Here is a 57,671-nt window from a genome sequence, read left to right as displayed (position 1 = left end):
CGGCCGAGCTGTGCACCATCGACGACCTGTTCTCCCCGGCGCCCCACGTCGTCGAGGACGCCCTCGCCGCCGCCGCCCTGGCCCGCGCCCACGGCGTGACCCAGGCCGCCGTGCGGGACGGCCTGCGCGACTTCCGCCCCGACGGGCACCGCATCGCGGTCGTCGCCGAGGGTGACGCCGGGCGCGGCGTCCGCTGGGTAGACGACTCCAAGGCGACCAACCCCCACGCCGCCCGATCCTCCCTGCTGGCCTACGACCCCGTGGTGTGGGTCGCGGGCGGGCTGGCGAAGGGCGCGCGGTTCGACGACCTCGTCCGGGACGTCGCGCCGAGGCTGCGGGGAGCGGTGCTCCTGGGCCACGACCGTCACGTGATCGCCGAGGCTCTCGCGCGACACGCCCCGGATGTCCCCGTCACGCAGGTCGAGGACGGCGAGACTGCGGAGCGGACCGGCCCCATGGGCCGCGCGGTCGACGCCGCCGCACGACTCGCCCAGCCGGGCGACACCGTGCTCCTGGCTCCCGGCTGTGCGTCGATGGACCAGTTCACCGACTACGCCGCTCGCGGCGACGCCTTCGCGGAGGCCGTCCGAGAGCACCTGCGTAGGCCGACCGACTGACGCCACCCCGGAGGCAGGGACCACGATGACCACCCTCGACCCCGGGCCGTCCCGCACGGCGCCCACGAGGCGCACGGCCCCCACGGGGCCCGTCGCCACGGACACCGCGCCCCGCCCCGGGCTCCGCGCCCGCCTCGCCGCCCCGGTGGTGTGGTGGCGCGCGCTGCGCGCCTCCCTGGACCGTCCGCTCGCGGTGTACTACCTGCTGCTCGGCGCGTCCGGCCTGCTGCTGACCATCGGGCTGCTGATGGTGCTGAGCGCGTCCAGCGTCTACTCCTACAACGTCCACGACCGCGACTCGTACGCCGTCGTGACCCGCCAGCTGCTGTGGGTGGTCATCGGGCTGCCCTGCGCGTTCGTCGCCTCCCGGCTGCCGCTGCGGGCGATCCGCCTGCTGGCGTGGCCCGCGCTCGGCGTCGCCGTCCTCCTGCTCGCGCTCACCGCGACCCCGCTCGGCACCTCGGTCAACGGCAACACCAACTGGCTGGCCCTCGGGCCGCTGCGGGTGCAGCCGTCCGAGATCGCCAAGCTCGCCGTCGTGCTGTGGGCCGCGCACGTCTACGCGCTCAAGGAGCGGCGACTCGGCGAGCTGTCCCACGTCCTGCTCCCGGTCGCGCCCGTGCTGCTCGGTGTCACCGGGCTCGTCGTGTGGCAGCGCGACCTCGGCACCGCACTGGTGCTCGCCGCGATCCTGCTGGGGATGCTCTGGGTCGTCGGAGCGCCGCTGCGCCTGTTCGCGATCGCGTTCGCCGCCGTCGCCTCCGTCGCCCTGTGGCTCGCCTCGACCAGCAGCGAGCGCCGCGAGCGGCTCCTCAACTTCACCGACCCGTTCTCCGACTACCACGACGCGGGCTGGCAGCCGGCCCACGGCCTCTACGCCCTGTCCAGCGGCGGGGTCTTCGGGCAGGGCATCGGCGCCAGCCAGCAGAAGTGGGGCTACCTCCCGGAGGCCCACACCGACTACATCTTCGCCGTCCTCGGCGAGGAGCTCGGCCTCGTCGGGACTCTGCTCGTGCTGGTGCTGTTCGCGACCATCGCCTTCGCCGCCGTCCGCATCGCGGCCGCCTCGACCGAGCCCTTCGTCCGCTACGCCTGCTTCGGGATCGTGGTCTGGCTGCTCGGGCAGACCCTCATCAACCTCGGCATGGTGCTCGCGCTGCTCCCCGTCATCGGCATCCCCCTCCCGCTCGTCTCGTACGGCGGGTCGGCGCTGCTGCCCTCCCTGGTCGCGCTGGGCCTGCTGATCGGGTTCGCCCGCCGCCAGCCGGAGGCGGCCAAGGCGCTGGCCGAGCGTCGCCGCGGCTAGGTTCCTCACCACGATGTCGACCTCCGAGACCCCCCAGACCTCCCCGCTCCGCGTCCTGCTCGCCGGCGGCGGCACCGCCGGCCACACCTCGCCGCTCCTGGCCACCGCCGACGCCCTCGGCCGCCTGGCGGAGGCCGCCGGCCGCACGGTGGCCGTCACCTGCGTCGGGACCAGCCGCGGCCTCGAGACCCGCGTCGTCCCCGCCGCCGGCTACCCCCTCGAGCTGATCCCGCCGGTGCCGCTGCCGCGGTCGCTGTCGGCCGACCTCGCCCGGGTGCCCAGCCGCCTGCGCGCCGCCGTGCGCGAGGCCGGCGCCGTGCTGGACCGCGTCGACCCGGCTGTGGTGGTCGGGTACGGCGGCTACGTCTCGCTGCCCGTCTACCTCGCCGCGCGGCGTCGCCGGCTGCCCCTGGTCGTCCACGAGCAGAACGCCGTCCCCGGGCTGGCCAACAAGGTCGGCGCCCGCGTCGCCGCCCGGGTCGCCGTGAGCTTCCCCGACACCCCGCTGCCGCGCGCCGAGCACGTGGGCCTGCCCATCCGCCGGATGATCTCCACCCTCGACCGGGCCGCGCTCCGCGCCGAGGCCCGCGCCCACTTCGGGCTCGACGCCGACCGCCCGACCCTGCTGGTGACCGGCGGCTCGCAGGGCGCCCGACGTCTCAACGAGGCCATCACCGGCGCCGCCGGGGCGCTGGCCGACGCGGGCGTGCAGGTGCTGCACGTCGTGGGCCCCAAGAACACCGACCTCACCACCGCCCCGCAGGTCGCGACGCCGTACGTGGTCGAGGGCTTCGTGGACCGCATGGACCTCGCGTACGCCGCCGCGGACCTCGTCGTCTGCCGCGCGGGCGCCTCCAGCGTCACCGAGGCCGCCGCCGTGGGCCTGCCCGCGGTGTTCGTCCCCCTGCCGATCGGCAACGGCGAGCAGGACCACAACGCGCGCCCCGTCGTGGACGACGGCGGCGCCCTGCTCGTCGGCGACGAGGCGATCACCGCCGAGTGGGTCGCGGCGACGGTGCCCGACCTGCTCCGCGACCCCGCACGGCTCGCCGCGATGTCGGAGGCCGCGGGACGACGCGTGCCCCGCGACGCCGACGAGCGGCTGGCCCGCATCGTGCTCGCCGCGGCGGGCTGGACGACGGGCCCCGCGGTGGGGGAGTCGGCATGAGGGTCGCCGTCCCGGAGGTCATCCTCGGTGCGTCCGAGCTGGGCCGCGTCCACTTCGTCGGCATCGGCGGCGCCGGACTGTCCGCCATCGCGAGGCTGATGCTGGCGCGCGGCGTCACGGTGTCCGGCAGCGACGGCACCGACTCGCCGACCCTGGCCGCGCTGCGGGCCGAGGGCGCCGAGGTCCACTTCGGCCACGATGCGGCCCACCTGGCCCACCTGGGGCCGGGCGACACCGTCGTGGTCTCGACCGCGGTCCGCGAGACCAACCCGGAGGTCGTCGAGGCGCTCGCCCGCGACCTGCGCCTGCTGCCCCGCTCGGCCGCGCTCGCCGCGGTCATGGCCGGTCGTCGTACCGTCGCCGTCGCCGGCACCCACGGCAAGACCACCACCACCGGGCTGCTCGTGTCCGCGCTCCTCGCGGCCGGCGCCGACCCGACGTACGCCGTCGGCGGCGACCTCACGGCCACCGGCACGAACGCCGCCGAGGGCACGGGGGAGCTGTTCGTCGCCGAGGCCGACGAGAGCGACGGCGCGTTCCTCGTCTACACCCCGCACGCCGCGGTCGTCACCAACGTCGAGGCCGACCACCTGGACTCCTGGGGCACCGAGGAGGCGTACGCCGCGGCCTTCGTCGACTTCCTCGACCGCGTCGAGCCCGGCGGGCTCGTCGTCCTCGTCGTCGACGACCCCGGCGCCGCCCGCCTCGCCGACGCCGCCCGCGCGCGCGGCCTGCGGACCGTGACGGTGGGGGAGTCCGAGGAGGCGTCCGTGCGCGCGGCCGACCTCGTCTTCGCCGGGAGCACCTCGTCGTTCACCGTCCACGACGACGGCGTCGGGCTCGGCACGGTGACCCTGCGGATCCCCGGGCGCCACTACGTGCTCGACGCCCTCGCCGCGCTGGCGTGCGGGCTGCGGCTGGGCTTCGCGTTCGACGACCTCCGCGCCGGGCTCGAGGCCTTCACCGGCACCCGACGCCGGATGGAGCACAAGGGCACGGCCGCCGGCGTCGACGTCTACGACAGCTACGCCCACCACCCCGCGGAGATCGCCGGGGACCTGCAGGCCGCCCGCTCGGTCGCGGGCGAGGGCCGCGTGCTGGTCGCCTTCCAGCCGCACCTGGTCTCCCGCACCCGCCTGATGGGCGCCGAGATGGGTGCCGCGCTCGGCGCCGCCGACGAGGTCGTCGTCCTCGACGTCTACCTCGCCCGCGAGGACGCCGACCCCGAGGTCACCGGTGCGCTGGTGGCCGACGCCGTCCCCCTGCCCGCCGGCTCGGTGCGCCACGAGCCCGACGCCGAGGCGGTGCCGGCGCTGCTCGCCTCCCTGGCCCGTCCGGGGGACCTGGTGCTCACCCTCGGCGCGGGGGACGTCACCCGGCTGGCCCCGCTGGCCCTGGGGCTGCTCCGCGAGCGGGAGGGCCGCGATGGCTGAGGAGCGCGCCCGCACGGGACGCGACGACCGCCGCTTCGCCCGTCGCCGCTGGGCGCGCCGGCTCGCGGGGTGGCGCACCGTGCTCGCGCTCGTCCTCGTCACGGCCCTCGTGGGCACCGGCACCTGGCTCGTCGGGTGGTCCGACGTCCTGTCCGTCAAGGGCGTGGAGGTCGCCGGCGCCGAGGAGACCGTCACCGCCGCGGACGTCCGGCGCGCCGCGGCCGTCGAGGAGGGCGAGCCGCTGGCCCGCGTCGACCTGGACGCCATCCGCAGCCGCGTCGAGTCCCTCGCCGCGGTCCGCTCGGCCGACGTGTCCCGCGAGTGGCCCGACGCCGTCCGCGTCTCGGTCACCGAGCGTCAGGCCGTCGCCCTGGTCGAGATCGGCGGCGTCGTGCGTGGGATGGACGTCGACGGTGTCGCGTTCCGCCGCTACTCCGGCGACCCGCCGTCGATGCCCCGGGTCGAGACGGACTCCTCCGTCACCGCCGAGGCGCTGCGGGAGGCCGCCCGCGTGGTGGTCGCGATGCCCGCGGACCTCGCCGGACGCGTCGAGGCCGTCCGGGTCGACTCCGTCGACGCGATCACGTTGTCGCTGCGCGACGGCCGCACGGTGCGGTGGGGGAGCGCGGAGTCGTCGGAGCAGAAGTCCTCCGTCCTCGCTGTCCTGCTGCGCGAGGACGCCCTGGCGTACGACGTCAGCGTGCCCAGCGACCCGACGTACTGCACCGACCCCGCCTGCGCCTGAACCGGCGCTGGACCGGCGCTGGACCGGCTCCCGACCGGGCCTCCGGCCCGTCACCCGAGTGACGCGTGTGACTTCGGTGCGGCGGAACCGGGCGTGTCGGTCGCGAAGGCGACGCCCCGGCCCTAACGTTCTACCCGTGCGGGGTTGACATAACTATAACCCTCAGCAAGAGGGTTAAGGTTTTACCTCGAACGACCAGAGCACCGAGCAGGACCCGGAGAGCGACCGGGCACCCCACCGAGAGGCGATCACGCCGTGGCAGCACAGAACTACCTGGCCATCATCAAGGTCGTCGGCATCGGCGGTGGCGGCGTCAACGCCGTGAACCGGATGATCGAGGTCGGTCTCAAGGGTGTCGAGTTCATCGCGATCAACACCGACGCGCAGGCGCTGCTCATGAGCGACGCCGACGTGAAGCTCGACATCGGCCGTGAGCTGACCCGCGGCCTCGGCGCCGGCGCGAACCCGGAGGTCGGCGGCCAGGCCGCCCAGGACCACGCCGACGAGATCGAGGAGGTCATGAAGGGCGCCGACATGGTCTTCGTGACCGCCGGCGAGGGCGGCGGCACGGGCACCGGCGGTGCCCCCGTCGTCGCCAAGATCGCCCGCTCGCTCGGCGCCCTGACCATCGGTGTCGTCACGCGCCCCTTCGCGTTCGAGGGTCGCCGTCGCGCCAACTCCGCGGAGGAGGGCATCGCCGCCCTGCGCGAGGAGGTCGACACCCTCATCGTCATCCCGAACGACCGGCTGCTGTCGATCAGCGACCGCAGCGTCTCGGTGCTCGACGCGTTCAAGCAGGCCGACCAGGTGCTGCTCCAGGGCGTCTCGGGCATCACCGACCTCATCACCACCCCGGGCCTGATCAACCTCGACTTCGCCGACGTGAAGTCGGTCATGGCCAACGCGGGCTCCGCCCTCATGGGCATCGGCTCGGCCCGCGGCGACGACCGCGCCGTGGCCGCCGCCGAGATGGCCGTGTCGTCCCCGCTGCTGGAGGCCTCCATCGAGGGCGCCCAGGGCGTCCTGCTCTCCATCGCCGGCGGTTCCGACCTCGGTCTGTTCGAGATCAACGAGGCCGCCGCGCTGGTCGCGGAGTCCGCCCACGGCGAGGCCAACATCATCTTCGGCGCGACCATCGACGACGCGCTCGGCGACGAGGTCCGCGTCACCGTCATCGCCGCCGGGTTCGACGGCGGCATGCCCAAGCGCCGCGACGACGGCATGGCGCTGCGCCGCAGCGCGCGGCCGGCGTCCTCGGGAGCCCCCGCGGGTGGTTCGGGCGGTTCCGGCGGGTCCGCCCCGTCGGGTGGCGGGGCCAGCGCCTCGCGCCCCGGCGGCTCCGCGCCGTCGTCCGACCGCTCGTCCCGTCCGTCCCCCGGGCAGGGCGCCACAGAGCGTGCGGGCGCCCCGGCACCCCGGGAGACCCCGGCCGCGCCGGAGCCCCGCCGCGAGGAGCGGGACCAGCGGGACCAGGCGCCCGCCAAGCCCGCGCCGAAGCCGGTCGAGTTCGAGGACGACGACCTCGACGTGCCCGACTTCCTCAAGTAGGCGTGTTCCTCCACGCCGCCTCGGTCCCCACCGCGGCAGGGGGGACCGTCGAGGTCCGCTTCACCGACGCGAGCCTCGACCTCCAGGGCGACCGGCCCGGCTTCGCGGCCGACCTGGCCGCGCTCGAGGCCGAGACCGGCGCCCGCTTCGCCCGGCTGAGCCAGGTCCACTCCGACGTCGTCCACGAGGTCGTCGCCGACCCGGGCCCGGGCCCGCGGGACGACGTGCCGGTCGGTGACGGCCTGGTCGGCGCCGTGCCCGGGGTGGGGCTGATGGTCCGGGTCGCCGACTGCGTCCCCGTCGTCCTGGCGGACCCCGGCACCGGCGTCCTCGGTGTCGCGCACGCCGGCCGCGAGGGCGTGCGGCTCGGCGTGGTCACCCGCACCGTCGAGCGCCTGCGCCGACTCGGTGCCGGACCCGCCCTGCGGGCCTGGGTGGGACCGCACGTGTGCGGGTCCTGCTACGAGGTCCCCGCGGCGATGCGCACCGCCGTCGCGGACGTCGTCCCCGCCACCGCCGCGCGCACCCGCACGGGCACGCCGGCCCTCGACCTCGGCGCCGGGGTGCTCGCCCAGCTGGCCCTCGCCGGCGTCCCGGCCGAGACCGTCGGCGGCTGCACGCTCGAGGATCCCGCCGCCCACTCCTACCGCCGCGACGGGGCGGCGTCCGGCCGTCTGGCCGGTCTGGTCTGGACGGAGGGCCGAGCGTGAGCGCCGCGCGCGAGCAGGAGCTCGCCGAGCGCCTGGCCGCCGTCCGGGCCCGGATCGACGCCGCCTGCACCGACGCCGGCCGCGGGGCCCACGAGGTCACCCTCGTCGCCGTCACCAAGTTCTTCGGCGCCGCCGACGTGCGCGCCCTGGCCGCCCTCGGCGTCACCGACGTGGGGGAGAACCGCCACCAGGAGGCCGAGGAGAAGGCCGCGGAGTGCGTCGACCTCGGCCTGCGCTGGCACTTCGTCGGCGGCCTGCAGAGCAACAAGGCCGGCGCCGTCGCGCGGTGGGCCGACGTGGTCGAGTCCGTCGACCGCACCAAGCTCGTCGGACGCCTCGACGCCGGGGCCGCGGACCGCGACCGCCCGCTGGACTGCCTGGTCCAGGTCAGCCTCGACGCCCCCGGCTCCTCGGGCGCCCGGGCGGGCTGTCCGCCCGACGAGCTGCCCCGCCTCGCCGAGGCCGTCGCCGGCTCCGAGCACCTGCGGCTGCGCGGCCTGATGGCGGTGGCCCCGACCGGCGAGGACCCCGCCGCCGCGTTCGACCGGCTGGCCTCGCTGCACGCCGGCCTGCGCGCCGACCACCCGGACGCGACCTGGCTGTCCGCCGGCATGAGCAACGACCTCGAGCAGGCCGTGGCCGTCGGCGCGACACACGTGCGTGTCGGCCGCGCGGTCCTCGGCGAGAGGCCCTCGAGCCAGTAGTGTCCAGAACACGATCGGCGCCCCGGCCGGGGCGCAGGAGCCCGGAGGATTTCACCCATGGCTGGTGGCATGCGCAAGTTCGGCGAGTACCTCGGCCTGCTCGAGGACAGTGACCGGTACGACCAGTACGACGAGGACGTCGACCTGGCCCGCACCGGGACGTCTCCCGAGCGTGCCCGCCCCGCGGCGCGGACGCAGCACCCGGAGGGCTCCGCCCACCCGGGTCACTCGGTGCAGGCCGCCACGTCGGCGGAGCGTGCGGTCGCCCGCCCCGCGGCCGTGGCCGACCTGGCCGAGCGACGTCGTCCGACCCCGGCCCCGCAGTCGGTGGCCGAGCTGTCGAAGATCACGACGCTGCACCCGCGCACCTACAACGAGGCGCGCACCGTGGGCGAGAACTTCCGCGACGGCACGCCCGTGATCATGAACCTCTCGGAGATGGACGACTCGGACGCCAAGCGCCTCGTCGACTTCGCCGCCGGCCTCACCTTCGCCACGCGTGGCACCATCGAGCGTGTGACCAACAAGGTGTTCCTGCTCTCGCCCCCCAACGTGACCGTGGCTGCGGAGGACAAGCAGCGCATCGTCGAGGGCGGCTTCTTCAACCAGAGCTGACGCGGTGCTACTCGTCGGGCAGGTCATCCACACGATCCTGTGGATCTTCATCGCCCTCCTGTGGATCCGCTTCGTCGTCGACTGGGTGCAGGTCTTCGCGCGCTCCTGGTCGCCGTCGGGGTTCCTCCTCGTCGTCCTCGAGGTCGTCTACTCGGTCACCGACCCGCCCATCAACGCGCTGCGCAAGGTGATCCCGCCGCTGCGCCTGGGCTCGGTCGCGCTGGACCTCAGCTTCCTCATCGTGCTGTTCGGCGCCTACCTGCTGCTGCAGCTCAACGCCGCCACGCTGCTCTCGGCCTGACGCTCCCGCGTCCGGTCCTCCGGGCCCGGCGCGGGCTCCGTCGTCCGCCCGGTCGCGCCCGGGTCGCCTGACTTCGCAGGTCAGGGGCCCGAGGCGCTATGGTCGTTCGGATGGGTCCGTCGAGGCGGACCCGACACTGCTGTCTATCGAATGGGTGAGGTCATGCCGCTGACGCCTGAGGACGTGAGCAACAAGCGCTTTACGCCCGTCCGGCTCCGCGAGGGCTACGACATGGGTGAGGTCGACCAGTTCCTCGACGAGGTCGAGGCCGAGCTGGCCCGACTGGTACGGGAGAACGAGGACCTGCGCTCGAAGCTCGCGGCCGCCCAGTCGGGCGGCGGGTCCCCGGCGTACGGCGGCCAGTCCGCGCCGTCCACGCCGTCCACGCCGCCGAAGCCCGAGCCGGCCCCGCAGCTGCAGAAGCAGCCGGAGCCGACCCCGGAGCCGACCCCGGCGCCGACCCCGGCCCCCGTGACGCAGCCCGTCGCGGTCGCCCCGGCCGCCGCTCCGGTCGAGACCATCCGGGTGGAGACGGTCCCCGAGGCGTCCAACGCCGCGGCCCGTCTGCTCGAGATCGCGACGCGCAACGCCGACGAGCTCGTCGAGGAGGCCAAGAACGAGGCCGACAAGATCGTCGGGGCCGCCCGCACCAAGGCGGACCGCCTGACGACCGAGTCGAAGACGAAGGCCGACCAGCTCGAGTCCGACGCGCGCACCCGCGCGCAGATGCTCGACCAGGAGACCGCCGAGCGTCGTCAGCAGGTCTTCGGTGACCTGGAGCGCGAGCGGGACAAGCTCAACAGCGAGGTCGAGAACCTCCGCTCGTTCGAGCGCGAGTACCGCTCGCGGCTCAAGAGCTACTTCACGCAGCAGCTCGAGGCGCTGGGCAACCCGTCGTCCGACACGCCGCAGCAGCCCACGGAGGGGACGCCCGCGCCCAAGCGCCTGCGCTCCATCCTGGGCGACGAGGAGGCCTGAGCCTCCCCGTCACGGCCAGCCACGACACCGGCCCCGGAACCCGCGCACCGTCGCGGGTCCCGGGGCCGAGTCGCGTCCGGCGGGCGCGGACGCGGTCGGTTGTGGCCGCCCGTCGTCCAGCCACTAGGGTTCTGCTCGCCCGTGTGCCCCCCGAGGTCGCCACGGGACTCGACCAGGCGTGTCGGGGGTACGGCGGAGGGTGCGCCGTGCAGCGGCACGCAGCACCGTGGAGACGGGGCCCCGGCCCCCAGGCGACGACGACGAAGAGGGCCACCGTGACGAAGTCCGACGCGACACCCGAGACCATCTCGGCCGAGTCCGTGGCGCCCCGCCTGGCGGTCGCCGAGGGCGACGACCCCTGGACCGCCGCCGAGGTGACCGAGGTGCTGGACGAGTTGCAGCAGGCGCGCGAGCGGCTCGGCGCGCTGGTGCGTGGCCAGGAGGAGGAGCTCGCCGGCCTCATGCGCGACGCGGGCGACGGCGCGGGCCACGACCAGGCCGACGTCGGGGCCACCAGCTTCGAGCGCGACCACGAGCTGACGGTGGTCAACAACGAGCGCGAGGCGCTCGAGCAGATGGACCACGCCCTCGCGCGGATCGCCGCCGGCACCTACGGGCTGTGCGAGTCCTGCGGCAACCCGATCGGCAAGGCACGGCAGATGGCTTTTCCCCGTGCGTCACTCTGTCTGGCGTGCAAGCAGCGCGAGGAACGCCGCTGACCTCCGCGGACCCGCCGACGTCGACGGACGAGGCCGACAGCACCGACCCCCGGCCGTCGCGCCGGCGGGCGCCGTACCTGGTGCTGCTCGCGCTCGTCGCGTCCACGGCGTACGCGCTGGACGTGGCGACGAAGATCCTGGCCGTCGAGCGGCTCGAGCCGTCCTCGAACGTCGAGCTCGTCGGCCCCTGGCTGACGCTGACGCTCGTCCGCAACCCCGGCGCGGCGTTCTCCACCGGCACGGAGTTCACGGCCGTCCTCAGCGTCATCGCCATCACCGCGGCCCTCGTGGTGCTGTGGGTGGCGCGACGGGTGGCCAGCCGCTGGTGGGCCGTCGGGCTCGGCCTGCTCCTCGCCGGGGTGCTCGGCAACCTCACCGACCGGATGCTGAGGGCCCCCGGCCCGTTCCACGGCGAGGTCATCGACTTCCTGCGGCTGCCGAACTGGCCGGTGTTCAACATCGCGGACATCTGCATCAACGTCGCGGCGGGTGTCATCATCCTGCAGGCCTTCCGGGGCGTCCGGGTGGACGGGACCCGCGAGGCCGACCACGCCCCGAGCGAGAAGGACCCGGCGGACGACACGGCGGACGACACGGCGGGCGACCCGGCAGCTGACACGGCGGGCGACACGGCGGGCGACACGGGGGAGCGGACCCCGTGACGGCGTCGTCGGAGCTGCGGGTCGTGTCGGTCCCGGACGGCCTGGCCGGGGAGCGCGTCGACACCGCCATGGCGCGGATGTTCGGCTTCTCCCGGAACCGGTGCGCGGAGCTGATCTCCCAGGGCCTCGTGGTCCTCGACGGCGACACCGCCGCGAAGTCGGCCCGGGTGGACGCCGGGGCGATGCTCGAGGTCACGATCCCCGAGGAGGCCGACCCGCTGGCGATCCGGCCGGAGGTCGTCGAGGGGGTCGGGATCATCCACGACGACGACGACGTCGTGGTGGTCGACAAGCCCGTCGGCGTCGCCGTGCACCCCTCGCCGGGCTGGACCGGCCCGACCCTCGTCGGGCACCTGCGGGCCGCCGGCTTCACCATCGCCACCAGCGGCGCCTCCGAACGGCAGGGCATCGTCCAGCGGCTCGACGTCGGGACCTCCGGCGTGATGGTGGTCTGCAAGTCCGAACGTGCCTACTCGGTGCTGAAGAACGCGTTCCGCGACCGCGAGGTCGAGAAGACCTACCACGCGCTGGTCCAGGGCCACCCCGACCCGCTGGAGGGCACGATCGACGCGCCGATCGGACGGCACCGGGGTGCGGACTGGCGCTTCACGGTGCGCGAGGACGGCAAGCCGTCGGTGACGCACTACGCGACGCTCGAGGCCCACCGCTTCGCGAGCCTGCTCGAGGTGCACCTGGAGACCGGCCGCACCCACCAGATCCGCGTGCACATGTCCGCGCTGCGCCACCCCTGCGTGGCCGACCTGACGTACGGCGCCGACCCGACCCTGGCCGCCCGCGTCGGGCTGGAGCGGCAGTGGCTGCACGCCGTCCGGCTCGGCTTCGCCCACCCGGACGACGGGCGGTGGGTCACCTACGACTCGCCGTACCCGACCGACCTCGAGCGCGCCCTGGACGTGGTGCGAGGCAGCGCGTGACCGGCTGCCGACCGGCGGTCCCGGCGGACCTCCCCGCGTTGGCGGAGGTGTTCCTCGCCTCCCGGGCCGCCGCGGCCCCGGCGATGCCGCCGGTCCCCGCCGCCGCGGTGCCCCACGTCCGCCGCGACATCGCCTCCTGGGACCTCGACCGCCGCGAGGTCTGGGTCGCCGTGGAGGGACAGGACGTCGTCGGCTTCGCCGCCGTGGTCGACGACTGGCTCGAGGCGCTGTACGTCGCCCCCGACGCGCAGCGCGCCGGCGTCGGCTCGATGCTGCTCGAGGTGGTCACGGCCCTGCGCCCGCGAGGCTTCTGCCTGTGGGTGTTCACCGACAACGCCCCGGCGCGGGCGTTCTACGCCGCCCACGGGCTGCTCGAGCTGGAGCACACCGACGGGTCGGCGAACCCCGAGCGCACGCCCGACCTGCGGATGGTGTGGCCCGGGGCCGACCCCGTGGGGACGCTGCGCCGCCTCGTCGACGACGTGGACCACGAGCTGGGCGACCTCCTGCAGCGCCGCGTCGCGCTCACCCGGGTCATCCAGGACCTCAAGACCGACACCGCCCGCGACCCGGGCCGCGAGGCCGACGTCGTGCGCCGCGTGGCCGCCCGCGCGCCCGCCCTGGGGGAGGACCGGGTGGCGCGGGTCATGGCGGTCCTCATCGCCGAGAGCCTCGACGCGGCGGCGTCCCGCACGGCCTCCCACGCGGGCTCCCACGGACCGCCGGACCCGCTGTCGGCGGTCCCTGGCAGCCTCGGACCGCTGGCGTAGGCTGACGGCTCTTCCCCGCCTGATCGTCCGTCACGACCCCACCGGCAGAACCGCTCCACCGTCCTGCACCTCCGACCCGGCGAGGAACCCGGCACCACGATGGCGACCCCCGCGAACGACCAGTTCGTCCACCTGCACGTCCACACCGAGTACTCCATGCTCGACGGCGCGGCCCGCCTCGGCGCGCTGACCCAGCGGGCCGCCGAGCTCGGCCAGCCCGCCGTGGCCATGACCGACCACGGCAACGTCTTCGGCGCCTACGAGTTCTACCGGAAGGCGAAGGACGCCGGGGTCAAGCCGATCATCGGCATCGAGGCCTACTTCACGCCGAACTCCTCGCGCTTCGACAAGTCGGGCCACTTCTTCTACGACGGCCGCAAGGACCCCCGCGGCGACGTCTCGGCGGGCGGCGCCTACACGCACATGACGCTGCTCTCGGAGACGACCGAGGGCATGCACAACCTGTTCCGGCTCTCGACCGGTTCGTGGCGCGACGGCTACTTCAAGCAGCCCCGCATGGACCGCGAGCTGCTGAGCCAGCACGGGCGCGGCCTGATCGGCACGACCGGCTGCCCGTCGGGCGAGGTGCAGGTCCACCTGCGCCACGACAACTACGAGGCGGCCCGCGCGGTGGCGGGCGAGTTCCAGGACATCCTGGGCCGCGAGAACTACTTCCTCGAGCTGATGGACCACGGCCTGTCCATCGAGAACCAGGTCCGCGACGGCCTGCTGCGCCTGGCGCAGGACCTGAAGATCCCGCTGCTCGCGACGAACGACTCCCACTACGTGATGAAGGAGGACTCCGCCTCCCAGGAGCACCTCCTCTGCATCAACTCCGGCTCCACGATGGACATCCCCGCCGGCGACGGCCCGGGCCAGCGGTTCGCCTTCTCGGGCGACGGCTACTACCTGAAGACCGCGGCCGAGATGCGGGAGATCTGGCGCGACCTTCCGGAGGCCTGCGACAACACCCTGCTCGTCGCCCAGCGGTGCGACGTCGAGTTCACCCCCGGCAACGGCACCTACATGCCCCGCTTCCCGGTGCCGGAGGGCCACACGGAGCAGACCTGGCTGGTCGAGGAGGTCGACCGCGGGCTCGCCGTCCGCTACCCGCACGGCGTGCCCGACGAGGTCCGCAAGCAGGCCGACTACGAGCTCGGCGTCATCACGACGATGGGCTTCCCCGGCTACTTCCTGGTCGTCGCCGACTTCATCAACTGGGCGAAGGACAACGGCATCCGGGTGGGCCCTGGTCGTGGCTCCGGCGCGGGCTCGATGGTGGCCTACGCGATGCGGATCACCGACCTCGACCCGCTGGTCCACGGCCTGATCTTCGAGCGGTTCCTCAACCCCGACCGCGTCTCGATGCCCGACTTCGACATCGACTTCGACGAGCGTCGTCGCGGCGAGGTCATCCGCTACGTCACCGACAAGTACGGCGACGAGCGGGTCTCCTACATCGTCACCTACGGCACCATCAAGGCGAAGCAGGCCGTCAAGGACTCCAGCCGGATCCTCGGCTACCCGTTCGCGATGGGCGACCGGATCACCAAGGCCATGCCGGCGTCGGTGATGGGCAAGGACGTGCCCCTGCAGGAGGTCTTCGACCCGAACCACAAGCGGTACGGCGAGGGCGGCGAGTTCCGCTCGCTGTACGAGCAGGAGGTCGACGTCAAGCGCGTCGTCGACACCGCGATCGGCATCGAGGGCCTCAAGCGCCAGTGGGGCGTCCACGCGGCCGGCGTGATCATGTCCAGCGAGCCGCTGATCGACGTGATCCCCCTGCTCAAGCGGCCCGCCGACGGGGCCATGATCACGCAGTTCGACTACCCGACGTGCGAGTCGCTCGGCCTGATCAAGATGGACTTCCTGGGGCTGCGCAACCTCACGGTCCTCGACGACGCGGTGAAGAACATCGAGCTCAACCGCGGCGAGACCGTCGTCCTGGAGGACCTCGAGCTGACCGACGGCCCGACGTACGAGCTGCTGCAGCGGGGCGACACCCTCGGGGTGTTCCAGCTCGACGGCGGCCCGATGCGTGCGCTGCTGCGCTCGATGAAGCCGGACACCTTCGAGGACATCTCCGCGGTCGGCGCGCTCTACCGTCCCGGCCCGATGGGCGCGGACTCGCACAACAAGTACGCCCGCCGCAAGACCGGGCGCGAGCCGGTGGAGCCGATCCACCCCGAGCTCGCCGAGGCGCTCGAGGACGTCCTGGGGGAGACGTACGGCCTGATCGTGTACCAGGAGCAGGTCATGGCCATCGCGCAGAAGCTCGCGGGCTACAGCCTCGGCCAGGCGGACATCCTGCGTCGCGCGATGGGCAAGAAGAAGAAGGAGGAGCTGGACAAGCAGTACGTCGGCTTCTCGGGCGGCATGAAGGAGCGGGGCTACTCCGAGGCCGCCATCAAGACGCTGTGGGACATCCTGCTGCCGTTCTCCGACTACGCCTTCAACAAGGCGCACTCGGCGGCGTACGGGCTGGTGTCGTACTGGACGGCGTACCTCAAGGCGAACTACCCCGCGGAGTACATGGCCGCGCTCCTGACGTCCGTGAAGGACGACAAGGACAAGATGGCGATCTACCTCAACGAGTGCCGTCGCATGAAGATCCAGGTCCTCCCGCCCGACGTGAACGAGTCGCAGGCGACGTTCACCTCGGTGGGCGCCGACATCCGGTTCGGCCTCACCGCGGTCCGCAACGTCGGCGCCAACGTCGTCGACGGCATCGTCGCGGCACGCGCCGAGCAGGGCCGCTACACCGGCTTCGACGACTTCCTCGGCAAGGTCCCCGCCCCGGTGTGCAACAAGCGGGTCGTGGAGTCGCTGATCAAGGCCGGCGCGTTCGACGACATGAAGCTGCGACGTCGGGCTCTGGTCGCCGTCCACGAGGGCGCCGTCGACCAGTACGTCGACATCAAGCGCAACGAGGCCATCGGCCAGGACTCGCTGTTCGCGGGGCTCGACGACGGGGACGGTGGCGCCGGGTTCGGCGTCTCGGTGGCCGTGCCCGACCTCGACGAGTGGGACAAGACCACCCTGCTCGGCCACGAGCGCGACATGCTCGGTCTCTACGTGTCCGACCACCCGCTGCTGGGCATGGAGCACGTGCTGTCGCGGGGCACCGACTGCACCATCGGCGCGCTGCTGCTGGACGAGGAGCGGCCCGACGGGGCGATGGTCACCGTGTCCGGCCTGGTCACCGCCGTGCAGCGCAAGATCACCAAGCGCGGCGACGCCTGGGCGACGGTCACCCTGGAGGACCTCGAGGGCGGGATCGAGGTGCTGCTGTTCCCGAACAGCTACCAGCTGGCCGCCCCGTTCCTCGGTCAGGACGCCATCCTCACCGTCAAGGGCCGGCTCTCCCGCGACAAGGAGACCCCCGAGCTGCGCGGCCAGGAGGTGACGGTCCCCGACCTGTCGCAGGGCAGCTCCGGGCCGGTCGTGCTGTCGCTGCCGTCGACCCGCTGCACGCCGCCGGTCGTCGCCTCCCTCAAGGCCGTCCTCGGCACCCACCCGGGGACGACCGAGGTACAACTGAGGCTGATGGCCCGCCAGCAGACCACCGTGCTCCGCCTCGACGACGCGCTCCGCGTGACGCCGAGCTCGGCGCTCTTCGCCGACCTGAAGCAGCTCCTGGGTCCGGGGTGCCTCGCCGGGTGAGGGCGACGGGACCGACGCGCGAGCGACGCGTCGTCTGGCCGGCCGCGGTCGCGGTCGCCCTGCTCGTCGCCGGTGCGGTCGCGGGTGTCCTGTGGTGGGCGCTGTGGACGCCGCCGACCGGGGTGGCGCTCGCCGGCGAGTTCGTCCTCGACTCCGACGGCGCCCGCTCGGCCTTCGACGCCACCGGCACCTTCGTGGTCATCGCGCTCGCCCTGGGCTTGGTGGCCGGGCTGGTCGTCGGTTGGGTCACCCGCCGCGACGAGCTCGCCGTGGTGGGGGTGGCCACCGTCGCCGCGGTCGTCGCCGGGCTGCTGATGTACGCCGTGGGCCACCTGCTCGGCCCGCCCGACCCGTCGTCCCTGGCCGACGGCGCCGAGGACTACACCCCGCTGGTGGGCGACCTCACCCTCGCGGGCCCCGCCCCGTGGCTCGCCCTCCCCGGCGGGCTGCTCGTCGGCCTCGTCGTCACCCTGCTCGGCTTCGCCCGCTCCGCCGACCGCCCTGACGCCGAGCACGGCGGGCCCGGGGAGCACGGCGACGACGCCACCCATGCCGACCGCGGCCCGCGCGCCGGGCTCGGCGACCCCGCTGCGGGGACGGCCTCGTTGGACTGGCGCGGGACCCGGCCCGAGCGCACCCCCTGACGCTGAGTCGGCCCGAACGCACCCGTCAGGGGCGCCGAGTCGGCCCGAACGCACGCGCCAGCGACGTCGAGTCGGCCCGAACGCGCGCGTCAGCGACGCCGAGTCGGCCCGAACGCACTCGCCAGCGACGCCGAGTCGGCCCGAACGCACTTGTTAGGGGCGTCGAGTCGGCCCGAGCGCACGGTCAGGGGCGTCGAGTCGGCCCGAATGCATGCGTCAGGGAGGTCGGGTCGGCCCGAATGCACGCGTCGGGGAGGTCGGGTCGGCCTGAACGCACCCGTCAGGGGCGTCGAGTCGGCCCGAGCGCACGGTCAGGGGCGTCGAGTCGGCCCGAATGCACGCGTCAGGGAGGTCGGGTCGGCCCGAATGCACGCGTCGGGGAGGTCGAGTCGGCCCGAACGCACGCGCCAGGGGCGTCGAGTCGGCCCGAGCGCACGCGTCAGCGACGCCGAGTCGGCCCGCACGCAGACGTCGGGGAGGTCGGGTCGGCCCCGACGGTGACAGTTCGGGCCGACTCGGGCCTGATATTGGGTGCGTACGGGCCGACTCGGGCCTCGTACGGCGTGCGTTCGGGCCGACTCGGGCCTGATATTGGGTGCGTACGGGCCGACTCGGGCCTGGTACGGCGTGCGTTCGGGCCGACTCGGCTAGCGGGGCCGGCCGACGCGGGCGGTCGTCGCGCCGGTGACACGGACGAGGTCGGCGGGGGCCAGCTCGAGGTCGAGGCCCCGGCGACCGCCGGAGACGAAGACGGTGGCGTGGCCGAGCGCGGTCTCGTCGACGACGGTCGGCAGCGGGCGCTTCTGGCCCAGCGGCGAGATGCCGCCCACGACGTAGCCGGAGGACCGCTCGGCGTCGGCGGGGTCGGCCATCTCCGCGCGCGGGGCGCCGAGCGCGCGGGCGACGGCCTTGAGGTCGAGGCGCTCGGTGACCGGGACGACGGCGACGGCGAGCCCGGCGGCGGTGCGCACGACGAGGGTCTTCAGCACCCGCCCGGCCTCGACGCCGAGCCGGTCGGCGAGCACGTCGGCCGCCTCCTCGCCGTACGACGCGCTGCGAGGGTCGTGGTCGTAGGGGTGCGCGACGACCTCGACCCCGGCCGCCGCGGCGGCGCGCGTCGCCGGCGTCCCCGGGGACGCGCCGCCCCGCCGGGCCGGGCGACGGCTCAGTTGGGCGACCAGCCCGTGCGGGCGACGTCGGTCGCGGGGAGGGACGGGATGGCGTTCATCGCCCGCAGCTCCGAGCGCAGCATCTCGGTGACCATGTCGAGCCTCACGGCGACGTCGTCGGCCTCGAGCAGCCGCTGGCGGTCCGGGTGGGGCAGGGGAGCGGTGGCGGCGAGCACCCACGACAGCATCACCGGGTCGTGGGGCAGCCGCCCCGTGTAGGGGTCGCCGCTGATCTGCGCCAGCGTCGCCCGGTAGGCCGTGAACGTCGACTTCACCCGCTCGACCGTCTCCGGCGCGACCGCGACGTCGTCCTCCCGAAGCACCTCCACCCGGCCGACCGGGAACTCCCCGTCGGTCTCGAGCCCGTCCAGGCGGATCCGGTCGCGGGCGGTGGCGACGACGGTGAAGCCGCCGTCGGGCGTCTCCTCGACCTCGCCGAGCTGGAGCCGGCAGCCCACCCGGTGCAACGACTGGTTGCCGTGGTCGCCGACCTCGAAGCCCTCGCGGATCGCGACGGAGCCGAAGAGCCGCTGCGCGGGGTCGGGCTCGGTCAGCAGGTGCCGCACCAGGGCGGTGTAGCGGTCCTCGAACACCCGCAACGGCACGCGGGCGCCGGGGAACAGGACGCTGCTCAGCGGGAACATCGGCAGCGCCTCGGTCACGTCCGCGACTCTAGTCCCCACTCTCGCGGCGCCCGCCGGCCCGCGCCCCGGCCGAGTCACGCCGGTCCCGGCGCGGCGCCTAGAATCGCAGGCATGTTGCGACGCATCGACCTCCGGACGACGGCTGCCACCGAGGGCACCGAGCACGGTCATGTCGACTACCGCGACGCCCTGCCCCGCGCGGACTTCGACATCGAGGCCGCGATCCCCGCCGTCCAGGCCATCTGCGACGAGGTACGACGCCGCGGCGTCGTCGCGATCACGGAGTACTCCGCCCGGTTCGACGGCGTGGAGCAGGACGACATCGCCGTCCCGCCGGAGGCCTGCGAGAAGGCCCTCGCCGAGCTCGACCCCGCCGTGCGCGCCGGGCTCGAGGAGTCCATCCGCCGGCTGCGGGCGACGTCCGAGGCCGAGCTGGAGACCGACGTGGTCTCGACGCCCGCCGAGGGTGCCCAGGTCCGCACGCGCGTCGTCCCCATGGGCCGCGTCGGCCTGTACGTGCCCGGCGGCATCGCCCCGCTGGTCTCCAGCGTCGTCATGAACGTCGTCCCCGCCCAGGTCGCGGGCGTCGGCGAGATCGCGCTCGCGTCGACCCCGCAGAAGGAGTTCGGCGGCCTGCCGCACCCGACGATCCTCGCCGCGTGCGCGCTGCTCGGCATCGACGAGGTGTACGCCGTCGGCGGCGCCCAGGCCGTCGCCATGTTCGCGTACGGCGCCGGCCCGTGCCGCCGCGTCGACCTCGTGACCGGGCCCGGCTCGATCTGGACCGTCACCGCCAAGCGGCTGCTGAAGGGCGTCGTCGGCATCGACTCCGAGGCCGGCCCGACCGAGATCGCCGTCCTCGCCGACGACACCGCCGATCCGGCCCACGTCGCCGCCGACCTGCTCAGCCAGTCCGAGCACGACCAGCTCGCGGCGAGCGTCCTGGTGACGCCGTCGGAGGCGCTGGCCGACAAGGTCGAGGTGGCGCTGGAGGAGCAGGTGTCCCGGACCCGGCACGAGGAGCGGATCCGCACCTCGCTGCGTGGCGCGCAGTCCGCGATCGTCATGGTCGACGACCTCGAGCAGGGTCTCGCCGTGGTCGACGCGTACGCCGCGGAGCACCTCGAGGTCCAGACCGTCGACGCCGAGGAGTGGGCGCTGCGGGTGCGCAACGCGGGCGCCATCTTCGTCGGCCCGCACACGCCGGTCTCGCTCGGCGACTACTGCGCGGGGTCCAACCACGTGCTGCCCACCGGCGGCTGCGCCTGCCACTCGTCGGGCCTGTCGGTGCGCGCCTTCACCCGCACGGTCCACATGGTCACCTACGACGAGTCCGCGCTGCGCGACGTCGCGCCGCACGTGGTCGCGCTCGCCGAGGCCGAGGACCTCCCCGGCCACGGCGAGGCCGTCCGCATCCGGGTCGAGCCCCGGTGAGCGCCGAGCAGGTGACGGACGCGGCCTGGCCGCCGATCCGTCCGGAGCTGCGCGGCCTCGAGCCGTACGGCGCCCCCCAGCTCGACGTCCCGGTCCGGCTGAACACCAACGAGAACCCGTACGGGCCCAGCGAGGCTGTCGCCACCGACATCGCCGCGGCGGTGGGCGAGGCCGCGCTGGAGCTGAACCGCTACCCCGACCGCGAGCACGTCGCGCTGCGAGAGGCGCTGGCGGCGTACCTGGGCCGCGACACCGGCGTGGCCCTCGACGTCTCCCAGGTGTGGGCCGCGAACGGCTCGAACGAGGTCATGCTGCAGCTGCTCATGGCCTTCGGCGGGCCGGGCCGCACGGCGCTCGGCTTCACCCCGACGTACTCGATGTACCCGGAGTACGCCCGCGGCACCTCGACCACCTGGGTGACCGGGCACCGCGAGGCCGACTTCACCCTCGACCTCGACCACGTGCGTGCGCTGGTCGCCGAGCACCGGCCCTCGGTGGTGCTGCTGCCCAGCCCGAACAACCCCACCGGCACCGCGCTGGCGCCGGAGACCACCGACGTCGTCTGCGCCGCGGTCGCCGAGGTCGGCGGGCTGGTCGTCATCGACGAGGCGTACGGCGAGTTCCGCCGCGCCGGCACCCCCAGCGCGGTCGAGCGCCTCGGCGCGCACCGCAACCTCGTCGTGAGCCGCACCATGAGCAAGGCGTTCGCCCTCGCCGGCGGTCGCGTCGGCTACCTCGCCGCCGCCCCGGAGGTCTGCGACGCCCTGCGGCTGGTGCGCCTGCCCTACCACCTGTCGTCGCTCACGCAGGCCGCCGCGCTCGCCGCGCTGCGCCACGCCGACGAGCTCCTCGGCCGCGTCGCGGAGCTCCGCGCAGAGCGCGACGCCCTGGTCGGCTGGCTGCGCGAGCAGGGCCTCGCGGTCGCCGACAGCGACGCGAACTTCGTCCTGTTCGGGCGTTTCGACGACCGTCACGCCGTCTGGGAGGCGCTGCTCGCCCACGGCGTGCTGGTCCGTGAGACCGGCCCCGAGGGCTGGCTGCGGGTCTCCGTCGGCACGCCGCACGAGAACCAGGCCTTCCGCGACGCGCTGGCCACCAGCCTGAAGGAGCTCCCCCGATGAGCAGCACGCACAGGACCGCCCGCCTCGAGCGCGCCACCAAGGAGTCGTCGATCACCGTCGAGCTCGACCTCGACGGCACCGGCCGCGCGGACGTGTCGACCGGCGTCGGCTTCTACGACCACATGCTCGACGCGCTCGCCCGCCACTCGCTGGTCGACTTGGTCGTCCGCGCCGAGGGTGACGTCCACATCGACGGCCACCACACCGTCGAGGACACCGCCATCGTCATCGGCCAGGCGCTGCGCGAGGCGCTCGGCGACAAGTCCGGGATCCGCCGGTACGGCGACGCGACCGTCCCGCTCGACGAGGCCCTCGCCCACGCGGTGGTCGACGTCTCCGGTCGTCCCTACTTCGTGCACTCCGGCGAGCCCGACGGCCAGCCCTACGCGCTCATCGGCGGCTCCGGCGTGCCGTACGCCGGCTCCCTGACCGCCCACGTGCTCGAGTCGATCGCGCACCACGCCCACCTCACGCTGCACGTGCGGCTGCTCGGTGGCCGCGACCCGCACCACATCGTCGAGGCGCAGTTCAAGGCCGTCGCCCGGGCGCTGCGCGACGCGATCGCCCTCGACCCGCGCGAGACCGGCGTGCCCTCGACCAAGGGTGCGCTCTGAGCGGCGCGAAGCGGGTCGTCGTCCTGGACTACGGCTCGGGCAACCTCCGCTCCGCCGTCCGCGCGGTCGAGCGGGCCGGTGCCGAGGTCGAGCTGACCGCCGACCGCGGCGCGGCGATGGCGGCCGACGGCCTGCTGGTGCCCGGCGTCGGCGCGTTCGCGGCCTGCATGGCCGGGCTGCGGGCCGTCCGCGGGCACGAGACCATCGGACGCCGCCTGGCCGGCGGTCGGCCGGTGCTGGGGATCTGCGTCGGCATGCAGGTCCTCTTCTCCCGCGGGATCGAGCACGGCGTCGACACCGAGGGCTGCGGGGAGTGGCCCGGGACGGTCGAGCGGCTGCAGGCGCCCGTCGTGCCCCACATGGGGTGGAACACCGTGCAGGCGCCGGAGGGCACGCAGATGTTCGCGGGCATCACCGACGAGCGGTTCTACTTCGTGCACTCCTACGGCGTGCGCACCTGGAAGCTCGTCACCGACGGCCGCACCCGCGCCCCGCTCGTCACCCGCACGACCCACGGCACCGCGGACTTCGTCTCGGCCGTCGAAAACGGCCCGCTGTGGGCCACGCAGTTCCACCCCGAGAAGTCCGGCGACGCCGGCGCCGCGCTGCTGCGCAACTGGATCGCCACCCTCTGAGAGAGACCTCCCGTGACCTACCTCCAGCTCCTGCCCGCCGTCGACATCACCGAGGGCCGCGCCGTCCAGCTCGCCCAGGGCGTCGCCGGCTCCGGCAAGCAGTACGGCGACCCCGTCGCCGCCGCGATGCGGTGGCAGGACGCCGGGTCCGAGTGGCTGCACCTCGTCGACCTCGACGCCGCCTTCGGCCGCGGGCAGAACCGCGCGCTGCAGGCCGAGATCGTCGGCGCCCTCGACATCGACGTCGAGATGAGCGGCGGCATCCGCGACGACGAGTCGCTGGAGGCCGCCCTGGCCACCGGGTGCCGCCGCGTCAACATCGGCACCGCCGCGCTGGAGCAGCCGGAGTGGTGCGCGAAGGTGATCGCGGAGCACGGGGACCGGATCGCGATCGGCCTCGACGTCCGCGGCCGCACCCTGGCCGCCCGCGGCTGGACCCGGGAGGGCGGCGACCTGTACGACGTCCTCGCGCGGCTCGACTCCGAGGGGTGCGCGCGCTACGTGGTCACCGACGTCAACAAGGACGGCATGCTCGCCGGCCCGAACCTGGAGCTGCTGCGCGACGTGTGCGCCGCCACCGACGCGCCCGTGATCGCCTCCGGCGGGGTCACCACGCTCGACGACCTGCGCGCGCTGATGGACCTGGTGGACGACGGGGTCGAGGGCGCCATCGCCGGGACCGCGCTCTACGAGGGCCGCTTCACCCTGGAGGCCGCCCTCGCCCTGACCCGGGGCGACCACCCGCGGGAGTCGGGGGCCGGCGCGTGAGCCTCGCCGTCCGGGTGATCCCGTGCCTCGACGTGGACGCCGGTCGCGTGGTCAAGGGCGTCAACTTCGTCGACCTCCGCGACGCCGGCGACCCCGTCGAGCTGGCGCGCACCTACGACGCCGAGGGCGCCGACGAGCTGACGTTCCTCGACATCTCCGCCTCCCACGAGGGTCGCGAGACGACCCTGGAGATCGTGTCGGCGACGGCCGAGCAGGTGTTCATCCCGCTGACCGTCGGCGGGGGAGTGGCCTCGTGCGCCGACGTCGACCGGCTGCTGCGCGCCGGCGCCGACAAGGTCGCCGTGAACACCGCGGCGATCCACCGGCCCGAGCTCGTCGCCGAGATCGCGGACCGGTTCGGCAACCAGGTCCTCGTGCTGTCGGTCGACGCGCGGCGGACCACCGGCCCCGACCGGACGCCGTCCAGCTTCGAGGTCACCACCCACGGCGGCCGGAAGTCCGCCGGCCTCGACGCCCTCGAGTGGGCGGTCCGCGCCGCCGAGCTGGGCGCGGGGGAGATCCTGCTCAACGCGATGGACGCCGACGGCACCACCGACGGCTTCGACCTCGAGCTGATCGCCGCCGTCCGCGCCGCCGTCAGCATCCCCGTCATCGCCTCCGGCGGCGCCGGCCGCGCCGACCACTTCGCCCCCGCCGTCGACGCCGGCGCGGACGCCGTCCTCGCCGCCACCGTCTTCCACTTCGGCGAGGTCTCGATCGGCGAGGCCAAGGCCGCCCTCGCCGCCGCCGGTCACCCCGTCCGCTGACGCCCCGCACCTCCTGCCCTGGCCTGCCGCTCGCGGGAGAGGCCCGGGCCCGCCTGGGGGTTTCACCAGCCGACCCGCGAAACCCCGACTTGGCGGACGAAACTTCGTGGGCCCAGTCGGGGTTTCACCAGCCGGCTGGTGAAACCAGAGCAGGATGGGACCCCTGTGACACCTGTGAGGACGCCCACCGCGGGCCGGCGATGTCGGTGCGCCGGAATACCGTGCACCGGGTACGACTTGACCGACGGCACGCTCTCGGGACCAGGAGGACACGGTGACCACGGACGAGTCGCTCGACCCCGAGCTGGCGGCGGGGCGTGACGCCGCGCGGACGGTGTCGATGCGCGACGGCTTCCGCGTGCTCGGGGTCGGCATCCGCCGCCAGCCGGGCGTCTTCGCGATCGCCACGTTCGGCGGCGTGCTGTTCGGCGCCCTGACCGTCGCCGACGCGTGGGTGCTCGGGTGGGCGACGCAGAACGCGCTGATCCCCGCGATGCGCGACGGCGAGATCGGCACCGGCGTGCTCGTCGCCGTGGTCGCGCTGTTCGTGGGGGTCGCCCTGCTGCGCGCGGTCGGCATCGTCGCGCGCCGCCTGGGCGCCGGGATCATGCAGTACCGGCTGCAGGCGGCGTACCGCCGCGAGGTCACCCGCCAGTACCTCGCGCTCCCCATGTCGTGGCACGCCCGGCACCCCACCGGCCAGCTGCTGAGCAACGCCAACGCGGACGTCGAGGCGGCCTGGTCGCCGATCGCACCGCTGCCCATGGCGCTCGGCACCATCGCGATGATGGTGATCGCCATCGCCCAGATGCTCACCGCCGACCTGGTGATGGCCGCCGTCGGCCTCCTGGTCTTCCCCGCCGTCATCGGCGTGAACCTCGTCTACCAACGGCTGACCTCGCCGCTGATCACCCGCGCGCAGCAGCTGCGCGCCGAGGTCAGCGAGATCGCGCACGAGTCCTTCGACGGGGCGCTCGTCGTCAAGACGCTCGGCCGGGAGGCCGAGGAGACCGAGCGCTTCGGCGCCCGGGCCCGCGAGCTGCGGGACACCCTCGTCCGCGCCGGCCGGATCCGCGCCGCCTTCGACCCCGCCCTCGCCGCCCTGCCCAACCTCGGCGTCATGGTCGTGCTGGTGGTCGGCGTCTCCCGCGTCCTGTCCGGCGCCACCCAGCCCGGCGACGTGGTGACGGTCGCGTACCTGCTCACCGTCGTCTCGTTCCCGATCCGCTCGCTCGGCTGGCTGCTCGGGGAGTTCCCCCGCAGCGTCGTCGGCTACCGCCGCGTGCACCACGTCCTCGACGAGACGGCCCGCATGCCGTACGGCGACGCGACGCTCGCGACGTCCTCCGCGCGGGGCGGCGCCCGGCTCGACGTCGAGCGCCTCGCCTTCTCCCACGCGACCGACCAGCCGCTGCTGCGCGACCTCACGTTCACCGTCGAGCCCGGGCGCACCGTCGCGCTCGTGGGCGCCACCGCCAGCGGCAAGAGCACCCTGACCGACCTCGTCACCCGACTCGTCGACCCGGACGACGGTCGGCTCCTCGTCGACGGCGTCGACCTGCGCGACCTCGACCACGGCGAGCTGTCGACCGCCGTGTCCGTCGTCCCCCAGACCGCGTTCCTGTTCGACGACACCGTCCGGGGCAACGTCACCCTCGGGGCGGACGTCGCGGACGAGGACGTGTGGGCCGCGCTGCGGACCGCCCAGGCGGACGGCTTCGTGGCCGCCCTGCCCGACGGCCTCGACGCCCGCCTCGGTGAGCGGGGGACCAGCCTGTCCGGCGGCCAGCGGCAGCGGATCGCCCTGGCCCGCGCCCTGGTACGGCGACCCCGCCTGCTGGTGCTGGACGACGCGACGTCCGCGGTGGACCCGGAGGTGGAGGGACGGATCCTCGCCGGGCTCCGTGAGGCCGAGGACGGCGACGGCGCGACGCTGCTCGTCGTGGCCTACCGCAAGGCCACCATCGCGCTCGCCGACGAGGTGCTGCACCTCGAGGGCGGCCGGGTCGTCGGTCGCGGCACTCACGCGGAGCTGCTCGCCACCAGCCCGTCGTACTCCCGCCTCGTCAACGCCTACGACAGCGAGAGCGACAGCGACAGTGAGGCCGCGGAGCCGACAGGGGTGACCCGATGAGCACCCGGATGGACTCCGGCGAGGCGAACGGGATGTGGGCCACGCTGCGGCGCGGCGTGGTGCACTCCCCGGAGCTCAAGCAGGGCATCGTCGGCACGCTGCTGCTGGCGCTGCTGTCGACGGGTGGTCAGGTCGTCGTCCCGATCGCGATCCAGCAGACCCTCGACAACGGCCTCGGCGCCCCCGGCGGCCCCGACGTCGCGTTCACCATCCGCACGGGACTGCTCGCGGCGGCCGCCGTGCTGCTGACCGGCGTGGCGTCGTACCTGATGACGACGCGGCTGTTCCGCACCGGGGAGACGGGCCTGGCGACGCTGCGGACCAAGGCGTTCCGCCACGTCCACGACCTGCCCCTGCTGACCCAGAACACCGAGTCGCGGGGCGCGCTGGTGTCCCGGGTGACCTCCGACGTCGACCAGGTCAGCCAGTTCCTCGTCTTCGGCGGCATCCTCTTCGTCGTCAGCGTCGGGCAGGTGCTGGTCGCGACGATCGTGATGGCGGTCTACTCCTGGCAGCTCACCCTCGTGGTCTGGCTGGCGTTCGCGCCCCTGTTCCTGTCGCTGCGCTACTTCCAGCAGCGCCTCTCCGCGGCGTACGGCGTGGTGCGGCGCCAGGTCGGCACGATGCTCTCGGCGATCTCGGAGCCGGTCGTCGGCGCCGCCGTCGTCCGCACCTACGCCGTCGAGGACCGCACCCAGCAGCGCATCGACGAGGCCATCCGGCGTCACCAGCAGGCGAGCACCCGCGCGCAGGGCTTCACGGCCGTCTCGTTCTCGCTCGGTGGGCTCTCGGGCGGTCTCGCCAACGCGGGCGTGCTCGTGGTCGGCATCCAGCTGGGCCTGGCGGGCGACATCACGGCGGGCGAGATCCTGGCGTTCGCCTTCATCGTCACGCTGTTCGTCGGCCCGGTGCAGATGGGCACGCAGATCCTCACCGACGCCCAGCTCGCCATCGCGGGCTGGCGGCGCGTCATCGGCATCCTCGACACCCCGGCCGACTTGGTCGATCCCGGTGAGAAGGGCGTGACGCTGCCGCGCGGGCCGATCGAGGTGCGCTTCGACCACGTCACCTTCGCCTACCCCGGGGGTCCGCCGGTGCTGCGCGACGTCGACCTCGTGCTCGCCGCGGGCACGCGTCTGGCCGTCGTGGGGGAGACCGGGTCGGGCAAGTCGACGTTCGCGAAGCTGCTGACCCGGCTCATGGACCCGGCCGAGGGCGCGGTGCTGCTCGACGGCGTCGACCTGCGCGGCGTTGACCAGCGGTCCCTGCGCTCGAGCGTCGTGCTCGTGCCGCAGGAGGGCTTCCTCTTCGACGACACCGTCGGTGCCAACATCCGCTACGGACGGCTCGGAGCCACCGACGCCGAGATCGTCGAGGCCGCCGAGGAGCTCGGGCTGGACGACTGGGTCCACGGCCTGCCGCGCGGTCTCGCGACCCGGGTGGGCCAGCGGGGCGAGGCGCTCTCGGCCGGGGAGCGCCAGCTCGTCAGCCTGCTGCGGGCGCGGCTCGCCGACCCCGACCTGCTCGTGCTCGACGAGGCCACCAGCGCGGTCGACCCCGAGCTCGAGGTCCGCATCGGGCGCGCCCTCGAACGCCTGCTGGTCGACCGCACCTCGGTCACCATCGCGCACCGGCTCACCACGGCCGAGAACGCCGACGAGGTGCTCGTCGTCGACGCCGGCCGCGTGGTGCAGCGCGGGCCGCACGCCGACCTGCTCGCCGAGGGCGGCACCTACGGCGCGCTCCACGCGTCCTGGGTCGCCCAGCAGGCGGTGTCCTGAGCCGCCCGCACGGCGGGGATACTGGAGGGGTGCCCGACCTCGACCCCGCCGTCGCCGCCCGGCTGACCCGCACCGCCGACGGGTTGGTGCCCGCCGTCGTGCAGCAGCACGGCAGCGGCGAGGTGCTGATGCTCGCGTGGCTGGACGACGAGGCGCTGGCGCGCACGCTCGCCACCGGCCGGGCGACGTACTGGAGCCGCAGCCGGCAGGAGCACTGGGTCAAGGGGGAGACCTCCGGGCACCGCCAGTGGGTGCGCGAGGTGCGCCTCGACTGCGACGGCGACACCCTGCTGCTCGTCGTCGACCAGGAGGGCGCCGCCTGCCACACCGGCGACGCCACCTGCTTCGACGCCGACCTCGTCTGGCGCGCCGGTGGCTGACGAGCCGGCGCCCGGACGACCGGAGGGGCGCCGTCGCAGCACGATGGGCCCCGTCCTGCTCGTCGCGGTCGTCACCGGGGCGCTCCTCGCCGTGGCCGGCAACCGGCCCTGGGTGGACGTCGCCGGCGCCCCCGAACCGGCCGAGGGCGCGGGCCAGACGGTCGTCACCGGCCTCGACCTGGCCACGACCAACCCCACCGTGACCGCCCTCGCCCTGGTGGCGCTCGCCGCGCTCGGCGTCGTCCTCGTCGTGCGTGGCCGGGTACGACGGGTCGTCGCCGCCCTGGCGGTGCTCGCCGCCCTCGGGACCGCCGCGGCGGTCCTCACCGGCTGGCTCGGCATCGACGACCGCGTCGCCGCGGAGGTCGCGGACGGCCCCCTGGACGGGGCGGCCACCTCCTGGACGGCCTGGGCGTGGACCTCGCCGCCCGCCGCCGTCCTCCTGCTGGCCGCCTGCGCGCTCGCCGTCCGCGACGTGCGGCGGTGGCCCGAGATGGGCCGCCGGTACGACGCGCCGACGGGCGCCGCCGGCCGCGACGGGTCGGCGGACGACCCGGGCACCGCGGTCCCGCCCGCGGAACGCTCGGCGCTCGAGATCTGGCGGGAGCTCGACGAGGGTCGTGACCCCACCGAGGGACCCCGCCACTAGACTCGGGACCGGCATCCGCGCGACACAGAGGAGCACCCGGCATGGCGAGCAACCACGGCAACACCCCCGCGGCCTGGACGGCGGTCACGGTGGGCATCGCCGGCTTCGTCGTCGGCGGCATCGCCCTCATGCTCAGCCCGGTCAGCATGGTCCTGTTCTGGGTCGGCGTCGCCCTCGGGATCGCCGCCCTGCCGGTCTTCGCCGTCATGGCGAAGCTCGGCATGCACTGACGGTCCCGGTGGGCGCGCGGGCCCGCCGCCTGGCGTCGCCGCTCGCGGCGGGTGCCCTCGTGGTGGCCGCCACCGCCGCCCTCGCCGTGCGCGACCCGCACCGGCCCGGGTCCTGGGGCGTGTGCCCGACCGCGCTGATGGGCTTCGACTGCCCTCTGTGCGGCAGCCTCCGCGCCGTGCACGACCTGACCGCGCTCGACCTCGGCGCGGCGGTGTCGTCGAACCTGCTGCTCGTCGTGGCGCTGCCCGTCGTGGTCGCGCTGTGGGTGCGTCGCGTCGTCGTCCTCAGCCGCGGGCCCGCCGGCCCGCTGGACGCGTCGAGGGTGCCGCGGGCCGCCTGGTGGGCGCTGGGCGTGGTGGTCCTCGCTTTCACCGTCCTCCGCAACACCCCGGTGCCCCCCGGGCCCTGGCTGGCCTCCTAGGAGCCGCTGCCCAGCCGGGTGCGAGACTGGGGCACGGCCCCCGCCGTCCCCTCCCGAGGAGGTCCGCAGCTCATGTCGGTGCTCGACGACATCGTCGCCGGAGTCCGCGACGACCTCGACCGCCGCCGTGCGGACCGACCCGCAGCCGCCGTGCGGGCCGCCCTCGCGGACGCCCCGGCGCCCCGCGACCCCATGCCCCACCTGCGCGACGCCGGCTCGAGCGTGATCGCCGAGGTGAAGCGCCGCAGCCCCAGCAAGGGCCACCTCGCGGACATCCCCGACCCGACCACGCTCGCCCGGGCGTACGCCGCCGGCGGCGCGGCCGCGATCAGCGTGCTCACCGAGGAGCGCCGCTTCGGCGGGTCGCTCGCCGACCTCGTCGCCGTCCGGGCCGCCGTCGACGTCCCGCTGCTGCGCAAGGACTTCGTGGTCGACGACTACCAGGTGCTGGAGGCCCGCGCCGCGGGCGCCGACCTGGTGCTGCTGATCGTCGCGGCCCTCGCCGACGACGACCTGCGCCGCCTGCACGACCTCGTCCGCGAGCTGGGCATGACCCCGCTCGTCGAGGTCCACGACGAGGCCGAGACCGCCCGCGCCGTCGACCTCGGCGCCGAGCTCGTGGGCGTCAACGCCCGCAACCTGAAGACGCTGGAGGTGCACCCCGGGGTCTTCGCCGAGCTGGCACCCCTGGTCGGCGCCGACACGGTGCTGGTCGCCGAGTCCGGCGTCAGCGGGGTCGCCGACGCCGCGGCGTACGTCGACGCGGGGGCCCGCGCGGTCCTCGTCGGCGAGGCGCTCGTGCGCCACGGCGACCCGACGGCGGCCGTCGCCGCCATGACCGGCCTGCGGGCCGGTGTCCCGAGCACCACCGGAGGAGCACCGTGACCACGGACGAGACGACGAGCACCACCACCACCACCGCCACCACCGCCGGCACCGCCGCGGGCCTGGGCGTGGCCCACGGGGCGTGGGACGCCGACGAGAACGGCTGGTTCGGCGACTTCGGGGGCCGCTGGATCCCCGAGGCGCTGGTCGCCGCGCTCGAGGAGCTGACCGTCGCCTGGACCGAGGCGATGGCGGACGAGGCCTTCCGGTCCGAGCTGGACCAGGTGGGCCGCGAGTACGCCGGCCTGCCCAGCCCGCTCTACGAGGCCCGCGCCCTGTCGGAGAAGGCCGGCGTGCGGGTGCTGCTCAAGCGCGAGGACCTGCTGCACACCGGCGCGCACAAGATCCGCAACGTCCTCGGCCAGGCCCTGCTGACCAAGCGGATGGGCAAGAAGCGCGTCATCGCCGAGACCGGCGCCGGCCAGCACGGCGTCGCCAGCGCCACCGCGGCCGCATTCTTCGGCCTCGACTGCACCGTCTACATGGGCGCCGTCGACACCCGCCGCCAGGCCCTCAACGTGGCCCGCATGCGGCTGCTCGGCGCCGAGGTCGTGCCCGTCGAGTCCGGCAGCGCCACGCTGAAGGACGCCATCAACGAGGCCATGCGCGACTGGGTCGCGAGCGTCGACGAGACGGCGTACCTGTTCGGCACCGCGGCCGGGCCCCACCCGTTCCCCTCGCTGGTGCAGTCCTTCACCCGCGGCATCGGCGACGAGGCCCGGGCGCAGTGCCTGGAGCGCTACGGCCGGCTGCCGCACGCGGTCGCCGCCTGCGTCGGCGGCGGGTCGAACGCCATCGGGCTGTTCACCGCCTTCCTCGACGACCCCGACGTCGCCGTGTGGGGCTACGAGGCCGGCGGCGACGGGGTCGACACCGACCGTCACGCCGCGACCATCGTCGGCGGGGGAGCGGGCGTGCTCCACGGCAGCCGGACGATGATCCTCGCGGACTCCGACGGCCAGACCGTCGAGTCGCACTCGATCAGCGCCGGCCTCGACTACCCCGGCGTCGGCCCCCAGCACGCGCACCTGGCCGCGACCGGCCGGGCGCACTACGAGGCCGTCACCGACACCGAGGCCATGGACGCGCTCGCCCTGCTGGCGCGCAGCGAGGGCATCATCCCGGCCATCGAGTCGGCGCACGCGATCGCCGGTGCCCTCAAGCTGGGTCCGCGCCTGGCGGCCGAGCACGGCCCGGACGCCCTGCTGCTGGTCAACCTCTCGGGCCGCGGCGACAAGGACATGGTCACCGCGACCCGCTGGTTCGGCCTCGACCCCGAGGCGGCGACCACCGACCCCGTGGGCGACCCCGACACGGACCCCCGCGGATGAGCGCCGTGACGACCGGCCGGACGATGGCGGACGCCTTCGCGACCGCCCACGCCGAGGACCGTGCGGTCCTGCTGGGCTTCCTGCCCGCCGGCTTCCCCGACGTGGAGACGTCCGTCCGCGCGATGACGGCGATGGTCGAGGCCGGCGTCGACGCGATCGAGGTCGGCCTGCCCTACACCGACCCCGTGCTCGACGGCCCCGTCATCCAGGCCGCCGCCCAGCAGGCGCTCGACGGCGGCTGCCGGACCGCGGAGGTCCTGCAGATCGTGCAGGAGGTCGCGGCCACCGGTGCGCCCACGCTGGTGATGACCTACTGGAACCCCGTGCTCGCGCACGGCGTCGAGCGGTTCGCCGACGGCCTCGTCGCCGGGGGCGGGGCCGGGCTCATCACCCCCGACCTGACGCCCGACCACGGCGCCGACTGGATCGCCGCCGCCGACGAGCGCGGCCTCGACAAGGTGTTCCTCGTCGCGCCGTCGTCGACCGACGCACGCGTCGCGACGACCGCGCAGGCCTGCCGGGGCTTCGTCTACGCCGCCGCGGTGATGGGCGTCACCGGCGCCCGGACGACGACGAGCTCGCTCGCCGGGCCGCTGGTCGCCCGGACGCGCGCCGCCACCGACACCCCCGTCGGTGTCGGCCTCGGCGTCTCCAACGGCGACCAGGCCGCCGAGGTGGCGTCGTACGCCGACGCCGTGATCGTGGGCTCCGCGTTCGTGCGCTGCCTGCTCGACGCCCCCGACACCGAGTCCGGCCTCGCCGCGCTCCGCGACACCGCCGCCGACTTGGCCGAGGGGGTACGCCGACGTGCGTGACCGTCTGCGCCGGACCGCGGCGGGGCTCGCCGTGGTCCCCCTGATGCTGCTCGCCGCCTGCGGCGGCACCGAGCAGGTGGGCGAGGCCGCCGCCGGGACCCAGGGCGACGGGATGAACGGCGACGTCCTCGACGACCCGTACGTCGTCCCGGACGTCACGCTCACCGACACCGACGGTGCGCCGTACGACCTGGTCAGCGACACCGAGGCCCCGCTGACGCTGGTGTTCTTCGGGTTCACCAACTGCCCCGACATCTGCAACGTGGTGCTCTCCTCCATGGCCTCGGCCCGCACGCGCCTCTCCGACGAGCAGCGCCAGGAGATGGAGGTCGTGTTCGTGACCACCGACCCCGCCCGCGACGACGAGGCCACGATCCGCGCCTACCTGGACCGGTTCGACCCGTCCTTCACCGGCCTGACCGGCGACATGGCGTCGCTGCAGGAGGCCGCGGCGGCGTTCAGCATCTTCTTCGAGAAGGGCGACAAGCTGCCCTCCGGCGGGTACGACGTCGCCCACGGCTCCTACATCGCCGCCGTCGACGGCGACGACCGGGTCCCCGTGGTGTGGGACGAGCAGACCTCGGCGGCGCAGCTCGCCGAGGACGTGTCCGCGCTGCTGGAGGGCTGAGGCCGTGATCGACCTGCTGACCATCCCCAGCCCCTCGACCGGCGTCTGGGAGCTGGGCCCGCTGCCGATCCGCGGCTACGCGCTCTCGATCGTGCTGGGCGTCGTGCTGGCGATCTGGCTCTCCGAGCGCCGCTGGGCCGCCCGCGGAGGCACCCGCGGCGAGATCAGCGACATCGCGCTGTGGGCGGTCCCGTTCGGTCTCGTCGGGGGCCGGCTCTACCACGTCGTCACCGACTACCAGCTCTACTTCGGCGAGGGCCGCGACCCGGTCACCGCCCTCTACGTCTGGAACGGCGGTCTCGGCATCTGGGGCGCCATCGCCCTCGGCGCCCTCGGCGCCTACATCGGCGCCCGCCGCGCGGGCATGCGGGTCGCGCCCGTGATGGACGTCCTCGCCCCCGGGGTGCTGCTCGGCCAGGCGGTCGGTCGGTGGGGCAACTGGTTCAACCAGGAGCTCTACGGCCGCCCGACCGACCTGCCCTGGGGCCTCGAGATCGACCCCGCGAACTGGCCGTCGGGGCAGACGTTCGAGCCCGGCACGACCTTCCACCCCACGTTCCTCTACGAGTCGCTGTGGAGCCTGGCCGGCGTCGCGCTGCTCCTCGTGCTCGACCGCCGGTTCCGCATGGGCCGCGGCCGCCTCGTCGCGGCGTACGTCATGGTCTACACCGCGGGCCGCGGCTGGATCGAGATGCTCCGCATCGACGACGTCCAGATGAACGACGTCGCCGGCCTGCGCCTCAACGTCTGGACCTCGATCGTCGTCTTCGCCCTCGCCGCGGCGTACCTGCTCTGGACCCGCAGCCACCCCCCGGCCCAGCCCGAGCCGATCTACACCGACGCCCACCTCGCCCGCGTCGCGGCGTCCGCGACCCCGGAGTCGGGGGCGAAGGCGGACGCAGAGGCCGACGAGAAGGCCGACGAGAAGGCCGACGAGAAGGCCGACGCGGGGGAGCCCGAGACCAAGGACTGAAGCCGAGTCGGCAGATCTGCGCAGCCGTACGGGGTCGAGTCGGCACGACGGAGTCTCAGCGCTGCCTCGCGGGGGTGGAGGTGTCGCCGCTCACTGATAATCTTCGCGAAGGCGCTGGGGCCAACGCTGTCCCCTGCCCGCCTGACCCACCGACTCGGGCGCTCTGGCGTCCGTCGACACGGGAGGCCTGCCACGTGCACCAGCCGTCCTCTTCTCCGAGCTCGTTCCGCGGGGACCTCCCCGCGGCCCAGGGCCTGTACGACCCCGCACGCGAGCACGACGCCTGCGGCGTCGCGTTCGTGGCGCGCATGTCCGGCGAGGCCGGGCACGAGGTGGTCCAGCAGGCGCTGACCGCCCTGCGCAACCTGGACCACCGCGGCGCTGCCGGCGCCGAGGTGAACTCCGGGGACGGCGCGGGCCTGCTCATGCAGGTGCCGGACGCCTTCCTGCGCGAGGTCGTCGACTTCACCCTCCCCGCCGCCCGCACGTACGCCGTCGGCACGGCGTTCCTGCCCGGCGACGCCGAGGAGGTGGCGAAGGCCCAGACCCGCATCGAGGAGCTCGCCTCCGAGGAGGGCCTCACCGTCCTCGGGTGGCGCGACGTGCCCGTCGAGTCCGCCGAGCTCGGCTCGATCGCCCTCGGCGTGATGCCGACGTTCCGCCAGCTCTTCGTCGGCGGCGCCGGCTCCACCGTGACCGGGATGGCCCTGGAGCGCATGGCCTTCTGCCTGCGCAAGCGCGCGGAGGCCGAGACCGGCGTCTACTTCCCGTCGCTGTCGTCGCGCACGCTGGTCTACAAGGGCATGCTCACCACCGAGCAGCTCGACGGCTTCTTCACCGACCTCCGCGACGAGCGGGTCGCCTCGGCCCTGGCCGTCGTCCACTCGCGCTTCTCGACGAACACGTTCCCGAGCTGGCCGCTGGCGCACCCGTTCCGGTTCATCGCCCACAACGGCGAGATCAACACCGTGATGGGCAACCGCAACTGGATGCGCGCCCGCGAGGCCCTCCTCGAGTCCGAGCTGCTGGGCGGCGACCTGGAGCGCCTCTTCCCGATCTGCACGCCGGGCGCCTCGGACTCCGCGTCGTTCGACGAGGTCCTCGAGCTGCTGCACCTCGGCGGTCGCTCGCTGCCGCACTCGGTGCTGATGATGATCCCCGAGGCGTGGGAGAACCACCGGGAGATGGACCCCGCGCTCCGGTCGTTCTACGAGTTCCACTCCACGATGATGGAGCCCTGGGACGGCCCCGCCTGCGTCGTCTTCACCGACGGCTCGCAGATCGGCGCCGTGCTCGACCGCAACGGCCTGCGCCCCTCCCGCTACTGGGTCACCGACGACGGCCTCGTCGTCCTGGCCTCCGAGGTCGGCGTCCTCGACCTCGACCCCGCGAGCATCGTCCGCAAGGGCCGCCTGCAGCCGGGCCGGATGTTCCTCGTCGACACCGACGAGCACCGCATCATCGAGGACGAGGAGATCAAGGCGGACCTCGCCGCCGAGCACCCGTACGACGAGTGGCTGCACGGCGGCATGCTCCACCTGGACGACGTCCCGCAGCGCGAGCACATCGTCCACACGCACGCCTCGGTCACCCGGCGCCAGCAGATCTTCGGCTACACCGAGGAGGAGCTGCGGGTCCTGCTGACCCCGATGGCGAACACGGCCGCCGAGCCGATCGGCTCGATGGGCACCGACACGCCCATCGCGGCGCTGTCGACCAAGCCCCGTCTGGTCTTCGACTACTTCAGCCAGCTCTTCGCCCAGGTCACGAACCCGCCGCTGGACGCCATCCGCGAGGAGCTCGTCACCTCCCTGCACGGCTCGATCGGCCCCGAGGCCAACCTCCTCGAGCCGACCCCGGCGTCGTGCCGCCAGGTGGTCCTGCCGTTCCCGGTCATCGACAACGACGACCTGGCCAAGATCCGTCACATCAACCGCGACGGCGACATGCCGGGCTTCCAGGTCCACATCGTCCGCGGCCTGTACGACGTCGAGGGCGGCGGCGAGGCCCTCGCGGCGCGGCTGGACGAGCTGTGCGCGGAGGTGTCCGAGGCGATCGCCGGGGGCGCCCGCGTCCTCGTGCTCTCCGACCGGCACTCCACCCGTGAGCTCGCGCCGATCCCGTCGCTGCTGCTGACGGGCGCCATCCACCACCACCTGGTCCGCGAGAAGACCCGCACCCAGGTCGGGCTGCTCGTCGAGGCCGGCGACGTCCGCGAGGTCCACCACGTCGCCCTGCTCGTCGGGTACGGGGCGGCCGCGGTCAACCCGTACCTCGCGATGGAGACCGTCGAGGACCTCGCCCGCGAGCGCTACTACGTCACCGCCGAGGCCGAGGACGCCGTGGCCAACCTCGTGAAGGCGCTCGGCAAGGGCGTGCTCAAGGTGATGTCGAAGATGGGCGTCTCCACGGTGGCGTCGTACACGGGCGCGCAGATCTTCGAGGCCGTCGGCCTGAGCCAGGCCGTGGTCGACCGCTACTTCACCGGCACCACCTCCAAGCTCGGTGGCATCGACCTCGACGTCATCGCCCAGGAGGTCGCCGCCCGTCACGCCTCGGCGTACCCGCGCGGCGGCATCGCCCCGGCGCACCGGGAGCTCCTCGTCGGCGGCGAGTACCAGTGGCGCCGCGACGGCGAGCCCCACCTGTTCGACCCCGACACCGTCTTCCGGCTGCAGCACGCCACCCGCCAGGGCCGGTACGACGTGTTCAAGCAGTACACCGAGAAGGTCGACGGCCAGTCCGCCCGGCTGATGACGCTGCGCGGCCTGTTCGCGCTGCGCGACGCCGAGGAGCTCGGCCGCCAGCCCGTCCCGATCGACGAGGTCGAGCCGGTCAGCGAGATCGTCAAGCGGTTCTCGACCGGCGCCATGAGCTACGGCTCGATCAGCGGCGAGGCCCACGAGACCCTGGCGATCGCGATGAACCGCCTCGGCGGCAAGTCCAACACCGGCGAGGGCGGCGAGGACGCCGACCGGCTCTACGACCCGACCCGCCGCAGCTCGATCAAGCAGGTCGCCTCGGGCCGCTTCGGCGTCACCGCGGAGTACCTGACCAACGCCGACGACATCCAGATCAAGATGGCGCAGGGCGCGAAGCCCGGCGAGGGCGGCCAGCTGCCGGGCCACAAGGTCTACCCGTGGGTGGCCAAGACCCGGCACTCCACCCCGGGCGTGGGGCTCATCTCGCCCCCGCCGCACCACGACATCTACTCCATCGAGGACCTCGCCCAGCTCATCCACGACCTGAAGAACGCGAACCCCGAGGCGAGGGTCCACGTGAAGCTGGTCGCGGAGGTCGGCGTCGGCACGGTCGCGGCGGGCGTCTCGAAGGCCCACGCGGACGTCGTCCTGATCTCCGGGCACGACGGCGGCACGGGCGCGGCGCCGCTCACCTCGCTGAAGCACGCCGGCGGACCCTGGGAGCTCGGCCTCGCCGAGACCCAGCAGACGCTGCTGCTCAACGGGCTGCGCGACCGCATCGTCGTCCAGGCCGACGGGCAGATGAAGACGGGCCGCGACGTCGTCGTGGCGGCGCTCCTCGGCGCGGAGGAGTTCGGCTTCGCCACCGCGCCGCTGGTGGTCTCGGGCTGCATCATGATGCGGGTCTGCCACCTCGACACCTGCCCCGTGGGCGTGGCGACGCAGAACCCCGTGCTGCGCCAGCGCTACTCCGGCAAGGCCGACTTCGTCGTCACCTTCTTCGAGTACGTCGCCGAGGAGGTGCGCGAGTACCTCGCCGCGCTCGGCTTCCGCACGCTCGACGAGGCGATCGGCCACGTGGAGTCCCTCGACACCCGTCGCGCGGTGGAGCACTGGAAGGCCGCCGGGCTCGACCTGGCGCCGGTGCTGCACCGCCCGGAGCTGCCGGAGGGCGCCTCGCTGCGTCGTACGACGACCCAGGACCACGGCCTCGAGGCGGCGCTCGACAACGAGCTCGTCCGCCTCGCCGAGCCCGCCCTGGAGCGCCGTGAGCCCGTGCGGGCCCAGCTGGCGATCCGCAACGTCAACCGCACCGTGGGCACGATCCTGAGCCACGAGGTGACCAAGCGGTACCGCGGCGAGGGCCTGCCCGACGGCACGATCGACCTCACCCTGACCGGCTCGGCGGGCCAGTCGTTCGGCGCCTTCGTGACGTCCGGCATCACGCTGCGGCTCGAGGGCGACGCCAACGACTACGTCGGCAAGGGCTTGTGCGGCGGCCGGGTCGTCGTCCGGCCCGACCGTGCGGCGACGTTCGACGCGCGTCGGCAGATCATCGCCGGCAACGTCATCGGGTACGGCGCCACCTCCGGCGAGATCTTCATCCGCGGCGGCGTGGGTGAGCGGTTCTGCGTCCGCAACTCCGGCGCCCTCGCGGTGGTCGAGGAGGTCGGCGACCACGCCCTGGAGTACATGACGGGCGGCCGGGTCGTGATCCTGGGCGCCACGGGCCGCAACGTCGCCGCCGGCATGTCCGGCGGCGTCGCCTGGATCCTCGACCTCGACCGCGGCCGGATGAACATCCAGGCGCTCGAGGGCGGCCAGGTCGAGCTCGGGCCCGTCGTCGACGACGCGGCCGAGGAGCTCGAGGGCCTGGTGCGCCGTCACCACGAGGAGACCGGCTCCGACGTGGCCGCCGAGCTGCTGGCCGACTGGCCCGCCGCCCTCGAGCGGTTCACCGAGGTGGTCCCCACCGAGTTCCGGACAGTGCTGGACGCGCAGGCCGCCGCCGAGGCCGAGGGCCTCGACGAGCAGCAGACCGCCGAGCGGATGATGGAGGCGTTGCATGGCTGACCCGAAGGGCTTCCTCAAGGCAGGTCGCGAGGTCGCTGACCGTCGCCCCGTCGAGGAGCGGAAGAACGACTGGAACGAGGTCTACCCGGGCTCCCCGGGTCGGGCCCTGCTGCCGATCATCACCGAGCAGGCCGGACGCTGCATGGACTGCGGCATCCCGTTCTGCCACCAGGGCTGCCCGCTGGGCAACATCATCCCGGAGTGGAACGACCTGGTCTGGCGCGACGACTGGGACGGCGCGATCGAGCGGCTGCACGCGACGAACAACTTCCCGGAGTTCACCGGGCGGCTGTGCCCCGCGCCGTGCGAGACCGCCTGCGTCCTGGGCATCAACCAGGACCCGGTGACCATCAAGAACGTCGAGGTCACCATCATCGACCGGGCCTGGGAGTCCGGCGCGGTCCGTCCGCAGCCCCCGGAGTGGCTCTCGGGGCGCACGGTCGCCGTCATCGGCTCCGGTCCGGCCGGCCTCGCGGCGGCCCAGCAGCTCACCCGGGCCGGCCACACCGTGGCGGTCTACGAGCGCGCCGAGAAGATCGGCGGCCTGCTGCGCTACGGCATCCCCGAGTTCAAGATGGAGAAGCGCCACCTCGACAAGCGCCTCGACCAGATGCGCCGCGAGGGCACGGTCTTCCGCGCCGGCGTCGAGGTCGGCGTCGACCTGAGCGCCGAGGACCTGCGGCACCGCTACGACGCCGTCGTCCTCGCCATCGGGTCCACGATCGGCCGCGACCTGCCGGCCCCCGGCCGCGAGCTGGGCGGCATCCACCAGGCGATGGAGTTTCTGCCGCAGGGCAACCGCGCCGCGCTGGGCGAGGACGTGCCCGACCAGATCACCGCCGAGGGCAAGGACGTCGTCATCATCGGCGGCGGCGACACCGGCGCCGACTGCCTCGGCACGTCGATCCGCCAGGGGGCGGCGTCGATCACCCAGCTCGAGATCATGCCGCGGCCCGCGGAGGAGCGTCCCGACGCGCAGCCGTGGCCGACGTACCCGATGACCTACAAGGTCTCCTCGGCGCACGAGGAGGGCGGCGACCGGGTCTACGCGGTGTCGACGAGCGAGTTCCTCGGCGACGACGACGGCCACGTGCGGGGCCTGCGCCTCGTCGAGGTCGAGATGCGCGACGGCCGCTTCGAGGAGGTCGAGGGTTCCGCGCGGGAGATCCCGGCCCAGCTGGTGCTGCTGGCCATGGGCTTCACCGGGCCCGAGCAGGGCGAGCTGGTCCCCGGCCTGGGGGTCGAGCTCGACGACCGGGGCAACGTGCGGCGTGACGACACGTACGCCTCGTCGGTGCCCGGCGTGTTCGTGGCCGGGGACGCCGGTCGCGGGCAGTCGCTCATCGTCTGGGCCATCGCCGAGGGTCGTGCGGCGGCCGCAGCGGTCGACGAGTACCTCACCGGGTCGACCAACCTCCCTGCCCCGATCAAGGCCTCGGAGCGCCCCCTCACCGTCTGACGCCGTTCACCCGTCCGTCGACCTGGGCCTTACCGGTTTGAACGTTCAAACCGGTAAGGTCGCAGGGTGCGTAGAGCCAAGATCGTCTGCACCCTCGGCCCGGCCACCTCGAGCGAGCGCCGGATCCGTGAGCTCGTGTACGCCGGGATGGACGTCGCCCGGCTCAACATGAGCCACGGCACCCACGCCGACCACCGCGAGAGCTACCGGCTGGTCCGCGAGGCCGCCGACGCCAGCGGGCACGGCGTCGCGATCCTCGCCGACCTGCAGGGCCCCAAGATCCGGTTGTCGACCATCGCCGACGGCCCGGTGACCCTGCACCGCGGCCAGGAGTGGACCATCACCACCCGCGAGGTCCCCGGCGACGCCGAGATCGGCGGGACGACGTACGCCGGCCTGCCGGGCGACGTGGCCACCGGCGACCCGATCCTCATCGACGACGGTCGCGTCCGGCTGCGGGTGCTCGAGGTCGTCGACGGCACCGACGTGCGCTGCGAGGTGCTCGTCGGGGGCCCGGTCAGCAACCACAAGGGCATCAACCTGCCCGGGGTCGCCGTCTCCGTGCCCGCGCTGAGCGAGAAGGACGTCGAGGACCTGCGCTTCGCGCTGCGCATGGGCGTCGACTTCATCGCCCTCAGCTTCGTGCGCGACGCGGCGGACGCCGACGACGTCCGCGCGATCATGGACGAGGAGCAGGTGTGGCTCCCGATCGTGGCGAAGATCGAGAAGCCCCAGGCCATCGAGAACCTCGACGCGGTCGTCGACGCCTTCGACGCCTTCATGGTCGCCCGCGGCGACCTGGGCGTGGAGTGCCCCCTCGAGGAGGTGCCGTTCCTGCAGAAGCGGGTCATCGACAAGGCCCGCCGCAACGCCAAGCCGGTCATCGTGGCCACGCAGATGCTCGAGTCGATGATCAGCAGCCCCGCCCCGACCCGCGCGGAGACCAACGACGTCGCGAACGCCGTCCTCGACGGCGCGGACGCCGTGATGCTCTCCGGCGAGACGAGCGTGGGGGAGTACCCCGTGCACACGGTCGAGACGATGGCCCGCATCGTCGGCGCCGCCGAGGAGCACGGCCGCGACAGCATGAAGACGATCGAGTGGAACCCGCACACCCGCGGCGGCGTCATCGCGAAGGCGGCCGCCGAGGTGGCCGAGCGGATCGGCGCCAAGTACCTCGTCGCCTTCACCCAGAGCGGCGACTCCGCGCGGCGGCTGTCCCGCCTGCGGGGGACCACCCCGACGCTGGCGTTCACGCCGGAGGACCGGGTGCGATCCCAGCTGGCCATGACGTGGGGGGTCGAGACGTTCCGCACCGCCGCGGTGGAGCACACCGACGAGATGGTCCGCCAGGTCGACGAGCAGCTCCTGCGCATCGGTCGGGTCGTCGAGGGCGACCTCGTGGTGATCATCGCCGGGAGCCCGCCCGGCATCCCCGGGTCCACCAACGCGCTGCGCATCCACCGGATGGGCGACGCGATCAACGAGGCGGCCCCGGCGTACCAGCGTCGCACCTGAGGGTGCCCCGGGTGGGATTCGAACCCACACTGGACGGTGTTTGAGACCGCTTCCTCTGCCGTTGGGATACCGGGGCCGGCGCGGGGCGCACGCTACCGGGCCCCGCGGCCGCCCGGCGCGGTGACTAGCCTGATCGCGTGACCAGAGCAGAGTCCGGTGGGTCGACGCGCCCCCGGGTCGTGATCGCCGAGGACGAGGCCCTGATCCGCATGGACCTCGCCGAGATGCTCGCCGAGGAGGGGTACGACGTCGTCGGCGAGGCCGCCGACGGCCAGCGGGCCGTCGAGCTGGCCCACGAGCTCCGCCCCGACCTCGTCGTCCTCGACGTGAAGATGCCCGTGCTCGACGGCATCAGCGCCGCGGCGGCGATCGCGGAGGCCAGGATCGCCCCGGTCGTCATCCTCACCGCGTTCTCGCAGCGCGACCTGGTGGAGCGCGCCCGCGACGCCGGCGCGATGTCGTACCTCGTGAAGCCCTTCGGGGCCTCCGACCTGGTGCCCGCGATCGAGATGGCGCTGAGCCGGTACGCCGAGATCGCGGCGCTCGAGTCCGAGGTCGCCGCCCGCGACGAGCAGCTGGCCGCCCGCAAGGCGGTCGAGCGGGCGAAGGGGGTGCTGTCGGAGTCGCTCGGGCTCAGCGAGCCGGACGCCTTCCGGTGGATCCAGAAGACCGCGATGGACCTCCGGCTGTCGATGCGACAGGTCGCCGAGGGCGTCGTCGAGCACGGTCCGGGGATCGCCGAGGGGTGAGGTCAGGTCACGGTTCGGCAACAGGCGTAACTGTGACCTGCCCGTGACTCCTCGATGGGGCCGGAGAACGCTACTTTCCTCCCGCAGCACCCTGCCCGGCGGGTGGTTCCGCCCGGGTTGTCGACCTAGTGAGCCGGAGGCCACATGACCCGCAGATCCCGCGCCATCCGCTATGGCGCCCCCCTTGCCGTTGCGGCCCTGATCATGACCGCGTGCGGTGCGGAGGACGACTCCTCCGACGGCGGCGAGACGTCCGGCTCCGGCTCGGAGGAGTCCTCGGAGGCCTCGGGTGGCGACTTCCCCGAGGGCGACGGGGTCTTCACCGTCGGCTCGCTGCTGCCCCAGACCGGTGACCTCGCGTTCCTCGGCCCCCCGGAGTTCCAGGGCGTCGACCTCGCGATCGAGGACATCAACGCGGCCGGCGGTGTGCTCGGCCAGGACGTCGTCGGCATCAAGGCCGACTCCGGTGACGGCACCCCCGACATCGCGGGCGCCGAGGTCGACAACCTGCTCGCCGAGGACGTCGACACCATCATCGGTGCCGCCGCCTCCGGCGTGTCCGTCTCCGTGATCGACAAGATCACCGGCGCGGGCGTCGTCCAGTTCTCGCCGGCGAACACCGCCGCGGGCTTCGACACCTACGACGACGGCGGGCTCTACTTCCGCACCGCCCCGTCCGACGTGCTGCAGGGCGAGATCCTCGCGAACCTCGTGGTCGAGGACGGCGCCTCCAACGTCGCCATCATGGGCCGCCAGGACTTCTACGGCGAGGGCCTCTCCGAGCGTGTCCAGGAGGTCGTCGAGGAGAAGGGCGCCTCCGTCGCGGACTTCGTCCTCTACGCCGCCGACGCCCAGAACTTCACGGCCGAGGTGAACCAGATCGCGGCCTCCGAGCCCGACGCCCTGGTCATGGTGTCCTTCAACGAGACCACCAAGATCATCCCGCAGCTCATCTCCAAGGGGATCGGCCCCCAGGACATCCCGATCTACTTCGTGGACGGCAACCTGGCGGACTACTCGGCCGAGAACTTCGACCTGACCGGCGTCAAGGGCACCGCGCCCGGTGCCGCCGAGCCGGACCCCGACTTCGAGGACCGTCTGCGGGAGAACCCCGACGTCGACGACCTGACCTACGGCGCCGAGTCCTACGACGCCGTCGTCATCTCCGCGCTGGCGGCCATCGCGGCCGGCAACGACTCCGGTGAGGCCATCGGTTCGGAGATCGTCAACATCACCCGCGAGGGCACGAAGTGCACCGAGTTCGAGGAGTGCGCTCAGCTCCTCGAGGACGGCGAGGACATCGACTACGACGGCAAGTCGGGTCCGACCGACATGACCGACTCCGGCAGCCTCGTCGCCGGCACGTACGGCATCAACGAGTACGACGGCAACACCTACGAGCGCATCGACACCGTCTCCGGTGTCGTCCCCGAGACCAGCTGATCTCGCTCTCGTAGCACCCGCACCACCACCGGAGCCCCCGGCCGCCACGCGGCCGGGGGCTCCCGTGCGTCCTGGCCCGGGTCGGCTCCCCGTGCGGCCGGGTCCGGACGGGGCTGGGACTGGACGGGGCTGGGGACGACTTCCCAGGGTGAGTGGCGATGTCGGCACCGACCTCGCCGAATTCAACGCGGTAGGTGCCGACCTCACTGCCTCACCTGGGAAGCCGGCCCACGGCTGCCGTGCGGCGACCGGCCGGATCATGTCCACAGGTGCGGGCCGCGACGGGTTCTCCCCAGCCCGGGGACGGGACGTCGCGCCTGGTGGCCGTCCCGGGCGACCCTGCGGTCATGGAGCTGCTCCTCGCCCTCATCGACCGTCAGGGATTCGCCACGCGTGCCGAGGCGCTCGACCTCGGCGTGACCGACAAGGTGCTCACCGCCGAGCGACGGGCGGAACGGCTCACACGCTTCCGGCACGGGACGTACACCAGGACGTCACGGTGGCGCGCCCTCGACGCGGAGGGTCGCCACCTGCTGCGACTGCGGGCGGTGATCCACCGGCTCGGAGGGGAAGCGGTCGCGAGTCACGTCTCCGCCGCGCTGTTGCACGGACTCCCCGTCTGGGGCGTCCCGCTCGACCGGGTGCACCTGACTCGCGTCGACGACGTACCCGGTCGCCGGCAGGCCGACGTCACCCACCACGTGGGAAGACTGGACCCGGGTGACGTCGTCGAGGCCGGAGGGGTGCCGTGCGTGGGCCCGACGCGGGCGGCGATCGAGACCGGGATCCTGGGGACGCCCGCCACCTTCCTGCCGACCGCCGACGCCCTGTTGCACGCGGGGTTCGCGACGCGCGCGGACCTGGGTCGTACCTGGGTGGCGATGGAGCGGTGGCCGGACCGTCACAAGCTCAGCGTCGCCGTCCGACTGGCCGACGGTGCCGCGGAGAGCGTGGGGGAGTCACGGCTGCGCTGGATCCTGTGGGGTCAGGGCCTGCCGACGCCGGTGCTGCAGCACGAGGTCGTCGACCCCGACAGTGACTTCCGTGCGTACTGCGACCTGGCCTGGCCCGAGCACGGCGTCGTCCTCGAGTTCGACGGCCTCGTGAAGTACGGCCGGCTGCTCAGGCCCGGTCAGTCCGTCGCGGACGTCCTGGTCGCGGAGAAGCGACGGGAGGACCGGATCCGCGAGCTCACCGGCTGGACCGTCATCCGTGTCGTCTGGGCCGACCTGGAGCACCCGACGGCCCTGGTCGCCCGCGTCCGCCGCGCCCTCGGCCTCGCCGCGGCGTGACCGACCCGGAGCGCCCGGTGGCCGCGAGCCCGGGGTGTGCCGACTTCCCAGGGTAGGTGGTGACCTGCGCACTCACCACGCGCAATGTCACACGGTAGGTGCCGACGTCACTGCCTACCCTGGGAAGTCGGCCCGAGTCGGCCCGAGTCAGCCCGGGCCCACCCCCGGACGCACCACCGCCCCCGCACCGGGGACGGCGCGGGGGCGGAGCGGACGGTGTCGTGCGGCTCAGGCCTCGCCGAGCGTGCCCAGGTAGAGCTGGATGACCTTGGGGTCGTTCGCCAGGGAGCGGCCGGTGCCGGTGTAGGCGTTGCGGCCCTGGTCGAGGACGTAACCGCGGTCGCAGATCTGCAGGCAGCGCTTGGCGTTCTGCTCGACCATGACCACCGAGACGCCGGCGCGGTTGATGCGACGGGTCTGGACGAAGACCTCGTCCTGCAGCACGGGGGACAGGCCCGCGGAGGGCTCGTCCAGCAGCAGGACCGACGGCTCCATCATGAGGGCGCGGCCCATGGCGACCATCTGGCGCTCGCCGCCGGACAGCGACCCGGCCCGCTGGGCCTTGCGGTCGATGAGCGCCGGGAACAGGTCGCCGACGAACTCGAACCGCTTCCTGAACGACGAGGGCCGCTGGAAGGACCCCATCTCCAGGTTCTCCTGGATGGTCAGCGACGGGAACACGTTGTTCGTCTGGGGGACGAACCCGATGCCCTTCGAGACCAGCACGTCGGCGCGGGCGTTGGTGATGTCGTCGCCCTTGAGCGTCACCGTGCCGGTCTTGATGCGGACCAGCCCGAACAGCGCCTTCAGCAGCGTCGACTTGCCGGCGCCGTTGGGGCCGATGATCCCGACGAGCTCGCCCTCGTGGCAGTACAGGTCGGCGCCGTTGAGGATGTTGACCCCGGGCAGGTAGCCCGCGATCAGCTCGTCGGCCCGCAGGATCGCGCCGTCGGCCGCGCCGAGGTGCTCGCTGCGGTCGGCCGCGGGCACGCCGTCGGTGGCGCTGCCCTCGGTGACGGTGGTGTCGCTCACGACTTCTCCTCGGTGTGCTCGGCGTCGATCTCGGCCTGGGCCTCGGCGAGGATCGTCTCCTCCATGTCCTCGCTGAGGTCCTGGTCGTGGTGCGAGCCCAGGTAGGCGTCGATGACGCGCTGGTCGCTCATGACCCGGTCCGGCGGCCCCTCGGCAACCACCTTGCCCTGCGCCATCACGATGACCCAGTCGGAGATGTCGCGGACCATGTCCATGTCGTGCTCGACGAACAGGACCGAGCGGCCCTCCTCGCGCAGCGACTTCACGTGGCCCAGCAGCGACTGCTTCAGGGCCGGGTTCACGCCCGCCATCGGCTCGTCGAGCATGACGAGCTCGGGGTCCGCCATCAGGGCGCGCGCCATCTCGAGCAGCTTGCGCTGACCGCCCGACAGCGAGCCGGCGAAGTCCTCGCGCTTCTTGTGCAGCAGGAAGCGCTCGAGCAGCTCGTCGGCCTTGACGGTGTTCGTCTCCTCCTGGCCGCGCCACAACCACGAGAACATGGCGCTCAGCAGACCCTCGCCGCGCTGGTCGGTCGCGCCGACCCGCATGTTCTCGATGACGGTCAGGCGGGAGAGCACCTTCGTGAGCTGGAAGGTGCGCACCATGCCCAGTCGCGCCACCTTGTACGCCGGCACCTTGTCGAGCGTGGTGCCCTTGAAGGACCACGTGCCCTCGTTGGGGCGGTCGAAGCCGGTGAGCAGGTTGAAGAACGTCGTCTTGCCGGCACCGTTCGGACCGATGAGCGCGGTGATGACGCCCCGCTGGATCTCGACGTGCTCCACGTCGACGGCCGTCAGGCCGCCGAACTGGCGCCGGATGCCGTGCGCCACGAGGATCGGGTCCGGCTTCTTCGCGCCGGGCTCGTGCTCGACGTCGACGAGCGCCGCACGCGCGGCGTCGCTGCGGGGCGTGGCCTTGGCCAGGCTCGGCTCTGTCTCAGCGGGCATCGATGGCCAGCTCCCTCCGGTCGCCGAAGATCCCCTGTGGTCGGAAGATCATCAGCAACATCAGTCCAAGGCCCAGGAAGATGAAGCGCATCAGGCTGGCCTGGTTGGGGTCCATGATGGCCTCGGGGATCAGCGGGTCCGCCCCGGCGGTCGCCTGGCTGAAGAACCCGCCGAGGGCGGTGATCAGGAACCAGAAGATGATGGCGCCGACGACCGGTCCCATCACGCGGGCCGCGCCGCCGATCAGCAGCACGGTGTAGGCGAAGAAGGTCACGTCGGTGGCGAAGAACGACGGCCCGACGGCGGCGGACCGCAGCGAGACCATGAAGCCGGCCAGCGCACCGAAGATGCCGCCGATGACGAGGGCCTGCATCTTGTAGGCGTACACGTTCTTGCCGAGAGAGCGGACGGCGTTCTCGTCCTCGCGGATCGACTTGAGCACCCGGCCCCAGGGGCTGCGCATCAGCAGGAAGACCACGAGGCAGCTGAGCGCCACGAGGAGCCACCCGACCGTCATGACCCAGATGTCGAAGGCGCTCCAGCGGAACAGGCCGGGGATCCCGACCGAGCCGGAGTAGGGGTTGGCGTCGCGGAAGCCCGAGATGAAGTCGGTGACGCCGTCCTGGCCGCCGAAGTACTCCGAGAACGACGCCGCGGCGACGGTCTGCCGGATGATCTCCGCGCTCGCGATGGTCACGATCGCCAGGTAGTCGGCCCTCAGCCTCAGCGTCGGTACGCCGAGCGCCAGCGCCAGCAGCGCGGCCAGCAGGAGCCCGACGACGACGCCCACCCACAGCGAGGTCGCGAAGATGGTGACGGCGCAGGCGATCGAGTAGCCCGCCACCATCATGAAGCCGGCCTGGCCGAAGTTCAGCAGGCCGGTGTAGCCGAAGTGCACGTTGAGGCCGATGGCGGCCAGGCAGTAGATGACGGCGGTGGGCCCGAACGCCTGTTGGATGGCGCTGCCCAGGATGGCCACGAAGTCCATGTGCGTGTCCCTTTCCTCAGCCGACCCGCTGGGCGCGGCCCAGCAGACCCTGCGGTCGGACCAGCAGCACCAGGATCAGCACCAGCAGCGCACCCACGAACTTGAACTCCGCGGGGACGAACAGGGTGGTGAGCTCGGTGAACGTGCCGATGATGAAGGCGCCGACGATGGCGCCCCAGATGGTGCCGAGACCGCCGAGGACGACGGCCGCGAAGACGAGCAGCAGGAGCTTGAAGCCGATCTGGTAGTCGAAGCCCTGGGTGACGCCGAGCAGCGCACCCGCGAGGCCTGCGAGGGCGGCGCCCCCGATCCAGACGATCGAGATGACCCGCTCCACGTTGATGCCGGTCGCCGCGGACAGCGCCGGGTTGTCGGCGACCGCGCGGGTCGCCTTCCCGGTGCGCGTGTACTTCAGGAACGCGGTGGTGCCGAGCAGCACCGCGACCGCGATCAGGAAGACCGCGATCTCCTTCAGCGTGACCTGCACGGGCCCGACCTGGATCGGGGTGACCGCGGAGTACTGCGAGTAGTTCTGGCTCTGCGCTCCGGCGACGTACTGGAACACATTGCGCAGGAAGATCGACAGACCGATGCTGACGATCATCATCGCGATGATGCCGGTGCCGCGCTTGCGCAGCGGACGCCACAGGGCGGCGTCGTTCAGCCAGCCGAACGCCGCGGAGACGACGAAGGCCACCAGGACGCCGACGATGACGGTGATGTTCAGCCCGCCGATCGCGATCTGGCCGGGCAGCCGGTCGACCGCGAGCGCGACGACCGCGCCGAAGGTGATGAGCTCGCCGTGCGAGAAGTTCGTCAGCCCGGTGGTGCCGAAGATCATCGACAGGCCGAGGGCTGCCATCGCGAGCAGCGAGGAGAAGACGAGGCCGCCGACCGTGAGCTGGAGGGCCAGCGTCAGGCCGCCCGCGGACTCCGGCAGCGGGTCGCCGATGGGGAAGGCGACCGACTGGTCGGCGTCGGTGTTGACGGTGATCGTCTGCTCGACGTCGTCGGGGTTCCGCAGGCCCGAGCCCTCGGGGAGCGACTCCTCGTCGACGGCCACGACGAACTGCTGGCCGAGCGCCGAGATGGGGTCGCCGGGGATCGCGACCGCGAAGGCGCCGTTCTCGTCGGACTCCGCCGCGGCGAGCTCGTTGCCCTCCGCGTCGCTCAGCGTGATCGCGACGCCGGGCACCGGGGTCGGAGGGTCCTCGCGGAGGTCGCGGAGGCACCCGGTGATGTAGATGGAGGCGTCGGCCTCGTCGCGCTCGGGGACCTGGCAGACGCTGCCGGCGTCCGCCGTGGGCAGCGGTGCGGCGGCGGTGGCCGCGGCCGGCGCGAGCAGCGCGAGCACCGCGATCACGAGGACTCCGACCGCTCCGAGGAGGCGGCGAGGAGGCCGGAACAGTAGGGAGCGCAAGGGTTCCTCCGATTCGTCGCCCGAGGGGTGAGGGGCGGCATGGCAGACGGGACTCTAGCGACAGAACGGGCTGGTGGGACGCCCCGAGACGCGGGAGATGCGAGCTTGTGACCTTGGGGGGTCCGCGGGGCGCCTCAGAGGGCCGAGACAGCCCACACCAGCAGGGGGGCGACGAGCAGCGACGGCAGCAGGTCGGCCACCTTCACCTGCTTCAGGTCGAGCAGCCGCAGGGCCACCCCGACGAGGAGCAGCCCGCCGGTGGCGGTCATGGCCGCCAGCTGCGCGTCGGGGACGACGTCGCCGAGGGTGGCGCCCAGCAGGGTCAGGCCGCCCTGCACCACCACGAGCGAGACGACGGAGGCGGCGACGCCCCAGCCGAACGCCGCGGCGAAGGCCACGGAGGCGAACAGGTCGAGCGCCGACTTGAGCAGCAGCTGCTCCGCGCCGCCCCCGAGGCCCTCCTCGATCGAGCCGAGGATCGTCAGCGGGCCGACGCAGAAGACCAGGGACGCCACGACGAACCCCTGGACGAAGCGCACCCGCGCCTCGTCCGCCGCCCCCTCCGTGCCGCCGCGGCGGACCAGCACCCGCTGCAGCATCGCGCCGAGGTCCTCGAGCCGGTCCTCGAGGCGCAGGAGCGACCCGGTGATCCCTCCGAGCAGGACGGCGCCCAGGACGATCAGCGTCGGGGCCGCGTCCCCCACCGCGGCGGCGAGCACCGGGTCGGACACGGCGACGGCCGAGGAGGCCGCGATGAGCAGCGTCACCAGCCCCAGCCCGTCGGTGACGACGGTCCGGGTCCGCTCGGGCAGCCGGTCGCCGGCGAGCGCCCCGACGGTCGAGCCGACGAGCACCGCGACGACGTTCACGAGCGTGCCGACCCCGGGGAACACGCGGTCATGATGGCACCCCCGGGGCGGTCCGACGCCGGGGGACCGACGTCGGTGCGCTGTGGCAGAGTCGGGACGTGAGCCCGACCGCGACCGCAGGCCCCGTCGTCCCCCGCCCCCGGCTGCTGCTCGTCGACGGGCACTCGATGGCCTACCGGGCGTTCTTCGCGCTCCCGGTCGAGAACTTCTCGACGACGACGGGCCAGCACACCAACGCCGTCTACGGCTTCACCTCCATGCTCATCAACGTCCTGCGCGACGAGGAGCCGACGCACCTCGCGGTCGCGTTCGACGTGTCCCGGCAGACCTTCCGCGCCGAGGCGTACGCCGACTACAAGGCCAACCGGTCGTCCTCGCCGTCGGAGTTCAACGGGCAGGTGTCCCTCATCAAGGAGGTCCTCGACGCCCTGAACGTGCCGTACCTCGAGAAGCCGGGGTTCGAGGCCGACGACGTGATCGGCACGCTCGCGACCCAGGCGCGGGCCGACGACTTCGAGGTGCTGATCTGCACCGGCGACCGTGACTCCTTCCAGCTCGTCGACGAGCACACGACCGTGATCTACCCGATGCGCGGAGTGTCGGAGATGAAGCGCATGACCCCGGCCGCGGTCGAGGAGAAGTACGGCGTCCCGCCCGGGCGCTACCCCGAGCTGGCGGCGCTGGTGGGGGAGACCTCCGACAACCTGCCCGGCGTGCCCGGCGTCGGCCAGGGGTACGCCGCGAAGTGGATCAACGCCTACGACGGCCTGGAGAACGTCATCGCCCGCGCGGACGAGATCACCGGCAAGAAGGGGGAGTCGCTGCGCGCCCACCTCGACCTGGTGATGCGCAACCGTGAGCTGAACGCCCTCGTGGTCGACCTCGACCTCGAGCTGCAGCCCAGCGAGCTCGCGATGCGACCCTGGGACCGCCAGGCGGTCCACACGGTGTTCGACAGCCTGGAGTTCCGGGTGCTGCGCGACCGTCTCTTCGAGACCCTCACCTCGGCCGAGGAGATCGACGACTCCGGCTTCGACCTCTCCGGCGCCCGGCTCGGCACCGGCGAGGTGGCTGCCTGGCTCGACTCCCACGGCCGGACCGGTGCCCGCACCGGGGTGATCGTGGAGGGCACCTGGGGCCGCGGCACCGGGGAGGTCACCGGCCTCGCGCTGGCGACCGAGCAGGGGGCCGCCGCCCACGTCGACGTGGTGGGCCTCGACCCGGCCGACGACGAGGCCCTGGCCTCCTGGCTGGGCGACCCCGCCGTGCCGGTGGTGCTGCACGACGCGAAGGGCCCGATGCTCGCCCTCGCCGCCCGCGGCTGGCCGCTGGCGGGGCTGGAGCGCGACACCGCCCTCTCGGCGTACCTGGCGCGGCCCGACCAGCGCTCCTACGACCTCGCCGACCTGGTGGTCCGCTACCTCAAGCGCGAGCTCAAGCAGGGCGCCACCGACGACGGCCAGCTCGCGCTGGACGTGGACGGCGAGGAGTCCGCCGAGGCGGCGGAGACCTCGATGCTGCACGCCCGTGCCGTCCTGGACCTGGCGGCGGCGCTGGACGACGAGCTGGAGGAGCGCGGCGGCACGCGCCTGCTGGCCGACGTCGAGCTGCCCCTGATCGACGTGCTCGCCCGGATGGAGCAGGTCGGCATCGCCGCCGACACCGAGCTCCTCGAGAACCTGGAGTCGCAGTTCGGCGAGGGGGTGCGCGAGCAGGCCCAGGCGGCGTACGACGTCATCGGGCGCGAGATCAACCTCGGCTCGCCGAAGCAGCTGCAGGTGGTGCTGTTCGACGAGCTGAACATGCCGAAGACGAAGCGCACCAAGACCGGCTACACGACCGACGCCGACGCGCTGAAGACGCTGCAGGAGAAGTCGCCGCACCCCTTCCTCGAGCACCTGCTCGCCCACCGCGACGTGATCAGGCTGCGCCAGACCGTCGAGGGGCTGCTGAAGACCGTGGCCGAGGACGGCCGCATCCACACCACCTTCAACCAGCTCATCGCGGCCACCGGCCGGCTGTCGAGCACCGACCCGAACCTGCAGAACATCCCCGTGCGGACCGAGGCGGGCCGACGGATCCGCGAGGCGTTCGTCGTCGGGTCCGGCTTCGAGACCCTCATGACCGCGGACTACTCGCAGATCGAGATGCGGATCATGGCGCACCTCTCGGAGGACGCCGGGCTGATCGAGGCCTTCCGTTCCGGCCACGACTTCCACTCGGTCACCGCCGCTCGTGTCTTCGGCGTCGACGCCGAGGCGGTCACCCAGGAGATGCGGGCGAAGATCAAGGCGATGAACTACGGGCTGGCCTACGGGCTGTCCGCGTACGGGCTCAGCCAGCAGCTGCGCATCGACACCTCCGAGGCCCGCGGGCTGATGGACGAGTACTTCGAGACCTTCGGCGGCATCCGCGACTACCTCGCGGGCGTCGTCGACGAGGCCCGCCGCAGCGGCTTCACCGAGACCATCCTCGGACGCCGCCGCTACCTGCCCGATCTGTCGAGCGACAACCGTCAGCGCCGCGAGATGGCCGAGCGGATGGCCCTCAACGCGCCCATCCAGGGCTCGGCCGCCGACCTGATCAAGGTCGCCATGCTGCGGGTGGACGCCGCGCTCCGCGAGGCGGGACTGGCCTCACGGATGCTGCTCCAGGTCCACGACGAGCTCGTGCTGGACGTCGCACCGGGGGAGTCCGAGCAGCTCGAGGCGCTCGTGCGGGAGCAGATGGCGGGCGCCGCGGACCTCACGGTGCCGTTGGACGTCTCGGTGGGCACCGGCGCGAGCTGGCACGCCGCGGCCCACTGACGCCCGCGCCTGCTCAGCGCGAGGTCTCGGCGACGCCGGGGACGGGAGCCGGTGAGTCCGAGCGCCGGCTCCGGGTCGCCGCCAGCAGGCCGGCGAGGACGAGCACGTCCACGACGGCCACGGCCAGCAGCAGCCTCGGCTCCGTGGCCGCCAGGGGGGTCGCGGCCAGCAGCGCCACCAGGCCGGCCCACACCACGAGCACCGCCCGTCGGTGCTGGTCCGCGACGACCTGGTAGACGAGGATCTGGATCATCGCCAGCAGGGTGCCGACGGCCGCGAACACCCAGATCAGCGGCTCGATGTCGCGGTAGGCGCTGCCCCCGACGAACACCACGGCCAGGCCGCTGAGCACCGCGGCGCCGGCGGTGGCGACCGCACCGATGAGAGCCGTCGCCAGCAGGCTCAACCGGGTCGCGCGGGAACGGTCGGCCCCCGAGGCCATGCGGGGGAACGCGATGACGACCACGAACTGGGGCAGGAACAGCACGGCCTTCGTGAGGATCAGCCCCCCGGCGTAGAGCCCGGCGTTCTCGGCGTCGAGGACGACGCGGGCGAGGACGACGTCGACGTTGGAGAGCGCGAAGAACGCGAGCAGGGCGTGGGAATTGTGGGCGACCTCCCGCAGGATCATCCGGGTGGAGGAGCGCGCCACCGGGGCGGACCGCCGCCGGCGCAGCACCCAGGAGCCGACCAGGACGGGGACGACGGCGCCGACGGCCACGCCGGCCATGGCGCCCGTCGCGTCTCCGAGGAGCAGCAGGCCCAGGCCTCCGAGCACGAGCCGTCCCGTGCCCGCGGCGACGTAGATCGCCGACAGGGGGCCCCAGTGCTCCTCGCCCTGCAGGACCCCGGCCTGGGCCCCCATCAGGCTGAGGGGCGCCGCGGCCAGCGCCACGAGCAGGGCGGGTAGCGGGGACGACAGGTCGAGCACCAGGGTCACGACGGGGGCCAGCAGCAGGCACACCAGGGCCAGCACGAGCCCGGAGCGGCGGCCGGCCCGCAGGATGCGGGCCTCGATCTCCTCGCGCGCCTCGGGAGCGGCGGCGACCTGCCGCGCCCCGGTGGCCTGCAGGCCGAGGGAGACGACGTTGATGACGAGCAGCAGGCCCATGAGGGCCGCGACGGCGCTGTACTCCGCCGGACCGAGGAGGCGGGCCGCGAGGATCGTGAAGCCGTACGTCGTGACGTTCAGGACCGCCATGGCCACCGCGACCCCGGCGCCGCCCTTCAGGAGGCGGCGCAGCCCGCCACCCCCGGTCACGTCGCGCTCACGACGCCGAGCCTAGAAGGCCGACCCACGACGACGGCCGACCGGCCCGGGTGCAGCCCCGGTCCGGTCGGCCGTCCGGCCGGCCCTCGCCTCAGCGCCGCGGGTTCTTCGGCGTCGAACGGGAGTTCGCGGGGTCGGACCCCTTCTTGATCTCCTGCCCGTCCCCGACCTTCCCGCGGTCGGTGTCGTAGTTGGTCGGGTCGGTCCGGCGCTTCTTGAACTTCGTGTTCTTGCTGCCGGTCCGCTCCTGCTTGTCGGTCAGCGAGTCGCCGTCCGTGTCCTTCCTGGTCGGGTCGCTCCTCCGCTTGCCCAGGAAGTAGGTGCCGCCCCGGACCTGGATCCGCTGGTTGATCGTGTAGCCGGTGACCTCGAGCCGGTCGCCCAGCCCGTCACGGTCGGTGTCCCGGCGGCACGGGTCGGTCCTGACCCGACCGATCTGACTGGTCCTGCCGCCGGCCCGGGTCACCGTCTGCTTCACCACGACGCCCTTGACCTCCTGCCGGTCCGACAGCTGGTCGCCGTCGGTGTCGGCCTTCAGCGGGTCGGTGCCGCCCGCGCACGAGCCCGGGGACCCGTTCACCTCGGCTCCGTCGGTCAGACCGTCACCGTCGGTGTCGCGCTTGTTCGGGTCGGTCCCCAGGTCGTCGACCTCCCTGCCGTCGTCCAGGCCGTCGTCGTCGGTGTCGGCGTCCAGGGGGTCGGTGCCCAGCTCGACCTCGGTGCCGTCGTTCAACCCGTCGTCGTCGGAGTCGGCGTCGTCGGGGTCGGTGCCCAGCTCGGCCTCCTCGTCGTTGCTCAGGCCGTCGTTGTCCCGGTCGGCGTCGACGACCGGCTGGTCGTCGGTGGGGTCGAGAGGGTCGGACCCGCGGTCGACCTCGGCGCCGTCGAGCACGCCGCCGTCGTCGGAGTCGGAGTCCAGCGGGTCGGTCCCCAGCTCCACCTCCTCGCCGTCGGACAGTCCGTCGCGGTCGCTGTCCGGCTCGGTCGGGTCGGTGCCCAGCTCGACCTCGTCGCCGTCGTCCAGGCCGTCGTCGTCGGTGTCGGCGTCGTCGGGGTCGGTCCCGAGGTCGGCCTCCTCGTCGTTGGTCAGGCCGTCGTCGTCGCGGTCCGCGTCGACGACCGGCAGGTCGTCGGACCCGTCGAGCGGGTCGGTGCCGCGGTCGACCTCCGGGCCGTCGTCCACGCCGCCGTCGTCGGTGTCGGCGTCGAGCGGGTCGGTTCCCAGCTCGACCTCCTCGCCGTCGGTGAGGCCGTCGTCGTCGGAGTCCGCGTCGTCTGGGTCAGTGCCCAGCTCGGCCTCCTCGTCGTTGGTCAGCCCGTCGTTGTCGGGATCGTCCTCGACGACCGGCAGGTCGTCGGCTGCCACGAGCGGGTCGGTGCCGCGGTCGACCTCGGCGCCGTCGAGGACGCCGCCGTCGTCGGTGTCGGGGTCGAGCGGGTCGGTCCCGAGTCCGACCTCGCGGCCGTCGGTGAGGCCGTCGTCGTCGGTGTCGGCGTCGTCGGGGTCGGTCCCGAGGTCGGCTTCCTCGTCGTTGGTCAGGCCGTCGTCGTCGCGGTCGGAGTCGACGACGGGGAAGTCGTCGGCTGCCACGAGCGGGTCGGTGCCCCGGTCGACCTCGGCGCCGTCGAGGACGCCGCCGTCGTCGGTGTCGGCGTCGAGCGGGTCGGTCCCGAGTCCGACCTCGCGGCCGTCGGTGAGGCCGTCGTCGTCGGAGTCCGCGTCGTCGGGGTCAGTGCCCAGGTCGGCCTCCTCGTCGTTGGTGAGGCCGTCGTTGTCCGGGTCGTCGTCGACGACCTCCTGGTCGTCGGTCCCGTCGAGGGGGTCGGTGCCGCGGTCGACCTCGGGGCCGTCGTCCACGCCGCCGTCGTCGGTGTCGGCGTCGAGGGGGTCGGTGCCCAGCTCGACCTCGGTGCCGTCGGTCAACCCGTCGTCGTCGGAGTCGGCGTCGTCGGGGTCGGTCCCGAGGTCGGCCTCCTCGTCGTTGGTCAGGCCGTCGTCGTCGCGGTCGGCGTCGACCACGGGGAAGTCGTCGGCCGCGACGAGCGGGTCGGTGCCGCGGTCGACCTCGGCGCCGTCGAGCACGCCGCCGTCGTCGGTGTCGGAGTCCAGCGGGTCCGTCCCGAGTCCGACCTCGGTGCCGTCGTTCAGGCCGTCGTCGTCGGAGTCCGCGTCGTCGGGGTCGGTCCCGAGACCCGCCTCCTCG

49 protein-coding genes, 1 tRNA gene and 1 pseudogene (1 of these 51 running past the window's edge) are annotated in these 57,671 nt (G+C 73.4%); 41 read left to right on the top strand and 10 right to left on the bottom strand.

What is annotated here, in order from left to right; all coding sequences use genetic code 11:
* The 17 genes from murD to Q0858_RS18595 form a co-directional block, all read left to right on the top strand.
* A protein-coding gene (gene murD, locus Q0858_RS18675; protein WP_299057670.1) for a UDP-N-acetylmuramoyl-L-alanine--D-glutamate ligase crosses the window boundary here: on the top strand, positions 1-617 show its final stretch. The gene continues 886 nt to the left of window position 1, outside the view; 617 of the gene's 1,503 nt are visible here — the last part of the coding sequence; the start codon falls outside the window, past its left edge; its stop codon occupies positions 615-617.
* Between the two features lie 25 nt (positions 618-642).
* Positions 643-1,923 (top strand): putative lipid II flippase FtsW, encoded by a 1,281-nt coding sequence (ftsW, locus tag Q0858_RS18670; RefSeq protein WP_299057667.1) that lies wholly within the window; start codon positions 643-645, stop codon positions 1,921-1,923.
* A 13-nt stretch (positions 1,924-1,936) separates the two neighbouring features.
* A complete protein-coding gene (gene murG, locus Q0858_RS18665; RefSeq protein WP_299057665.1) occupies positions 1,937-3,091 on the top strand; it encodes an undecaprenyldiphospho-muramoylpentapeptide beta-N-acetylglucosaminyltransferase in 1,155 nt (384 codons plus the stop codon).
* Complete coding sequence (gene murC, locus Q0858_RS18660; RefSeq protein ID WP_299057664.1) at positions 3,088-4,524, top strand: UDP-N-acetylmuramate--L-alanine ligase; 1,437 nt, start codon at positions 3,088-3,090, stop codon at positions 4,522-4,524. The genes murG and murC overlap by 4 nt, the downstream gene beginning before the upstream one ends.
* Positions 4,517-5,269 carry an FtsQ-type POTRA domain-containing protein gene (locus Q0858_RS18655; protein WP_299057662.1) on the top strand — a complete coding sequence of 251 codons (753 nt, stop codon included), beginning with the start codon at positions 4,517-4,519 and terminating at the stop codon, positions 5,267-5,269. The genes murC and Q0858_RS18655 overlap by 8 nt, the downstream gene beginning before the upstream one ends.
* Positions 5,270-5,524: 255 nt before the next feature.
* Positions 5,525-6,817 (top strand): cell division protein FtsZ, encoded by a 1,293-nt coding sequence (ftsZ, locus tag Q0858_RS18650; protein WP_299057660.1) that lies wholly within the window; start codon positions 5,525-5,527, stop codon positions 6,815-6,817.
* Positions 6,818-6,819: 2 nt separating this feature from the next.
* A complete protein-coding gene (locus Q0858_RS18645; protein ID WP_299057658.1) occupies positions 6,820-7,527 on the top strand; it encodes a polyphenol oxidase family protein in 708 nt (235 codons plus the stop codon).
* The gene (locus Q0858_RS18640; RefSeq protein WP_299057656.1) at positions 7,524-8,231 is read left to right on the top strand and encodes a YggS family pyridoxal phosphate-dependent enzyme; all 708 of its coding nucleotides are present in this window, start codon (positions 7,524-7,526) and stop codon (positions 8,229-8,231) included. Before Q0858_RS18645 ends, Q0858_RS18640 begins: the two co-directional genes overlap by 4 nt.
* Positions 8,232-8,288: 57 nt before the next feature.
* Positions 8,289-8,846, top strand: coding sequence for a cell division protein SepF (gene sepF, locus Q0858_RS18635; RefSeq protein WP_299057655.1), 558 nt, complete (start codon positions 8,289-8,291; stop codon positions 8,844-8,846).
* Positions 8,847-8,850: 4 nt separating this feature from the next.
* Positions 8,851-9,147 (top strand): YggT family protein, encoded by a 297-nt coding sequence (locus tag Q0858_RS18630; RefSeq protein WP_299057653.1) that lies wholly within the window; start codon positions 8,851-8,853, stop codon positions 9,145-9,147.
* Between the two features lie 162 nt (positions 9,148-9,309).
* Positions 9,310-10,125, top strand: coding sequence for a DivIVA domain-containing protein (locus Q0858_RS18625; RefSeq protein WP_299057651.1), 816 nt, complete (start codon positions 9,310-9,312; stop codon positions 10,123-10,125).
* A 275-nt stretch (positions 10,126-10,400) separates the two neighbouring features.
* Complete coding sequence (locus Q0858_RS18620) at positions 10,401-10,844, top strand: TraR/DksA C4-type zinc finger protein (RefSeq protein WP_299057649.1); 444 nt, start codon at positions 10,401-10,403, stop codon at positions 10,842-10,844.
* The gene (gene lspA, locus Q0858_RS18615; protein WP_299057647.1) at positions 10,817-11,506 is read left to right on the top strand and encodes a signal peptidase II; all 690 of its coding nucleotides are present in this window, start codon (positions 10,817-10,819) and stop codon (positions 11,504-11,506) included. The genes Q0858_RS18620 and lspA overlap by 28 nt, the downstream gene beginning before the upstream one ends.
* 14 nt (positions 11,507-11,520) lie before the next feature.
* Positions 11,521-12,441 (top strand): RluA family pseudouridine synthase, encoded by a 921-nt coding sequence (locus tag Q0858_RS18610; RefSeq protein WP_299057955.1) that lies wholly within the window; start codon positions 11,521-11,523, stop codon positions 12,439-12,441.
* A complete protein-coding gene (locus Q0858_RS18605) occupies positions 12,438-13,211 on the top strand; it encodes a GNAT family N-acetyltransferase (protein WP_299057645.1) in 774 nt (257 codons plus the stop codon). The genes Q0858_RS18610 and Q0858_RS18605 overlap by 4 nt, the downstream gene beginning before the upstream one ends.
* Before the next feature lie 99 nt (positions 13,212-13,310).
* Positions 13,311-16,874, top strand: a complete 3,564-nt coding sequence (gene dnaE / locus Q0858_RS18600; RefSeq protein ID WP_299057643.1) for a DNA polymerase III subunit alpha — start codon at positions 13,311-13,313, stop codon at positions 16,872-16,874.
* The gene (locus Q0858_RS18595; protein WP_299057641.1) at positions 16,871-17,518 is read left to right on the top strand and encodes a hypothetical protein; all 648 of its coding nucleotides are present in this window, start codon (positions 16,871-16,873) and stop codon (positions 17,516-17,518) included. Before dnaE ends, Q0858_RS18595 begins: the two co-directional genes overlap by 4 nt.
* A gap of 647 nt (positions 17,519-18,165) precedes the next feature.
* Here Q0858_RS18595 and ybaK read toward each other — a convergent pair.
* A complete protein-coding gene (gene ybaK, locus Q0858_RS18590) occupies positions 18,166-18,687 on the bottom strand; it encodes a Cys-tRNA(Pro) deacylase (RefSeq protein ID WP_299057953.1) in 522 nt (173 codons plus the stop codon).
* Positions 18,684-19,349 (bottom strand): LON peptidase substrate-binding domain-containing protein, encoded by a 666-nt coding sequence (locus Q0858_RS18585; RefSeq protein ID WP_299057639.1) that lies wholly within the window; start codon positions 19,347-19,349, stop codon positions 18,684-18,686. Before Q0858_RS18585 ends, ybaK begins: the two co-directional genes overlap by 4 nt.
* 93 nt (positions 19,350-19,442) lie before the next feature.
* Here Q0858_RS18585 and hisD point away from each other — a divergent pair, with 93 nt between their 5' ends.
* From hisD to pyk, 20 genes are all read left to right on the top strand, one after another.
* Positions 19,443-20,765: a histidinol dehydrogenase gene (gene hisD / locus Q0858_RS18580; protein ID WP_299057637.1), complete on the top strand. Its 1,323-nt coding sequence runs from the start codon at positions 19,443-19,445 to the stop codon at positions 20,763-20,765.
* Entirely contained in the window at positions 20,762-21,886 is a 1,125-nt protein-coding gene (locus tag Q0858_RS18575; RefSeq protein ID WP_299057635.1) for a histidinol-phosphate transaminase, read from the top strand. The genes hisD and Q0858_RS18575 overlap by 4 nt, the downstream gene beginning before the upstream one ends.
* Complete coding sequence (hisB, locus tag Q0858_RS18570) at positions 21,883-22,500, top strand: imidazoleglycerol-phosphate dehydratase HisB (protein WP_299057633.1); 618 nt, start codon at positions 21,883-21,885, stop codon at positions 22,498-22,500. Before Q0858_RS18575 ends, hisB begins: the two co-directional genes overlap by 4 nt.
* Positions 22,497-23,135: an imidazole glycerol phosphate synthase subunit HisH gene (gene hisH / locus Q0858_RS18565; RefSeq protein WP_299057951.1), complete on the top strand. Its 639-nt coding sequence runs from the start codon at positions 22,497-22,499 to the stop codon at positions 23,133-23,135. The genes hisB and hisH overlap by 4 nt, the downstream gene beginning before the upstream one ends.
* Before the next feature lie 12 nt (positions 23,136-23,147).
* Positions 23,148-23,903 carry a bifunctional 1-(5-phosphoribosyl)-5-((5-phosphoribosylamino)methylideneamino)imidazole-4-carboxamide isomerase/phosphoribosylanthranilate isomerase PriA gene (gene priA, locus Q0858_RS18560; protein WP_299057631.1) on the top strand — a complete coding sequence of 252 codons (756 nt, stop codon included), beginning with the start codon at positions 23,148-23,150 and terminating at the stop codon, positions 23,901-23,903.
* A complete protein-coding gene (gene hisF, locus Q0858_RS18555) occupies positions 23,900-24,670 on the top strand; it encodes an imidazole glycerol phosphate synthase subunit HisF (RefSeq protein WP_299057629.1) in 771 nt (256 codons plus the stop codon). Before priA ends, hisF begins: the two co-directional genes overlap by 4 nt.
* 274 nt (positions 24,671-24,944) lie before the next feature.
* Positions 24,945-26,804, top strand: coding sequence for an ABC transporter ATP-binding protein (locus Q0858_RS18550; RefSeq protein WP_366916023.1), 1,860 nt, complete (start codon positions 24,945-24,947; stop codon positions 26,802-26,804).
* A complete protein-coding gene (locus tag Q0858_RS18545) occupies positions 26,801-28,585 on the top strand; it encodes an ABC transporter ATP-binding protein (RefSeq protein WP_299057627.1) in 1,785 nt (594 codons plus the stop codon). Before Q0858_RS18550 ends, Q0858_RS18545 begins: the two co-directional genes overlap by 4 nt.
* 29 nt (positions 28,586-28,614) lie before the next feature.
* Positions 28,615-28,965, top strand: a complete 351-nt coding sequence (hisI, locus tag Q0858_RS18540; RefSeq protein WP_299057625.1) for a phosphoribosyl-AMP cyclohydrolase — start codon at positions 28,615-28,617, stop codon at positions 28,963-28,965.
* Complete coding sequence (locus Q0858_RS18535) at positions 28,958-29,614, top strand: Trp biosynthesis-associated membrane protein (protein WP_299057623.1); 657 nt, start codon at positions 28,958-28,960, stop codon at positions 29,612-29,614. The genes hisI and Q0858_RS18535 overlap by 8 nt, the downstream gene beginning before the upstream one ends.
* A gap of 41 nt (positions 29,615-29,655) precedes the next feature.
* The gene (locus tag Q0858_RS18530; protein ID WP_299057622.1) at positions 29,656-29,844 is read left to right on the top strand and encodes an HGxxPAAW family protein; all 189 of its coding nucleotides are present in this window, start codon (positions 29,656-29,658) and stop codon (positions 29,842-29,844) included.
* Between the two features lie 8 nt (positions 29,845-29,852).
* Positions 29,853-30,266, top strand: coding sequence for a DUF2752 domain-containing protein (locus Q0858_RS18525; RefSeq protein WP_299057621.1), 414 nt, complete (start codon positions 29,853-29,855; stop codon positions 30,264-30,266).
* Positions 30,267-30,338: 72 nt separating this feature from the next.
* Positions 30,339-31,151: an indole-3-glycerol phosphate synthase TrpC gene (trpC, locus tag Q0858_RS18520; protein ID WP_299057620.1), complete on the top strand. Its 813-nt coding sequence runs from the start codon at positions 30,339-30,341 to the stop codon at positions 31,149-31,151.
* A gap of 62 nt (positions 31,152-31,213) precedes the next feature.
* On the top strand, positions 31,214-32,482 hold the full coding sequence (gene trpB / locus Q0858_RS18515) for a tryptophan synthase subunit beta (RefSeq protein WP_299057947.1): 1,269 nt from the start codon (positions 31,214-31,216) through the stop codon (positions 32,480-32,482).
* Complete coding sequence (gene trpA, locus Q0858_RS18510) at positions 32,479-33,297, top strand: tryptophan synthase subunit alpha (protein WP_299057619.1); 819 nt, start codon at positions 32,479-32,481, stop codon at positions 33,295-33,297. The genes trpB and trpA overlap by 4 nt, the downstream gene beginning before the upstream one ends.
* A complete protein-coding gene (locus Q0858_RS18505; protein ID WP_299057618.1) occupies positions 33,290-33,925 on the top strand; it encodes an SCO family protein in 636 nt (211 codons plus the stop codon). Before trpA ends, Q0858_RS18505 begins: the two co-directional genes overlap by 8 nt.
* A 4-nt stretch (positions 33,926-33,929) precedes the next feature.
* Positions 33,930-34,898, top strand: coding sequence for a prolipoprotein diacylglyceryl transferase (gene lgt / locus Q0858_RS18500; protein ID WP_299057617.1), 969 nt, complete (start codon positions 33,930-33,932; stop codon positions 34,896-34,898).
* A gap of 194 nt (positions 34,899-35,092) precedes the next feature.
* Positions 35,093-39,673 (top strand): glutamate synthase large subunit, encoded by a 4,581-nt coding sequence (gene gltB, locus Q0858_RS18495; RefSeq protein WP_299057616.1) that lies wholly within the window; start codon positions 35,093-35,095, stop codon positions 39,671-39,673.
* Positions 39,666-41,132, top strand: coding sequence for a glutamate synthase subunit beta (locus tag Q0858_RS18490; RefSeq protein WP_299057614.1), 1,467 nt, complete (start codon positions 39,666-39,668; stop codon positions 41,130-41,132). The genes gltB and Q0858_RS18490 overlap by 8 nt, the downstream gene beginning before the upstream one ends.
* A 66-nt stretch (positions 41,133-41,198) precedes the next feature.
* The gene (gene pyk, locus Q0858_RS18485) at positions 41,199-42,650 is read left to right on the top strand and encodes a pyruvate kinase (protein ID WP_299057612.1); all 1,452 of its coding nucleotides are present in this window, start codon (positions 41,199-41,201) and stop codon (positions 42,648-42,650) included.
* A 3-nt stretch (positions 42,651-42,653) separates the two neighbouring features.
* Here pyk and Q0858_RS18480 read toward each other — a convergent pair.
* A tRNA-Leu gene (locus Q0858_RS18480) sits at positions 42,654-42,726 on the bottom strand.
* A gap of 61 nt (positions 42,727-42,787) precedes the next feature.
* On the opposite strand from Q0858_RS18480, the gene Q0858_RS18475 reads away from it, so the two are divergent.
* The 3 genes from Q0858_RS18475 to Q0858_RS18465 all read left to right on the top strand — a co-directional run bounded on the left by Q0858_RS18475 (position 42,788) and on the right by Q0858_RS18465 (position 46,134).
* Positions 42,788-43,399 (top strand): response regulator, encoded by a 612-nt coding sequence (locus Q0858_RS18475; RefSeq protein WP_299057610.1) that lies wholly within the window; start codon positions 42,788-42,790, stop codon positions 43,397-43,399.
* Between the two features lie 204 nt (positions 43,400-43,603).
* Positions 43,604-44,842, top strand: a complete 1,239-nt coding sequence (locus Q0858_RS18470; RefSeq protein WP_299057608.1) for an ABC transporter substrate-binding protein — start codon at positions 43,604-43,606, stop codon at positions 44,840-44,842.
* 347 nt (positions 44,843-45,189) lie between these two features.
* Positions 45,190-46,134: a hypothetical protein gene (locus Q0858_RS18465; RefSeq protein WP_299057606.1), complete on the top strand. Its 945-nt coding sequence runs from the start codon at positions 45,190-45,192 to the stop codon at positions 46,132-46,134.
* Between the two features lie 228 nt (positions 46,135-46,362).
* Here the strand turns inward: Q0858_RS18465 and Q0858_RS18460 are convergent, their stop codons facing one another.
* The 5 genes from Q0858_RS18460 to Q0858_RS18440 all read right to left on the bottom strand — a co-directional run bounded on the left by Q0858_RS18460 (position 46,363) and on the right by Q0858_RS18440 (position 51,414).
* A complete protein-coding gene (locus tag Q0858_RS18460; RefSeq protein ID WP_299057604.1) occupies positions 46,363-47,166 on the bottom strand; it encodes an ABC transporter ATP-binding protein in 804 nt (267 codons plus the stop codon).
* Positions 47,163-48,113, bottom strand: a complete 951-nt coding sequence (locus tag Q0858_RS18455) for an ABC transporter ATP-binding protein (protein WP_299057602.1) — start codon at positions 48,111-48,113, stop codon at positions 47,163-47,165. The genes Q0858_RS18460 and Q0858_RS18455 overlap by 4 nt, the downstream gene beginning before the upstream one ends.
* Complete coding sequence (locus Q0858_RS18450) at positions 48,103-49,101, bottom strand: branched-chain amino acid ABC transporter permease (RefSeq protein ID WP_299057600.1); 999 nt, start codon at positions 49,099-49,101, stop codon at positions 48,103-48,105. The genes Q0858_RS18455 and Q0858_RS18450 overlap by 11 nt, the downstream gene beginning before the upstream one ends.
* A 16-nt stretch (positions 49,102-49,117) precedes the next feature.
* On the bottom strand, positions 49,118-50,464 hold the full coding sequence (locus Q0858_RS18445; protein WP_299057598.1) for a branched-chain amino acid ABC transporter permease: 1,347 nt from the start codon (positions 50,462-50,464) through the stop codon (positions 49,118-49,120).
* Between the two features lie 191 nt (positions 50,465-50,655).
* Positions 50,656-51,414: a DUF554 domain-containing protein gene (locus Q0858_RS18440; RefSeq protein WP_299057596.1), complete on the bottom strand. Its 759-nt coding sequence runs from the start codon at positions 51,412-51,414 to the stop codon at positions 50,656-50,658.
* A 74-nt stretch (positions 51,415-51,488) separates the two neighbouring features.
* On the opposite strand from Q0858_RS18440, the gene polA reads away from it, so the two are divergent.
* Positions 51,489-54,197, top strand: coding sequence for a DNA polymerase I (gene polA / locus Q0858_RS18435; protein ID WP_299057593.1), 2,709 nt, complete (start codon positions 51,489-51,491; stop codon positions 54,195-54,197).
* A gap of 13 nt (positions 54,198-54,210) precedes the next feature.
* On the opposite strand, the gene Q0858_RS18430 is transcribed toward polA, so the two are convergent.
* Positions 54,211-55,458, bottom strand: a complete 1,248-nt coding sequence (locus tag Q0858_RS18430; RefSeq protein WP_299057591.1) for an oligosaccharide flippase family protein — start codon at positions 55,456-55,458, stop codon at positions 54,211-54,213.
* 100 nt (positions 55,459-55,558) lie between these two features.
* A pseudogene (locus Q0858_RS18425) lies at positions 55,559-57,671 on the bottom strand (hypothetical protein); the annotation flags it as partial.

The sequence above is a fragment of the uncultured Nocardioides sp. genome (genome assembly GCF_947489365.1).
Lineage (GTDB): Bacteria > Actinomycetota > Actinomycetes > Propionibacteriales > Nocardioidaceae > Nocardioides.
The sequence above is the reverse complement of the archived record's forward strand: the minus strand, read 5'-3'. Positions and strand labels throughout refer to the sequence as shown.

Bases quoted from the DNA above. Each gene is read 5' to 3' on its own strand.
- murC (WP_299057664.1), top strand. From the start codon at position 3,088: ATGAGGGTCGCCGTCCCGGAGGTCATCCTCGGTGCGTCCGAGCTGGGC.
- sepF (WP_299057655.1), top strand. From the start codon at position 8,289: ATGGCTGGTGGCATGCGCAAGTTCGGCGAGTACCTCGGCCTGCTCGAG.
- Q0858_RS18465 (WP_299057606.1), top strand. From the start codon at position 45,190: ATGGAGCTGCTCCTCGCCCTCATCGACCGTCAGGGATTCGCCACGCGT.
- dnaE (WP_299057643.1), top strand. From the start codon at position 13,311: ATGGCGACCCCCGCGAACGACCAGTTCGTCCACCTGCACGTCCACACC.
- Q0858_RS18530 (WP_299057622.1), top strand. From the start codon at position 29,656: ATGGCGAGCAACCACGGCAACACCCCCGCGGCCTGGACGGCGGTCACG.
- Q0858_RS18490 (WP_299057614.1), top strand. From the start codon at position 39,666: ATGGCTGACCCGAAGGGCTTCCTCAAGGCAGGTCGCGAGGTCGCTGAC.
- hisB (WP_299057633.1), top strand. From the start codon at position 21,883: ATGAGCAGCACGCACAGGACCGCCCGCCTCGAGCGCGCCACCAAGGAG.
- trpC (WP_299057620.1), top strand. From the start codon at position 30,339: ATGTCGGTGCTCGACGACATCGTCGCCGGAGTCCGCGACGACCTCGAC.
- Q0858_RS18455 (WP_299057602.1), bottom strand. From the start codon at position 48,113: ATGCCCGCTGAGACAGAGCCGAGCCTGGCCAAGGCCACGCCCCGCAGC.
- trpA (WP_299057619.1), top strand. From the start codon at position 32,479: ATGAGCGCCGTGACGACCGGCCGGACGATGGCGGACGCCTTCGCGACC.
- Q0858_RS18625 (WP_299057651.1), top strand. From the start codon at position 9,310: ATGCCGCTGACGCCTGAGGACGTGAGCAACAAGCGCTTTACGCCCGTC.
- Q0858_RS18655 (WP_299057662.1), top strand. From the start codon at position 4,517: ATGGCTGAGGAGCGCGCCCGCACGGGACGCGACGACCGCCGCTTCGCC.
- murG (WP_299057665.1), top strand. From the start codon at position 1,937: ATGTCGACCTCCGAGACCCCCCAGACCTCCCCGCTCCGCGTCCTGCTC.
- Q0858_RS18470 (WP_299057608.1), top strand. From the start codon at position 43,604: ATGACCGCGTGCGGTGCGGAGGACGACTCCTCCGACGGCGGCGAGACG.
- ftsW (WP_299057667.1), top strand. From the start codon at position 643: ATGACCACCCTCGACCCCGGGCCGTCCCGCACGGCGCCCACGAGGCGC.
- Q0858_RS18450 (WP_299057600.1), bottom strand. From the start codon at position 49,101: ATGGACTTCGTGGCCATCCTGGGCAGCGCCATCCAACAGGCGTTCGGG.
- hisD (WP_299057637.1), top strand. From the start codon at position 19,443: ATGTTGCGACGCATCGACCTCCGGACGACGGCTGCCACCGAGGGCACC.
- Q0858_RS18545 (WP_299057627.1), top strand. From the start codon at position 26,801: ATGAGCACCCGGATGGACTCCGGCGAGGCGAACGGGATGTGGGCCACG.